Genomic DNA, 57,671 nt, shown 5'->3' on the forward strand with positions numbered 1-57,671 from the left:
TATTTCGCTGCTTAGAAAAACCGCTTGATATTGATGTAGAAGGAATCATTCTTTTCGGAATAATTTTTTCGGTTCCAAAAGGCATCAAAATCCTTGGGAAATTCAATTTCATATCAAGTCCATATTCTGAAACATTGAAGAAATTATTGTTAGGATTCGCCATGTCTTTTGATGAACCAATGTTCATACGTGCAGAAATTTCCAGTGTTTCAGCACGATTAAATACATTTCGAATCGTTTCAGAAATACTCGCTCCAATACCAAAATCCTGAATGTTAGAGTGTGTTACGTCAAGCGTTGCTCCAAAACTGTATTTCTTTCTTGGAGTTAAATAAACATTCGCAATTAAAGATTGTGCTGTAGAATCTCTTTTATCGACTTCATATTGTATTGAAGGATAATTGAAGATTTTTAAATTGTTCAAATATCGAGAAGAAAGCGTTGTTCTTGTATCAGAGAAAGTGCTTCCTTTTGTAATAAAAACGGCATCAGTAATAGCTCGCGGTTTGTATTTGATTTTTTTGTAACCGTATAAATTAAAGTTGTTGTACGAAATACTGTCGTTGATTTTGGTTTTAGCATTAGCGGGTGAATAATCTGTATAAATGTTCACATCGCTGATTTTGTACAATTTAAAAGGTTCTGTTCTGCTTGAATCTTTTTCCTGAATGCTATTGTTGTTGATGATTAAATTTACGTCCGCTTTATTTTTTTTGCCGATTGTGTCAATGTCGAAAGTTACATAAGTTGGTTGGAAATAATAAGCTCCATTGTTTCTGAAGTAAGTTGTAATACGATTTTTTTCGTCTTCAAAATCAGTGGTTTTGTATTGGTTTCCAGATTTCAAGATTGAAGGTTCTCTGCTGTTGTTGTACAAAGAATCAAGTGCAGGAGTCATAATCGTAGTTCTTATAGAATCTAATGTATAGGCCGGTCCTGTTGTGATATTGTAGTTTATTTTGGCTCTTTTGATTCCAACAGTGTCAATAGTATAATCTGTTTGCACTTTGAAAAAACCATTATTCAAATAGTAATATTTTAAACGAACCAAAGATTTTCTTGTTTTTGCAGTATCAATAATTACAGGAGCCTCTCCCGTATTTTTTAAGAAATCATTTAAGCCTTTATTTATAAAAGATTGGCCAAGACGATCGACCTGTTTAGCTGATAATAATTTTGACCAACGCTCATATCTGCCCGGGTGATTGTCGAATTTTGCTTTATAAGTAGAGTCAGGATTTAAATTGGCTAAATTGTATAAGTTCAAACGTAATTTAAAACCCAACAGTTTTCCGTTTGGTTTTTGGTACATTTGGTTCGTGGCAATTTCATCATTTGATGATTTTCCGTTTACAAGAATATTATTTTTTACAAGAAGGTTTTTTCCATCTGGAACTCTTTTTACGGCATTACAAGCACAAATAAGTGTTGCTATTAGAATAAATGCTGTTATTTTTGTGGAATTATTTTTCAAGTGTTTATAAATATTTAATTCAAAAGTACATTATTTTATGGTTAGTAAAAACCAAATAAAACTTATCTCAGGCTTGCATCAAAAAAAACAACGTTTTGCAAATCAATTATTTTTTGCCGAAGGAGTAAAAGTAATTCAAGAATTGTTGCAATCCAACTTTGAATTAGAGCATTTATACACCACACAAAATGATTTTGAAGTGGTTCATTCTTCAAAACGTACTCTTATTAATGAACAGGAGTTAAAGAAAATAAGTGCTTTGTCAACTCCAAATACTTGTTTGGCTGTATTCAAAATCCCTGCCGAAAATAAAATAATCGAATCAGGATTGATTTTGGCTTTAGACGACATTCGTGATCCTGGAAATTTAGGAACAATTATGCGTCTTTGCGACTGGTTTGGCATCAAACAAATCATTTGCTCAAAAGAAACTGTAGATATTTATAACCCAAAAGTGGTTCAGGCTACAATGGGATCTATAACCAGAGTAAATGCAAATTATGTTGATTTGAAAAGCTTTATCGCTCAAACAAAACTTCCGATTTTTGGAACTTTTATGGACGGCGATAACATTTATAAATCAAATTTGCCTCAAAACGGAATCATCATTATGGGTAATGAAGCCAATGGTATTTCGGCAGAAATTGAAAAAATGGTCACAAGCCGACTCACAATTCCAAGATTTGGAGAGCTACAAAAAACCGAAAGTTTAAATGTCGCTACCGCAACAGCAATTATTCTCAGTGAATTTAAACGAAATAGTTAGCTATTTGTTTTAGTGAAAAGTAAAATTTATTAAAATGGCTCTAGATTTCATAGAGTCTATATTTCCTGTCCAAGGACTGTATGGGTCATTATCTCTGATTAATTCATCAGTTATGCCAAACATTCCTCTGATTGACGGAGAAAAAATGAAGTATTCTGTAAAGAAATCAATTCCAACACCCATTTCATAAGCTGCTGTCCAAGGTTTTACTCTGAATTTTTGCTGAGAATTATCATCTTGAGATTTTGAATTGCTCGATAAATTCAAGGTTGTCGACATTCCGCCAACTAAATAAGGACGGATATTTCCTGTACGCAAAGAAGAGAATTTCAACAATAGCGGAAAATGAATGTAAGTGCTGTTTACTTCTCTTAAGTAATCAGTTTGAGAAGAGAAAAAAGGATAATATAAATCACGTTTAGTGTAGTATAAACCTGGTTCAAAACGCAGGTTTATATATTCCTGTAATCTTAAATCGGCTACAACTCCCACATTAAATCCAGTTGTTTTTTTTACCTGAATGTCTTGAGACGTAACGTTTTTATAGTCAAATTTAAAGTCAAAACTATTGAATCCTAAATAGTAACCAAAATAAAGGCGTTGTTTTTGCCAATTTTCAAGGTTTATAATGGGATCTTTGCTAAACATGCTTTTAGCAAATTGCGAATATCCTTTTGTCGATAAGACTAATAAAATTAAGATTACTGTTTTTTTCATACTATTTTTTAGAAGCAGAATAAATGGTTGCAACTCCGAAGGTTTGAGGCATAGCCACAACATCTATAAACCCAATTTTTCTCAAAATATTGTTTAATGCCTCTCCATATGGAAAAGCAGCAGCAGATTCTGATAAATAACCATAAGCAGAATTGTCTTTTGAGAATAATTTTCCGATTATTGGGAGGATGTTTTTACTATAAAATTTGTATCCTTGTTTGTATGGAGTTTTATCTGGAACAGAAGTTTCAAGAATTACAAATATGCCGTTTGGTTTTAAAACTCTTAAAATTTCGGCAAATCCTTTTTCTAAATTTTCAAAGTTTCGAACACCAAAACCAACAGTTATAGCATCAAAATAGTTGTCTTCAAAAGGAATATTTTCAGAATCTCCCAAAACCAAATCAATAGTATTTGAAAGATTTTTTTCGGCTACTTTCTTTTTTCCAACTTCAAGCATTCCCGCCGAAATATCCAAACCAATTATTTTTTCGGCATTGGTTTGTGCCATTAAAATAGCTAGATCGCCAGTTCCAGTAGCAATATCCAGAATGACTTTTGGCTTTGTGTCAGATACTATTTTTAATACTTTTTTTCGCCATTTCACATCAATCCCAAATGAGATGACACGGTTCAAATTATCATAGTTCCCAGAAATGTTGTCAAACATTTGGGCAACCTGCTCTTTCTTCCCTAAAGAAGAGTCTTTATATGGAGTTATTTTTTCAGACATTTTTTTTATTTAGGCAAATATAATACAATCTGACTTAACTGTAATTGGCTTTTTCAATTTGTAAACCAAATGTTTTAAAAGCGAGATTTTTGATGTTGCAAGCTCGTTGTTTTTGTCTGTTGAAACATATCACCAAAAGTGGGTATTTTAAAAAAATCACCAAAAGTGGGTATTGTGTAGCGCTGGATTTATGCACAAATTTGTCAAAGATAAAATGATGAAAATTTTAATGATTGATTGAAAAATATGACTTAAATCAAATGGTTGCTTCTTTTGCACTGGTAATTCAGTTGTTCTTGTAAGTAGTTTTGAAATGCTGTTCTTAAAAGCAGCATCATTTTAAAAGTTAAAAGTGCAAAGTACGTTCTTAGGATTAAATTTGTTTTTGGAAATTTTAATTTTCTTGCCTTTAATATCTTAGTGGTATTTGTTATTAAAGGCGTTTTGAGACTTGTTCTCAAATTAACATTAATGTTATTCAGTTATTTCAAGTGTTTACACATTTGTGATTTTTTTTACCAAAACTATTTCTCGAAAGAGTCAAAATCTTAAAATCAATTGTTTAAAAAACATCCTTCACAAGAGGATGTTTTTTTATTTACGGATATACGTTTGGTAAGTATAATCATAAAGATGTTTGTCATCTTTAAAGTTTTCTTCTGATTCTACCAGCATCCATTCATTTTCGTTGATTTTTGGGAAAAAAGTATCTGCATCAAAAATATGATGAACTTTGGTTATTTCAATTATATCAGCATAAGGCATCGCAAGATTGTAGATTTCACCTCCGCCAATGATGTATGAATCTTCATTTTCAGGACAAACTGCAATTGCTTTTTCGATACTGTCAACTACAATGCAGCCTTCAGGCTGATAATCGGTTTGACGTGTTATGATAACATGAGTTCTGTTAGGCAAAGGTTTTGGGAAACTTTCAAAAGTCTTTCTTCCCATAATGATGTAATGATTCGTTGTAAGCGATTTGAATCTTTTGAAATCATTTGGCAAATGCCATACTAAATCATTATTTTTTCCGAGAGCATTGTTTTCGGCTACAGCCGCTATCATTATAATCATGGCATTCTAAACTAAAATTTTATTTTTCAGTATCCGCATTTATTTTGGATTCTAATTGACTGATTCTTTTCTGCTGCAGTGCAACAAGTCTGTCAATTTGTTCTCTTTCCCATTTTTTATTCATGAATCGGTCAGTAATATAGACTTTTATAAAGTGTAAAATGAACAAAAAGAGCCATATCGTAATTCCCCATATACACCAATTTTGATTTGTTCCAGCTCCAAAACCGAAAAATCTATTGGCAACAAATAAAAATAAGCTTCCGATTAGAAAAAGTACAAAATGAAAATATAGAATTTTCTTTTGTCTGAGTCTTCTTCTGGCATATTCATACTGTTCGTGTACTTCTTTTTCCATAAGATATTAAATGAAATGAGGTTATAAAGTTAAAATTTATTTTGAAAACAAGGAATTTTGATTCTATAATATTTGCTTTTGAAGTAGTTAAGAATTTGAAATCAAAAAATTATCGCGGATTAATTTATGGATATGATTAAAATAAATATGCATTTTTGCTATTGTCGTAAATCGGATAATGGAGTATTGAAAGTTCAGTCGAATTTGTGTAACTTAGACATATCAATCTAAAAACTAAATAGTTATGTCTTTAAAGAAGCAATTTATCAAAACAAAACCAGTGGTAAAAGTTACTTTTTCTGTAGAAGCTAAAGATGCAAGTACGGCAGCTGTAGTTGGAGATTTTAATAATTGGAATCCAGAAGAAGGGACTTTGAGTAAGTTAAAAAACGGAACTTTTAAAGCAACTTATGATTTGGTGAAAGATGCCATTTATGAGTTTAAGTATTTAATTGACGGAGTTTATGTTAACGAGCCTGAGGCAGATTCTTATAAATGGAATGATTTTGCAGGAAGCGAAAATAGTGTCCTGGCAGTATAAAAAAATCCGCTTAAAAATTTAAGCGGATTTTTTTATGTTTTTATACAGCTACACTTCCTTTTATTCCTGGATGTGGTTCATAGTCTACAAGTGTAAAATCGTCATAATCAAAATCAAAAATGTTTTTAATTGCAGGATTCAAAATCATTTTTGGAAGAGGTTTTGGTTCTCTTGAAAGTTGCAGTTCCAATTGCTCAAAGTGATTGTTGTAAATGTGCGCGTCTCCAAAAGTGTGAATAAATTCACCAGCTTCAAGATCGCAAACTTGAGCAATCATCATGGTTAATAATGCATAAGAAGCAATGTTGAAAGGAACTCCTAAAAAGATATCAGCACTTCGCTGATAAAGCTGGCAAGATAGCTTGCCTTTTGTTTCGCCTTTTTCAATATCGGGACTCGACACATAAAATTGAAAAAAGGCGTGGCAAGGTGGCAAAGCAGCTTTATTGTTTGCAACGTTTTCCTCAAAAGATTTTTTAGTGTCTGGCAAAACTGAAGGATTCCAAGCCGAAACGAGCATTCTGCGGCTGTTTGGATTTGTTTTCAATTCTGTGATTAATTCAGAGATCTGATCGATTTCTTCACTGTTCCAATTGCGCCATTGGTGCCCGTAAACAGGCCCTAAATCACCGTTGGAATCAGCCCATTCATCCCAGATTTTAACGCCATTTTCTTGAAGGTATTTTATGTTTGTATCGCCTTTTAAAAACCAAAGTAATTCATAAATGATGGATTTTAAATGGAGTTTTTTGGTCGTGACCATTGGGAAGCCTTCACTTAAATCAAAACGCATTTGGTAGCCAAAAACGCTTTTAGTTCCGGTTCCGGTTCTGTCTCCTTTTTGATTGCCGTTTTCTAAAACGTGTTTTACTAAATCTAAGTATTGTTTCATTATTGCTTTAGGCTTTAGGCTTTAAGCTTTAGGCTTTTTTCCTAATGCTTAAAGTTTGTTTTTTTTTATGATTATGCTTTAAGCTTATAGCTTAAAGCTTACGGCTTACAGCCTCAAAATTATCTTCTAGAGATTTCGTCTCTGATTTTTGCGGCTTTTTCGTAATCTTCTTGAGAAACTGCCTGGTCCAAAAGCTCATTTAATTCTTGCAATGAATGTTTAGCATAAACATCGCCAGATTGGTTGCTTTCTTCTTCATGTCCAAAAGTCTCTGGATTAGAAAGTACATCGTCGATTTCTTGAGTGCCTTGGTCACCATCTCCAGAATTGGATTTTAAATAAATTCCGGCTTTGTCTAAAATGTTTTTATAGGTGAAAATTGGTGCGTTGAAACGTAATGCCAATGCAATTGCATCTGATGTTCTTGCGTCAATAATTTCTTCGATTTTATCTCTTTCGCAGATCAGACTAGAATAAAAAACACCGTCAACAAGTTTGTGTATGATTACTTGTTTTACAACAATGTCAAATCGCTCTGCAAAGTTTTTGAATAAATCATGCGTTAATGGGCGAGGAGGTTTGATCTCTTTTTCTAAGGCAATAGCAATCGATTGGGCTTCAAAAGCGCCAATTACGATAGGTAATTTTCTTTCGCCATCAACTTCATTCAAAATTAAGGCGTAAGCGCCATTTTGAGTTTGGCTGTATGAAATTCCTTTTATGGATAATTTTACTAGACTCATATATGATTGAAAAAAGGGCACTTAGCGCCACATTTTAATACTTTTTTTGATTAGAAAATAAAGGTGCAATTTTAATCAAAAAAAATTGAACAAAAAAGCTGCCTTAAAACAAAGATACGATTATCTTGTTTTCAGGCAGCTATATTATTTAAGAATTCTTGGATTAAGAATGCTGAGCTTTGAAAGCTTTAAGTTTCTCTGTTAATTGAGGAACAATTTCAAAAGCATCTCCAACAATACCGTAATCAGCAACTTTAAAGAAAGGAGCTTCTGGGTCATTGTTGATTACAACTTTTACTTTAGATGAGTTGATTCCGGCAATATGCTGGATTGCTCCAGAAATTCCGATTGCAATGTATAAGTTTGTTGCAACTGGTTTTCCTGTTTGCCCCACGTGCTCGCTGTGAGGTCTCCATCCTAAATCTGAAACGGGCTTAGAACATGCTGTTGCAGCGCCTAAAACTGCAGCTAAATTTTCAACTAATCCCCAGTTTTCTGGACCTTTCAATCCACGTCCGCCAGAAACTACGATATCAGCATCAGCAATAGAAACTTTCCCAGTTACTTTTTCAACAGATTCTACTTTTACACCAAAGTCATTATCTCCAATTGTTGGGTTGAAGTCTTCAGCTGTTGCGGCTCCTGCGCTTTCAAAAATTCCGTAAGAGTTTTTAGCAAGACCAAGAACTTTTACGTCTGTATCGATTTGAGTAATATTGAAAGCTTTGTTAGAGAAAGCATTTCTTTTTACTTGAAAAGGAGAAGTGCTTACTGGCAATCCTACAACATTTGAAGCAAAACCAGCATTTAAAGCTACTGCAACTAATGATGAAAGATAAATGCTGTCTGTTGTAGAAGAAAGTAAAACTACTTTTGTCCCTTCTTTTTCAGCAGCTTGTTTGATTACATCAGCGTAAGCTTTAGCTGTAAAACCAGCTAATTTATCGTTGTTTACTTTTAATACTTTATCAACTCCGTATTTGCCCAATTCGCTTACGTCGCTGATGTTTACAGTCAAAGCTGTAACGGTTGTTCCTAATGATTCGGCTACTTTCTTAGCGTAAGAAGCTAATTCGAAAGCTACTTTTTTAAATTTTCCTTCTGCAGATTCTGCATATATTAATATAGACATAACAATTTTAGATTTTAGATTTTAGATTTCAGATTTTAGAAAATTGAAATCTAAAAAGATTATTGATTTTAGATTTTGAAGTGAATCAAAATGTAGATTTAGTATTGCAATCTGCAATCTAAAATCTACAATCTTAAATAACCTTCGCTTCGTTGTGTAATAAATTGATTAACTCATCTAAATTATCAGGAGAAACTAATTTCACTGCTGATTTTGGAGCTGGTTTTTCAAATTTTACCGCTTTTGTATTAATCGGAGCGTCAACTGGCTCAAGAATAGTCAAGGCTTTAGTTCTTGCTGTCATAATTCCTCTCATGTTCGGAATGCGTAGGTCTTTTTCCTCAACAAGACCTTTTTGTCCTCCAATAATTAAAGGTAGTGTAGTGCTTACAGTTTCTTTTCCACCATCGATTTCACGAACTGCTTTTACGTTATTTCCATCAACAGTTATTGCTGTACAAGAGTTTAAGAAGTTAGAACCTAAAATTCCGGCGATCATTCCAGGAACCATTCCTCCGTTATAATCTAAAGATTCTTTTCCTGCAATTACAAGATCGTAACCTCCATTTTTAATTACTTCTGCTAATTGTTTTGCAACAAAAAATCCGTCAGTTGGATTAGCATTTACACGAATAGCTTCATTTGCTCCAATTGCTAATGCTTTACGTAAAGTTGGTTCAGTATCTGGTCCTCCAACATTAACAACAGTTACCGTTGCTCCTTGTTGTTCTTGAAACCAAATAGCACGTGTTAAACCAAACTCATCATTCGGGTTAATTACATATTGTACACCATTGGTATCAAATTCTGAGTCACCGTTGGTAAAGTTAATTTTTGAAGTAGTATCAGGCACGTGGCTGATGCAAACCAGTATTTTCATAAGTATATATTTTGAATTTAATAATATGCTTTGACAAATTTAGAAATTAAAATCGGAATAATATACTATGCGCGCATAATATTTTTTAAAAACTATTACGTTTTCGAAGATTTTGAAATTTGGAAGCGCTTTTGTCTGGTTGTGAAATCGAAAATTCAGTTATTTTGCCTGATTCTTAGTAAATTCGTAATGGGCCGAAGGGTGTCAACTGTTAAAATTAGATGAGATTTATACTAAATTTTGATCAATTCCGTTTAAATGGTCGAATTTGAATAAATCAGAATTACACAAATAGGGTTGGATTTGTATGAAAAGTGTTTTTCGGAAGAGAATAATAACAATTATATCGATTTCGTAAATATCACAATAAGTTTTAAAAAGTTAAAAGCATGAGAAGAGAAGAAAGTTCGTGCGATTTTAAATTCAATTTATGCTTTTAAGTGATTTAAAATATTTATTTTTGCTCTTCAGAAAATTCAACATACAATATAAATATGAGAACAATACAATTTAGAGAGGCCATTTGCGAAGCGATGAGCGAAGAAATGCGTCGCGATGAATCCATATATTTAATGGGAGAAGAGGTTGCAGAATACAACGGAGCTTACAAAGCTTCAAAAGGAATGCTTGCTGAGTTTGGTGAAAAAAGAGTAATCGATACTCCAATTGCTGAGCTTGGTTTTTCAGGAATTGCAGTAGGTTCTGCAATGAACGGAAACCGCCCAATTGTAGAATATATGACATTCAACTTCTGTTTAGTTGGTATTGATCAAATTATAAATAATGCTGCTAAAATGCGTCAAATGACTGGTGGACAATTTAATGTGCCAATCGTTTTCCGTGGACCAACTGCTTCTGCTGGTCAATTAGGAGCTACTCACTCTCAAGCTTTAGAAAACTGGTTTGCTAACACTCCAGGCCTTAAAGTTGTTGTGCCTTCAACTCCTTATGATGCAAAAGGACTTTTGAAATCGGCTATCCGTGATAACGATCCAGTTATTTTTATGGAATCTGAGCAAATGTATGGCGACAAAGGTGAAGTGCCAGACGGAGAATATACAATTCCTCTAGGAGTTGCTGATGTTAAACGTGAAGGAACAGATGTAACTATCGTTTCATTCGGAAAAATCATCAAAGAAGCTTTCATCGCTGCTGATGAATTAGCTAAAGAAGGAATCTCTTGTGAGATTATCGATTTAAGAACAGTTCGTCCAATGGACAAAGACGCGATCTTAAAATCGGTTAAGAAAACAAACCGTTTAGTAATTCTTGAAGAAGCTTGGCCAGTTGCCAGCCTTTCTTCTGAAATCACATATATTGTTCAGGAACAAGCATTCGATTTCCTTGATGCGCCAATTCAGCGTATCACAACTGCTGATACTCCTGCGCCTTACTCTCCTGTATTGCTTAAAGACTGGTTGCCAAATGCGGGTGATGTAGTAAAAGCAGTAAAGAAAGTAATGTACAAATAAGAAATTCAACAATACTTATAAAACTTCATCAGTCATATTAATTGATGAAGTTTTTTTTTGCCAAATGATAAAAAGAATAATTTTACTCAGCCTATTTTTTGTATTCGCCTTTGTGAATCTTGGAACTGCACAAACAAAAGTGAGTGGAATTGTTTTGGATAAATCAAATCAGCCAGTACCTTTTGCAAATGTTGTTTTCAAAGGTTCTAATACTGGAATCGTTTCTAATGAAGACGGTCGTTTTTATTTGGAATCACCAAATACTTATACTGCTTTGTTAGTAAGTTCTGCAGGATTTTCAGATAAGGAAGTTCCTCTAGAAAAAGCAGTCAATTACAATTTCAAAATTGTTTTATTTGAAGAACAAGTGCTAAATGAAGTTGTAATTTATACCGGAAAAACGTCTAAAAAGAATAACCCAGCTTTAGATATTTTGAGGAAAATTTGGGAAAGAAAGCGTAAAAATGGGCTTTACCAATTCAATCAATATCAGATGCAGAAGTACGAAAAGGTCGAGTTTGATATGAACACAATCGACAGTGCTTTGATGAAAAACAAACTCTTTAAAGGAATGGAGTTTATTTTTGATCATGTAGATACTTCTGATGTTACGGGTAAAACGTATCTTCCAATTTTTATCAATGAATCAGTTTATGATGTTTATGGTGATAATAAAATAAAGAAAGTAAAAGAGAATCTGACAGGAAATAAAATGTCTGGTTTCAACGGAAATCAGCAGATTTTATCTTTCGTAAAAGACCTTTATTCTGATTATAATATTTACGACAATCACCTTAAATTTTTTGATAAGAGTTTTACGAGTCCACTTTCAAAAACAGGAATTGATGTTTACAATTATGTGCTAAAAGACAGTGCTTTTGTAGATAAAAAATGGTGTTATAATATTGTTTTTTATCCGAGGCGAAAAAACGAATTGACTTTTAAAGGAGATTTTTGGGTAAACGATACCACTTTTGCCATCAAGAAAATTAATATGGGCGTGACGAAAAGTGCCAATATTAACTGGGTAAAAGATATTTATATCGAACAGGAATTTGAAGTAGAAAACGATTCTGTTTTCCTTCTGACGCGTGATTATATGATGTCTGATTTTGCTTTGAATAAAAAAGAAAAATCAAAAGGAGTTTATGGAAAGCGAACGACTTTATATCGAAATCATAAATTCAATATTCAGAAACCAGAGAAGTTTTATAAAGAAGAAGTCAATTTTATAGACAATGCTGTTTACGACCGACCGCCTGAATTTTGGGAGGAAAATCGTTTTGAAAAATTAAATAAAGACGAAGCAGGAATCTATAAAATGCTCGACACACTACAAACGGTCAAGCGATTTAAGCAATTGTATAGCCTTGTCTCCATTTTAGGAAGTGGTTATGTCGAGTTTAAAAACTTCGATTATGGTCCAATTTTCTCGACTTTTGGTTATAATGAAGTTGAAGGTTTAAGAGTTAGAGTTGGAGGAAGAACTTATTTTGGACCAAACGATCCTTGGCGCGTTCAAGCTTACACAGCGTATGGTTTTAACGATAACAAATTCAAGTACGGAGTTTCTGGAAAATGGATGGTGGATAAGAAAAACCGAATCATTATTTCTGGAGGAAACAGGCGCGATATTGAGCAAATTGGAGCGAGTTTGACTACGACAAATGATATTTTAGGGCGAAGTTTTGCTTCTTCAGCTTTATTTACGACAAGCAGTAATGGAAAATTGACGAATATTAATTTGAGCAATGTTTCTTTTGAGATTGAAGCCAAAAAGAATTTTATAATTCAAACGGGTTTTTCATATCGAACTTTAGAATCGGCTTCGCCAACATTTAGTTTAGATTATTATTCTACTTTGCCAAGTGCAGAAAATCCTGCCGGAGTTATTCAAAGTAAAGTAAGACAGTCTGAAGCCAATATTCAGTTTGAGTATATGCCGAATCGTAAAACGATTGGTTACGGAGTTGAAAGAGATTTAGTCGATAGCCCGTTTAGCCATTTCTTTGTGAATTTTAGTTACGGTTTAAAAGGAGTTTTTAATAGTGATTTTGCTTACGAAAAAATTCAGGTCTATTACAAACAGCCCATTATTATTGGGCCTTTAGGAAGAACGGATATTATTGTTGAAACAGGAAAAACGTTTGGCACAATTCCGTTAGGCTTGATGAGCGTTGTTCCGGGGAACCAGACGTATTGGACAATTGAAAATACATTCAGCAACTTGAATTTCTACGAATTCATTACAGATCAATATACAACCTTGCAATGGCAACATAATTTTCAAGGAAGATTATTTGCAAGAGTTCCGTTTATGAGAAAATTAAACTGGAGGGAATTTGTCGGAATTAAAGCGGTTCACGGAACTATTTCGGATGCCAATAGAGCTATTAATGCTTCTGGTCAGCCATATAATGCGCCAGAAAATGTTTATTGGGAATATAATGCCGGAATCGGAAATATTTTTAAAGTGTTCCGAATTGATTTCTCTTGGAGAGGAAACTATTTGAATATGCCTGATGCTAATAAATTTGCTGTAAAAGGATCTTTCGGATTCTATTTTTAAAGTTGCAAAGATTCAAAGTTACAAAGTCGCAAAGGTTTAAATTCTTTGCGACTTTTTTTGTAGAGTAAAATTTGTTTCTCGCAGATTCCGCAGATTTAAGCTGATGAGCGCAGATTTATAATTTTCAAAAAAAAATCTGCTCAAATCTGCAAAATCTGCGTGAAATAAAACTTTGCGTCTCTGCGCTTTTGCGAGATTCTTTTTTAATTAATTTTGGAATTGACTTAAACAATTAAAGTAATGCAGGAAGCCATCGATTTTCTAACGAATAAAAATCCAATATTTCAGGAAATAATCGAGAAATACGGAATGCCTCAAATTCCAAGACGCCCTCAAGGTTTTGAAACTTTGGTATTGCTTATATTGGAACAGCAGGTTTCTATTGATTCGGCGAAAGCCACATTCTTAAAAATTAAAGCCTATAAAGACTGTAACCCAGAAAATATGGCTATTTTGTCTGATGAAGAATTTAGGAGTCTTGGGGTAAGTCGTCAAAAAACAAAATATATTAAAATTTTGGCAGAAGCGGTTTTAAGCAAAGAATTGGATATTGAAAGTCTAGCTTCAAAATCAGCAAAAGAGGTTCGGGAGGAACTTATAAAACTCAAAGGAATTGGAAATTGGACCATCGATATTTATTTGATGTTTTGTTTGGAAGAACCAGATTTAATTCCACTTGGAGATATTGCAGTTGTGAATACAATGAAAGAATTGTTCAACATTCATGATAAACAAGAAATGGAAAATCATGCAGAACAATGGATTCCGTATAGGTCATATGCGACCTATTTGCTTTGGCATCATTACTTAAAAAAGCGAAATCGCACAATAACGTATTAAATGCTTGTTTTTTAATACCTAATACAGATAATTTAACCTGTTTTTTTATTGTAAAAATAGAATGTTTGGTTACTTTTGCAACCGAAATTATAAGATATAATAAAAAACGAAAATGACCGCAGACAAACTAACGACTTTCGATGTATTAATCGAAATACCAAGAGGAAGCAGAAATAAATACGAGTACGATTTTGAAATCAAAAGAATGCGTTTCGACAGAATGTTGTTCTCTTCAATGATGTACCCAGCTGATTATGGATTTATTCCAGAAACTTTAGCTCTTGATGGTGACCCTCTTGATGTATTGGTTTTAGTAAACGAACCAACTTTCCCTGGATGTGTAATGGAAGTTAAGCCAATTGGTGTTTTCCACATGGCAGATGATAAAGGACCAGACGAGAAAATTATTTGTGTACCAGTTTCAGATCCAATCTGGAATTCATTAACAGATTTATCAGATATCAACCCTCACTTAGTAAAAGAAATCGAGCACTTTTTCCAAGTTTACAAAGATCTTGAAAACAAAAAAGTTGATGTTGAAGGATGGGGAGATGTAAAAGAAGCATACGAAATTATTGCAGAATGCACGAAGCGTTTTGACGATATTGAAAATAAACCAGCAGGATTATTTAGCATTAAATAATTTTAGCATTCATATTTTATAAAAAAAGCAATACTCCGTTAGGAGTATTGCTTTTTTGTTTAAATTCGTTTTAGTTAGATTGTTGACTATTAACCAAAACCATTAAATAATTATGAATGCATTTATGATTTACCTGCCAATTGTCATGGCAGTTTTAGGATTACTTTTCATGGGAATAAAAAGGACTTGGGTTTTAAAACAAGATGCCGGAGACGGTAAGATGAAAGAGATTTCAGATTACATCTACGAAGGAGCCTTAGCCTTCCTAAAAGCCGAATATAAACTATTAACCATCTTCGTAATTATTGCCAGTTTAGCTTTGGCTGGAATCACTTTTATTCCGGGAGTAAAAACCCATTTATTAATCGTAGTAGCATTTATTTTTGGTGCATTCTTTTCTGCTTTAGCAGGAAATATGGGAATGAAAATCGCAACTAAAACAAACGTTAGGACGACTCAGGCTGCGCGCACAAGTTTGCCTCAAGCTTTAAAAGTTTCTTTTGGTGGAGGAACTGTAATGGGACTTGGTGTTGCAGGTTTAGCTGTTTTAGGATTAACTGCTTTTTTTATAATTTTCTTTAATTTATTTTCAGGCGGTGTTTGGAAAGACACCGAAACAATGACCGTTGTTTTGGAAACTCTGGCAGGATTTTCACTTGGAGCAGAATCAATTGCATTGTTTGCTAGAGTTGGAGGTGGAATCTACACAAAAGCTGCCGATGTTGGCGCCGACTTAGTTGGTAAAGTTGAAGCAGGAATTCCAGAAGATGATCCGCGTAATCCTGCTACAATTGCTGATAACGTGGGTGATAACGTAGGAGACGTTGCAGGTATGGGAGCTGATTTATTTGGATCTTACGTTGCGACAGTTTTAGCTGCAATGGTTCTAGGAAATTATGTTATCAAAGATATGGGTGGAAGCATCAATGACGCTTTTGGAGGAATTGGTCCGATTTTGCTTCCCATGGCAATTGCTGGTTTCGGAATTTTATTTTCGATTATCGGGACAATGTTGGTGAAAATTTCAGATGATAGTGCTAGAGAAGCACAAGTACAAAAGGCTTTAAATATCGGAAACTGGGTTTCTATCGGTTTAACAGCTATTGCTTGTTTCTTTTTGGTGCAACATATGTTGCCTGAAGTAATGACAATGGAATTTTTTGGAGAAGGTTCACAACAAATTTCTTCAATGCGTGTTTTTTATGCTACATTAGTCGGATTAGTTGTTGGTGGAGCTATTTCATCGGTAACAGAATATTATACAGGATTAGGGACAAAACCAGTTATGGCAATTGTTCAAAAATCTTCAACAGGAGCAGGAACAAACGTTATTGCTGGTTTAGCAACCGGAATGATTTCGACTTTTCCAACGGTATTATTATTCGCTGTAGCAATCTGGATTTCTTATGCTTTGGCAGGATTTTATGGAGTGGCGTTGGCGGCTTCTGCAATGATGGCGACAACGGCAATGCAATTAGCAATTGATGCTTTCGGACCAATTTCTGATAATGCTGGAGGAATTGCTGAAATGAGCGAATTGCCAAAAGAAGTTCGTACTAGAACTGATATTTTAGACTCTGTTGGAAATACAACTGCAGCAACCGGAAAAGGTTTTGCAATTGCATCTGCAGCTTTGACTTCATTAGCATTATTTGCTGCTTATGTGACTTTTACAGGAATTGACGGAATCAATATTTTTAAAGCACCAGTTTTAGCAATGTTGTTTGTCGGAGGAATGATTCCAGTAGTTTTCTCGGCTTTGGCTATGAATTCTGTTGGAAAAGCGGCAATGGATATGGTTTACGAAGTGCGCCGCCAATTCAAGGAAATTCCAGGAATTATGGAAGGAACTGGAAAGCCAGAATACGGAAAATGTGTTGAAATTTCGACAAAAGCCGCTTTACGCGAAATGATGCTTCCAGGAATTTTGACAATTGGTTTTCCTATCGCAATTGTATTAATAGGGAAATTAGTTTATGCAGATAACAATCAGTTGATCGCTGAAATGTTAGGAGGTTATATGGCTGGAGTTACGGTTTCTGGAGTGCTTTGGGCAGTTTTCCAAAACAATGCCGGAGGTGCTTGGGATAATGCTAAAAAGTCTTTTGAAGCTGGAGTTATGATCAACGGCGAAATGACTTATAAAGGTTCTGATGCGCACAAAGCTGCAGTTACTGGAGATACAGTTGGAGATCCGTTTAAAGATACTTCTGGGCCATCAATGAATATTTTGATTAAATTAACTTGCTTGATAGGATTAGTTGTTGCACCAATTTTAGGTGAAGGACATTCATCTTCTGGAATGGCTGAAAAAGGTTCTTGTTGCGTTAAAATGGAAATGCATGCAGGTGGAGTTTCTAAATGTGGCGATTTATCTTCAATGACAAAAGAAGAATGCATTAAGATGTGCAAAGAGAAAGGATGTACAGCAGAAGAAACTGCAAAATGCCTAGCGCATTATGATGCAAACGGAAAATATATTCACCAAAAGACAGATTGTTTTGATACAAGCAAATATGAGAAAAAAGAGCTTCGTGTTGAATTGAGAAATGAAAATGGCAAAACCATTGGAACAGTAACAAAAACAGAAAACGGCAAAACAACAACTGAAGTTTATGAAGGAACAGAAGCTGAAGTAAAAGCTAAGATTGAAGCTGTAAAATAAGAATACAAGTTGTGATCCTAACAGGCTTTTAAAACCTGTTAGGATATAAAAATGAAAATGCCTCTAAATAATTTTAGAGGCATTTTTTATGGATTTAAACTATATTCTTTGATTAAAGTTGAAGCTGGAATATGAAGCGCTTCGGTTAAAACTCTAATTTGTTTTATTGTTAAGGCTCTTTTTCTATTGAATAATTCTGATACTCTCGAACGACTGTTTAGTATAATTCCTAAATCAGCATCAGTTAATCCATTTTGTTCCATCATAAATTTTATGGCTTCTATAGGATCTGGTTCAGGGATTGGAAAATGTATTTGTTCGTATTTTTCTATAAGTGTTACTAGAATATCTAACTCATCACCTTCAATAGTGTTTGGCTTAGCGTCAAAAATAGAATCGACTCTTTCTAAAGCTGCATTATAGTCTTGTTCTGTTTTTATTGGGTTTATGTTCATCTTATAAATTTTTAATATCTTTTAGATTGTCATATTCACTATGGGTTCCAACAAAAAGAATGTACACAATTTGTGTTTCATAATTTATTTTTACTATTAGGCGATAATGATTTCCACAAATATTAAAAACTACTTTGTTGTTGCCTACAAAATCTGCAGTACCAAAAGAAGATTTTATAACGTTAGAATTTGCAAAATCATTTTTATCAAAAACTTGATACCAAGCTAAAAGCTGTTGTTTGGAATTTGGAAATCTTTCCCAAAAATTTTGCAGTGTTCTTTTTGCTATTATTCTCATAATTAGTTTGACAAATATATTGGTTTTTTCCCAAATAGGGAAATTTATTTAATTGTCACAAAAGTAGGAAAATTTTTAAATAAAAAATGCCTCTAAATAATTTTAGAGGCATTTTTTATTTCGTGAAAATTAGTGCAATTGGTGTTCTAAAACAACCCATTCAACTCGGCATCAATTCTATTAATGATGTTTCCTAGATCTTCTGGATTGTCAACAAAATTGATATTGTCAACATCAATAATCAACAATCGGCCTTTAGTATAAGTCTGAATCCAAGCTTCATATCTTTCGTTTAGTCGGCTTAAATAATCAATTGAAATTGAATTTTCGTATTCGCGTCCACGTTTGTGGATTTGTCCAACAAGATTCGGAATAGAACTTCTTAAATAAATCAATAAATCGGGAGCTTTTACCAATGATTCCATTAATTCAAACAACGACGTATAATTCTCAAAATCACGGCTTGTCATCAAACCCATAGAGTACAAGTTGGGAGCAAAGATGTAAGCATCTTCATAAATCGTTCTGTCTTGAATGATTTTTTTACCGCTTTCGCGAATTTGTTGCACTTGACGAAAACGGCTGTTCAAGAAATAAATCTGCAAATTGAACGACCAGCGCTCCATTTGGTGATAAAAATCGTCTAGATATGGATTGTCAACCACATCTTCGTAATGAGGCTCCCATTTAAAATGTTTGGCTAATAATTTAGTCAAGGTTGTTTTTCCTGCGCCTATATTTCCTGCTATTGCTATGTGCATTACGGTGTTACGATTTTATAATTTACAATTTCTTTAGCTGTAAAAATAGATAAAATTTGGTCTTTGTAATAGAAATTGTCAAACGATTTTTGTAAAATTTCAATTTCAGAAATTACTTCGGTTTTCTCTTTGCTAATGTCTCTTAAATACAAGTGATTACCTTTGCTGAAAATGTATTTTTGCGCGTCAATTATTTCGATTTTATCAAAATCTTGCACATTTCCGAGGCTGGTGATTTTTCCGAAAATATCACATGAGAACCAGTTGTTTTTTTTGTCGATCCAATAAAAAGCATTAAAATCCGTCTGGTAATATTTTATAGGTTCTGTTAACGGAATCGAAACTGTTTTATATTCGTTTTTTAAATAATCAAATAATCCAATTTGTTGATTCAATGCATTGTAAATCCATAATTGATTTTGAGTTGACATTCCAATTGCGCTTACGACAATTGGCGTAGTATTCAACGTAAAATTGATTTCGGTGATTTTGTTTAGCTGATTGTCCAGCAAAACAACAGTATTGAAATCTTCATAATACAAAACCATTTTTAGAGGATTTTGCAAATCGGTTCTCGTAATGCTTCCTAATGAGACATTTTTGTATTCAAAAACCTCTTTTCCTTTTATTTTGCTGAAAACATTGTTGTTTATCTGATAAATAAAACCAAAAGAATCGTAGCCTAAAAATGTATCAGCATTGAGGGCTGTATGAGAAATTGAAACAGGATTTATTTTTGAATTTTGTGCCAAAAGTACAGACGGAAAGCCGGCAATTAAAATTAAAAATAGAAATGTAAGTGCCTTTTTGGTCATGATTTTTTGGGTTTCTGTAGAGCCAAATTACAAAAAACTGTATTATTGAGGGCTAAAAAAGTGCGTTTTTGCCGATTTTGCATTTTAAACCTTTTTAAAACGTAATAGTCTAAAAAATAGTACATTTTGTCTATGCCTTAACAGAACTGATATATTATTTTTTTAGTATTTTAAAATAAATAATACATTTGAGTGTAAGTTTATCGGATTTGCCAATTTAAATAAAATGAAAATGAAAAAAGTGTTTTTTTATATGTCTTTACTGCTTGTTTTTTCTCAAGTACAAGCACAAAAAGATTTTCAGGGAATGGCCGTTTACGAGTCAAAAACCCAAGCTCCAAAAATGGACGGAATGCGTGCCAATAGAGATATTACGCCTGAAATGCAAAAAAACATGGAGGAGCGAATGAAAAAAATGCTTGAAAAAACCTTTATTTTAAATTTTGACAAATCGGCTTCTATTTATAAAGAAGAAGAAAAACTAGAAACTCCAGGACAACAAGGAGGCGGCATGCGCATCATGATGAATTCGTTCATGGGTGGTGGAGGCACTTTCTATAAAAATGTAAAAAGCAAATCGTACACAGTTGACAAAGAATTTATGGGAAAAGAATTTCTAGTAGTAGATTCTTTGCCAAAATTAAATTGGAAAATGGAATCTGAAACTAAACAAATTGGAGGTTATACATGTTACAAAGCAACAGCGGTAAAGGAAGCCAGCAAAACCGATTTTAGAAATTTCAGACCAAAAAATAATGATGATAAAAAGCCGGAAGAGAAAAAAGATGACACAAAGAAAACTTCTGGCGAAACGAAAACAAACTTTCAGGACAACTTCGAAATTCCTAAAGAAATCATTATAACAGCTTGGTATTCTCCAGAAATTCCGGTGAATCAAGGACCAGAAAATTATTGGGGACTTCCGGGTTTGATTTTGGAAGTAAACGACGGAAGAACCACTATTTTATGTTCGAAAATTGTTTTGAATGCCAAAGATAAAGTCGAAATAAAAGCACCTACGAAAGGGAAAACAATTTCTCAAAAAGATTACGATGAAACAGTAATCAAAAAAATGGAAGAGTTTAGAGAAATGAACCGTGGTCGTGAAGGCGGTCCAGGTGGTGGTCCTGTAATGATCAGACGATAATTGTAAGCATATCATCTTTTAGATTTTCTCCATGAAAAATATATTTCTTTTCGTCATTTTTTTAATGACCTCGATAACTTTTGCTCAAACGGTTCGTTTTGATGGTATTATTCAAGACGAGCAAAAAAATCCTTTGGAAATGGCCAACATTATGGCGGTTAATAACGGAACCAAAGCAATGGATTCTTATGGTATTACAAATGATAAAGGAAAATTTCAGCTGACTTTAAAGCCAAATACTTCGTATACAATTAAGATAAGTTATCTTGGAATGAAATCTAAAGAGGTGGCCATTTCGACCAATACGGAAAACATTGTTCAGAATATTGTAATGGATGGCGCGGGAATTGAACTTGAAGGTGTTGAAATCGTGCGTGAAATGCCGGTTTCTATAAAAGGCGATACAATTGTCTATAACGCCGATTCGTTTAAATCGGGAACAGAAAAAAAACTGGAAGATGTTTTGAAAAAACTACCTGGAGTTGAGGTAAATGCTGATGGTGAAATTGAAGTTGAAGGAAAAAAAGTCAGCAAATTAATGGTCGAAGGGAAAGACTTTTTTGACGGAGATACCAAACTCGGCGTTAAAAATATTCCAGCAGATGCCATTGATAAAGTTCAGGTTTTAAGAAATTACAACGAAGTTAGTCAGTTAAAAGGTCTTGAAAATGATCAGGATAATGTGGCTATGAACATTAAACTGAAATCGGGCAAAAAGAACTTTTGGTTTGGTGATGTGACTGCAGGAGTTGGCGTTGCAGAACTTGACAGCCGTTATATTATCAATCCGAAATTATTTTACTACAGTCCAAAATACAGCATTAATTTAATTACCAATTTTAATAATATTGGCGAATTGCCTCTCACGGCGCAGGATTATTTCAAGTTTACTGGTGGTTTCAAAAATATGATGAAAAAGGGCGGAAGCAATTTTAATGTTTCGTCAAATGATTTGGGAATTTCAGTTTTAAGAAACAATCGTGCTAAAGAAATTGAAACCAAATTTGGCGCAACGAATTTTTCCTATAACCCTACAAAAGCTTGGAATATTAGTGGTTTCGGAATTCTTTCGGTTTCAAAAACAGATTTAGAAACCAAATCACAAACTACAATTTTAGATTCTGGTGATCAGCAGAAACGTGATGAAATGACGCATCAAAAAAACAATCTAGGACTTTTTAAATTGAGTTCGAGTTATAAACCAAGCGATAAATTTCAGTTTGATTATGATATTTTGACCAAGTTGTCAAAACAAAATGAAGACACAGATTTGCTTCGTGAATCGGTTGTGAATAATGTTTCGGCAGTTGAAACCATTTTGACACAGAAAAAGCAAGATCCAACATCGGTAAATCAAAACTTAAGTTTGTATTACACGCAAAGCGACAAAAACATTTTTGCTTTTGAGGCACAGCATTTATATCAAGACGAAAATCCGTTTTATAATGCAAATTTGCGTTCACAACCTTTTGATTTGGCCGGATACATTTCGGGACAAAACCGAAATGATTTGAATCAGGATCGTTTTGTGAAAACAAACAAACTAGATGCAAAATTGGATTACTATTATATGGTAACGCCAAAAAGTAATTTCAATGTTACTGTAGGAAATACGTATTCGTACCAAAACTTCAATTCGCATATTTTCCAGATGTTAGATAACGGAAACAAAAACGATTTGAATGCAGCAGAAAACAACAATGATGTTGATTACAGATTTAATGATGCTTTTTTAGGATTTCATTTTAAGATATTGACTGGAAAATTTACTTTGACACCGGGAGTAAGTTTGCATACGTATCAAATGACAAACGGACAGCTTGGAACGGATTATTCTCAAAGTTTTACAAAAGTGTTGCCTGATTTCTTTGCTTTATATCAAATCAAAAAGTCGGAAACATTGACGTATAATTTTTCTTTGTCAAACGATTTTACAGATATAAATCAGCTTGCGGCGGGTTATGTTTTGTCTGATTACAGCAGTTTGTTCCGAGGAAATCGTCTTTTAGAAAATGCAACTTCACAAGTGCATTCGCTACGTTATTTTAAATATAATATGTTTAATTTCGAAAATATTTTTGCCAACGCAACATACACTAAAAAAGTTGATGCGATCAAAACAAAGGCGAATTTTGATGGAATTAACCAATCTTCAGTTCCATACAATTCCAATTTGGCAGATGAAACCGCAAGCGGAATGGGAAGTTACGGGCGCTCTTTCTTGAAAAATTACAAAGCATCGGCAACGGCAAGTTTGAATTGGTCAAAATTCAACAATATTCAGAATAACGTTTTGGCTACAACAGAAAGTTTCACTCAAAGTTATACGGTAAAAGCGGCAACAAATTATAAAAACTTGCCTAATTTAGAGCTAGGTTATAATGCCTTGATCAATCAATACAGCGGTTCTACTTATTATACAGACAAACCTTTTGCGAGATTAGATTATTATTTCTGGAACAGTTTTTCATTTGTTTCAGAGTATGAATTCTATCATTATTATAATGGAAGCAAAACGGTTGATAACGAATATGACTTTTTAAGTGCCAGTTTAGTTTACCAAAAAAAGGACAGCAAATGGGAATATAAAATTTCGGCGACAAACATATTAAATACAACTTATCTTAATGATGACAGCTTCTCGCAGTTTTCCACACGAGTTTCGCAATATACTGTTCAGCCACGCTACATCATCTTTTCAATGAAATATAATTTGTAGTATTTTGATTGCAAAATTTTAATGTTTAGGTATTTTTTTTCATTTTAATCAAATATCTTTACGCTTCATTATTAGCACATAAAATAATAGTCATGCGTAATTTTATTTGGAGCTTATTGCTCTTGTTTTCTGGAATGCTTGTTTCTTTTTCTCAAACCAAAGGAATTGAAAAAGGAACTTATTTATCAACAAATAAAGGCGGAAAAATCAAACTGAATTTGTTGGATGATAATAAATTTGAGTTGGTTTTTTATACAGGCGATTATGAAATTAAAGGGGATTCCTTAATTTTTATTCAAAAGGAAAAATCAGAAAGTAATTTTGATCTTGCTTTTGTAACAGACAAAAAAGCAAAAAAAATAAAAATTAAATTTTTAGATTCATCTTATTACTCCTTATATATAGGAACTCAAAACCGAACAGAAGATGTTGCTTATCAAAGATTATCAGATATTAAATCCAAAATAGATCCAAATTGGGAGAAGACAGGATTAGAATTTGAAATCGAAAAAGCAGATTACTTATACTTGGTTTATGAGGATTATGACGGCAAAAGCAATGTCTGTAAATATGCATTACCAAAAGATGTTTCTGAAGTAACTGTAAAATATGAATTTGCACTTTTAGGGGATTTAAAAATTGGTGGTTTTTTTGATCAGAAAACAAACGAATTGAAAATCTCTGAGCCTTCAGGCAAAGATCCTTTGGTGTTTTTAAATGAAAAAAATCCTCAGCCCGAAAAGAAGAAAAAAGTAATTCCTCTTGAAAATCAAATGATTTCAAATTGGAATTATCCAGGAAAAGAGGTTGTTTTAACAACCGAAGATTTTGGTTCTGAGCCAATAGCTGTTGATAGTAGCGCTGTCGCAACGGATTATACAGTTGCGCCTCCTGCACTTCCTTTGCAATACGATTTTAAATTAAAAATTGAGAACAACTTAAAAAGTGCTCTAGCGGCAACAAAAGAAGCAAAACTCAAATTTTTAATGTTTTATGTAAACAACAAAGATAATGCTGCAAAAGAAAACTTTAATGCCTTTGTAAAAGATCAAGAAACACAGACAAGTTACAATATGTATGATGCATACAATCCTATATATGATGTTTATAATTATTACTTGGCTGGTGCCGATGATAAAAAATGGCTGAAAAATAATAAGATTACAGATGATCCTAGCATATTGGTTATAAACAGTGAAGGAGATATTTTGGCAAAAGCAAAATCTGATTTATCAGACAAGAGTTATCAGTTTGGCTATTATGGTGATTTATATAAAAAATTGAAGCGTGCAAATGCTTTTGTATATATTAATAAGGTATTCAAAAATAAAAAAGCAACTGATGGCGATTTGATCAGAGCTTTTAATAGAGCTGCGGTTTTAGAAATTTCATACGATTATGATTCAGATGAAACAATTGTGGATCCTAATTCGACTGATTTTGTAATAACAAAAATGACATCTGATAAAAAAGAAGTTGCTCAAAGTTGGAGAAATTTGATTGAATCGCACCAAAAGGATTCTAAACCAGATATGTATTTGGTGGAAACCATTGTAAGAGAAATAAAAAATCAAGGTTTTACAAAACAGCTTTTTAATGAAGACAGAGTTTTGAATGATACTGATTTTCTTTCTATCGATTATCTTTTAAAGCATGCTGATAAAATTGAAGAGAATCGTTTAGCATTTAATAATAAGGAAGGCGAAGTTCATAATTTAGGAAATGTAATTTCTGAAATTTCTTCAGCATTGCAGGCTAATAAATATATTGCTGAAGAGAAATCTTCTTCGGATATAAATAAGGAGAAGAATATTTCTATTTATAAAAAGATAATCGCTTTAGGAAAAGGAAATTTCGAATCATACAGCAATTATTTCCAATATTTAAATAATGCTGAAGATGCAACCGCTTCAAACATCGATTTCTTAAAAGAATTCAGTGCGTATTTTGATTCTAATTTAGCATCATCAAGTCCAATTGAAAAATTAGATGCAATGTATTCAGCTTTAGATTCAAATTCTGAATATGCTTATAATGGATGGAATTCTTTTAAAGATTATCATTCAAATCTTTGCAATAATGCAGCTTGGTCAGTAGTCTTGCAATCACAAAATGCTAATTTTTTAAAAGAAGCTATTAAATGGTCAGAATATAGTTTAGTGGTAACCAAGAACAATCCGTACTATTTAGATACTTTGGCACAATTGTATTACAAAGATGGCCAAAAGCAAAAAGCTATTGAAACACAAGCTCTGGCAGTTAAATTTTTGAATGCAGTTACAGAACCAGAAATGGCAGCAGATATTAAGGAGACTTTGGATAAGATGAAAAACGGAAAATATTAAAAACATAATCGTTGTGAAAAATGCAATGGCTGTCTAAGTAGGCAGCCATTTTTGTTTATTAATCGTTGCTATTCCCTGTTTTTGATGTTAAAAAAACAAAGATTTTGCCTTGAAATGATTAAGTTTGGATTATAAAATTAAAATGTATGAAAAACAAATTAATCCTTGTTTTACTTGCCTCAAGTGCAGTTGCTTTTGCGCAGGCAGTTAAAAAACCATTAGTTTCGGCAATAACTGATAAAGATCTTAGAACCGACATGTATCAAATGGCAGGCGACCACTTTAATGGCCGTGAAGCCGGAACACTCGACGAATTAAAAGTATCGATGTGGCTTGCCAATAAAGCTAAAGAAGCTGGAATGGCGCCAGCAGGAGATGACGGGACTTATTTTCAGTTTTTTGATTTGTACAGACATCAGGTAACGCCAAATACAAAGTTTAAAATTGGCCAAAAAGAATATAAATTATGGAAGGAAGTTCTGGTTGCAGAAACAACTAACATAAAAGTTGAAGGTTCGTTAGTTTATCTAGGAGCAGCAACTAAAGAAGAAATTGAAAAAGCTGATATTAAAGGAAAAGCAGTTGTTTTATTAGCTTCAAAAGAAGGAATTGCAGATGATATTTCGCTTTTTGACAGACGTTATCCAGGTTTGGTCCGAAATAAATACTACGATCTTGTGGTGAAAAAAGGTGCAATAGCATTGATTATGGTTGCTGATGAATTAGCAGAACAAAGCTGGTCGCAAGTTGAACCGCAAATGACAAGAGGAATTTATGGAATTGAAGGTTTCCGCGATAAAATTGGAGCCACAATGCCGGTTTTTTGGGTGCACGGAGATCAATTAGAATATTTAAAAACCACCAAAGATATTTTATCGACAGAAGTAGTTTCTGAAACCTACAAATATCCATCAGTAAATGTTGTGGGAACAATTGCAGGAACAGATCCAAAACTGAAAAACGAATATGTACTTTTCAGTGGTCACCAAGATCATGATGGAGTACGTCAAAAATATGGGCAGGATTCTATTTACAATGGCGCTGATGATAATGCAAGTACGTGTGTAGCGATGCTGGCAATTGCAAGAGCTTACAAAAAACAACCAGGAAAAAGAACATCTTTATTTGTATTTCACGGCTCAGAAGAACGGGGTTTGTTAGGATCAAGATGGTATGCAGCGCATCCAACAGTTCCGGAAAAAGATATTATTGCCGTTTTAAACGGAGATATGATTGGAAGAAATAATGTAAATCAAGCAGCTTTATTAGGTTCTAGTTCGCCACATGAAAATTCATCTGATTTGGTTGCGATTGCTAAACAAGCAAATGACGAAGGACCAAAATTTGATTTAGATAAACTTTGGGACCGACCAGAACATCCAGAATATTTTTATTTTCGTTCTGATCATTTGCCTTATGCAAGAAAAGGAATCCCAGCAGTTTTCTTTACAAGCGTATTGCACAGTCAATACCATACGCCAATGGATGAATCGGAAAATATTGATTACGTAAAATTGCGTAAAATGACAGAATGGATGTACCGCACAGGCTGGATTTTGTCAAACGATGCCAATCGTCCTAAAACTTTGCCTAATGTAAAATTAGAAAGATAAAAGACATTTTGATAAAAATAAAAGACCCGATTTCGAAAATATGAAATCGGGTCTTTTTATGTTTAAGAATAAAATAGTTGTCAAAAAATCTAACAATCTAAGTTAGTCTAAGTAGTATCAAATTACAATCCAAATGCAGCTTTAACTTGGTCAACAAAATCAAGTTTTTCCCATGTAAATAATTCAACAGTAACTGTTTTTTCATTTCCACCTGGAGCAGAGAAAGTTTTAGTTACAGTTTCTGGTTTACGTCCCATGTGTCCGTAAGCAGCAGTTTCGCTGTAAATAGGGTTTCTTAATTTCAAACGTTGCTCAATAAAATAAGGACGCATATCAAAGATAGCTTCTACTTTTTTAGCGATTTCACCGTTAGTTAAGTTTACTTTAGAAGTTCCGTAAGTCTCAATGAAAATTCCCATTGGTTCAGCAACTCCAATTGCGTAAGAAACCTGAACTAAGATTTCGTCAGCAACACCAGCAGCAACTAAGTTTTTAGCGATATGACGCGTTGCATAAGCAGCACTTCTATCTACTTTACTTGGATCTTTTCCAGAGAATGCACCACCACCGTGAGCACCTTTTCCACCGTACGTATCAACGATAATTTTTCTTCCTGTCAAACCAGTATCTCCGTGAGGTCCTCCAATAACGAATTTTCCTGTTGGGTTAATATGGTAGTTGATTTTATCGTTAAATAAATGAGCATGCTCTGGGTTTTTAGCGATAATTCTTGGAATCAAGATTTCGATAATATCTTTTTTGATTTTAGCAAGCATTGCAGCTTCTTCATCAAAATCATCGTGTTGAGTTGAGATAACAATCGCATCGATACGAGTTGGTTTGTTGTCGTCGCTGTATTCTAAAGTTACTTGAGATTTAGCATCTGGACGTAAATACGTGATTTCTTTGTTTTCACGTCTTAAAATAGCTAATTCTTGTAATAATTTATGAGATAAATCTAATGCCAATGGCATGTAATTTTCAGTTTCGTTTGTAGCGTAACCAAACATCATTCCTTGATCACCCGCACCTTGTTCTTCTGGCTTAGCTCTGTCAACACCTTGGTTAATGTCTGCAGATTGCTCGTGAATTGCTGATAAAATTCCACAAGAATTTGCTTCAAACATATATTCACTTTTAGTATATCCAATTTTACGGATTACCTCACGTGCAATTTGTTGTACATCAAGATAAGTATTCGATTTAACTTCACCTGCTAAAATAACCTGACCTGTTGTAACTAATGTTTCACAAGCTACTTTTGAATCAGCGTCAAATGCCAAAAAGTTGTCAATTAATGCATCCGAAATTTGATCTGCAACTTTGTCTGGATGCCCTTCACTAACAGATTCTGACGTAAATAAATAAGCCATAATAATGATTAAATTTAAAATTAAGCGAGAAAAATAATTGCTAAAAAGGGCTAAAGAAGAGTTGCTGCTTTAGCATTTTTTACTGCCGAAAGTAATCTTTCAGCACTCATAACGAACCGTTTCATTATGAAGAGGTTGCAATCAGTTCAAATTTTTCCTCTGTATTCGGGTGCAAAGGTATAAAACCATTTTGATTTGCAAATTAAAGTTCAACTTTTTTTATTTTTTTAAAGAGAAATTTAACAATAGCATACTAATTAGATAGGGTAATGGAAAATATTTTTAATTTTGTTTGGCTGATTCAAAAATAGTTCGCAACTTTGCCTCGTTGAAATAAAAGAAAACAAAAATGAAATTTACAATTTGCAATATGATGTCTTGTATGATGCCGGAATATTCCGCAGAGACACTATTGTGATTTTTTTTCAGAAAAAATATATATAGAACCTCTGCTGATTGCAGAGGTTTTTTTTTGGTCAAAAATGAAAATTTACACAAGAAAAAAATAAAACTGATTTTTAATTTGGTGGATAAAAAAATACTTATTACATTTACTCTATCGAATTAGTCGAATTTAAAAAAGAAAAATAAATTTTAATTAAAATGAAAACAATAGCAAGAAAAAATATGATGTGTTGTAGCATGATGCAAATGTGCATCCCAACTTGCTGTTGCCAAAAGTGAAAGATAAAATCTTTGTTATAGTTTCAACTATAAGCCCTTTTGGTTGCCATCCGAAAGGGCTTTTTTATTTACCATTTAAAATTAAAATCATGAAAACATTAAATTCCATAGCAGTAGAATATTTATTGAGAAACGATTCTCAAAACAATAATAAATCAGAAAATATCGCAAGAGAAGTGAGCAGAATAAATTCAGAGCAGTATCTGAGAGATCAAAAATCATTGTTGCTTCAAATGTATGAATTGGAAGAAGGCGACTTTTTTGCTTAAGCCAATTCAAACCAATTATAATTTAAAAAATCAATTACACTATAATATAGTATTAACAATATCTAAAAAATTAAGAAATCATGAGTACACAAAAATTTGCAACAAACGCATTACACGCAGGACACGATGTTACTAAAAACGCAGGAACTAGAGCTGTGCCTATTTATCAAACTTCATCATATGTATTTAATAATGCTGATCATGCAGCCAATTTATTTGGTCTTGCCGAAGCCGGATTTATTTACACACGTTTAAATAACCCAACAAACGATGTTTTAGAGCAACGGCTGGCGGCGCTTGAAGGCGGCATTGGAGCTGTCGTAACGGCATCAGGAGCATCGGCAATTTCGACAACATTATTGACACTATTAAGAGCCGGGGATCATATCGTTGCTTCAAATAGTTTATACGGTGGAACTTACAATTTGTTAAGTGTAACATTGCCACGATTAGGAATCACAACTACGTTCGTTGATCCTTCAAAACCAGAAAACTTCACTAAGGCTGCAAAAGAAAATACGAGAGCTTTTTTTGTAGAATCTTTAGGAAATCCAAAGCTTGATATTTTGGACTTAAAAGGAATTTCGGCGGAAGCCAAAGCATTCAAAGTGCCGTTTATAGTAGATAATACAGTTGCGACACCTTATTTATTAAACCCAATTAAATACGGTGCCGATATTGTAATTCATTCCTTGACTAAATATATTGCCGGAAACGGAACTTCATTAGGCGGCGTTATCATCGATGCCGGAAATTTTGATTGGGCAAACGGAAAATTCCCTGAATTTACAGAGCCTTCAGCAGGATATCACGGATTAGTATATCACGAAGCTTTAGGAAATGCTGCTTTTATTGCAAAAGCAAGAATTGAAGGTTTGCGCGATTTTGGTGCGGCTTTGAGTCCGTTTAATGCATTCCAGATTATTCAGGGATTAGAAACCTTGCCAATCCGAATTAAAAAACACAGCGAAAATGCTTTGGCCTTGGCTGAATGGCTTGAGAAACAAGATGAGGTTGTTTGGGTAAATTATCCAGGTTTGAAATCAAGCAAATACTACGATTTAGCAAAACAATATTTGCCAGAAGGACAAAGCGGGATTATCACTTTTGGATTAAAAGGCGGTTTTGACGCTGCAAAAAAAGTGGTTGATGAAACTAAATTGTTCTCATTGTTGGCCAACATTGGCGATACAAAATCATTAATCATACATCCAGCAAGTACAACGCACCAGCAATTGTCTGAAGAAGATCAATTATCAACTGGAGTTTCTAAAGATTTGATTCGACTTTCTGTCGGGATCGAAGATATCGAGGATTTAATTGCTGATTTGCAAACTGTTTTTGAAAGCATTACGCAAGCGCAATACAGCATCAATAAAAATTAGGTTTTTTTGTTTTTTGTTTGAAAAATTGCCTTTAGCAGCGTAAGTACTGCTAGAGGTGATTTTTTATGATGAAAAAAAATCAAAATAAAAAGTTTTCACCATATAAGTGATATAAGTTCATTTTAGTAGAGGCGTATAATAACACGTTTCATTGATGAATCGTAGAGACGCACTGCTGTGCGTCTAACTTCAGAACGTAATAAGTCCAAAATTGCAACAATTACATTAAATGAACTTATATCACTTATATGGTGAAAAACATTTAAAATGTTAGAAATTATGTCAAAGCTTAAAATAAATATTATTCTTTTTGGGATTGGGAATATTGGAAGCACTTTAATCAATCAGATTATAGAAAGTCAGGAATTTTTTCTGCAAAGCAAAAATGTCGATTTTCATTTTCCTATTATAACTAACTCAACCGTTGCTTTTTTCGAGAAGGAAGGCGTGGGGTATTCATGGGAAACCAATTTTAGAGAATTGGCGGTGCCTTTTAGAGTAGAGGATATTGTAGAATTCGCAAAAGAAAATGAATTTGAAAATTTGATTGCCGTTGATGCCACAGCCAGCGATGAGTTGATTGGTCATTACAATACACTGATTGAAAACGGATTCAATATTGTGGCGGTAAACAAAAAAGCCAATACACTCCCAATCGATCTTTATAAAAAGCTGAGAGAAAATTTAAAAAAATACGACAAAGAGTTTTTGTATGAAACATCGGTTGATACTGGATTTCCAGTTTTGCAAACTTTAAGAGATTTGTATTATTCGGGCGAAAAAATCACAAAAATCAGAGGTGTTTTTTCAGATCATTTAAGTTATGTTTTTAATCGATTTTCTGCAGAAGAAAATTCTTTTTCAGCTATTTTGAAAGATGCCAGTCTTCTCGGATTAATGCGTTCTACTTTCAAAGAAGACTTGTCAGGAAATGATACAGCTCGGAAATTGTTGATTTTGACTCGCGAAATTGGAAAAGAGTTCGAATTAGCAGATATAAAAATCAGTCCTATTATTAGAGAAGAACATTTAGAGAAAAACGGAATACTGAATAAAGAGGCAATTGACAAATCATACAAAATAGCAAAAATCACACAGCCCGAAAATCATGTGTTGCGTTATGTTGGTGAATTTGATATTGAGAAAAATACGCTTGAGGTAAAGCTAGTTTCAGAACCTATTACATCGGCAATAGGTCAATTAAAAGGATCAGATGCCATTTTTGAAATTTACACGAAATCTTATGCCAATGTTCCAATTGTAATACAAGGTGCATCGCCATCAAAAGAGGCAATTTCAAGGGGAATTATAACCGATATTTTAAAAGTCGCCGAAAAAATTAAAAATAAAGAAGCAGTTTGGCTTTAAGTGGTTTTTGATATTAGAAAAAAAGTTCTTTGAAAGATTGAAACAGAAAAAGTTAGTTAATTTTTTGTAAGATAAAACTGTTTTTTCTCTAAATTGTGATTTTGTAAGATGTTTTTTGACGACAAAAACGTGTTTTTTAACGTTTTTTTAGAAAAAATAAGCTTTTGTAACTTGCAATATTCAAAAAAAAGTCGCAAATTTGTAAGACAAGTAAGATCTGTTAAAAACAGATGCCGAAATGTTAAAAACAAATGATTATTTCCTTTTAGATTTTAATCAAATCTAAAAGTTTTTAAATAAAATTAAATGCAAGAGTTTTTTAAAATAAAAGTCAAATCACAGATGAATAAATCCCTACAGATGAACAAGATGTTTAACGTCGCACGTATTTGTGTATGCGTCTGTTGATACTAAAAGTATATATAAGTTTCTATAAAAACTTAAACCCTTTTGGTATTAAAAATCCAAAAGGGTTTTTTTATTCATTTTGATTACCATAACACAGATTTAAAGAAAAAGTAAAGATTATAAAACGCAAACTAACTTAAACTTAAATATCATGAGCACATTAAACTACTTAAGAAAAAAGATTTCAACTTTCAAAAACATCAAAAACGAAAGAAACAATCCGCCGCCAACAAATGAGTTGATCCACCCAAGTTTCGGAATCACGGAGACAGATAAAAAAGAGGCAAAAAAAGAACCAAATTCTTTGTTATTCTTGATGTATTCAAAAGAGAATGAAACGCTTTTTATCTAAATCAAAAAGCATCATAAAATAGGGTAAAACCCGCTTAATTTTACTGGGCAGTTTGTTCGGTAATTTTTTGCGTATAATAGTTTTAGTAATAGACAAAGAGATTATGGTATTAGTGATGCCAATTCTTTCGACTTTATGGCTTTAATCCCGAGGCTTCGTGATCGGCTTATTTTAAAGTATGTTTAAGAAATTGCACAATCAGTTTCGATAAAATTTGTTAGTTTAAGAAATTAGTAGTTAATTTGCACCGTTAAGTTCAAAAACGTATTGAAATGTTATAAAGAAAGGAGGAGGGATTAGACCCGATGAATCCTTAGCAACCCTTCGTTAATTCGAAGAAGGTGCTGCATTCTACCACGCCCAAACGTGGAAAGATAACAACAAGAATTTTTCTAGTTTCAAACTCTAGACTTTCTTTCTAATATTTCCACATACAAATCAATAATAAAAAGATTTGAAATTGGAAAATATACCAAATCCCATCATAATTCAAGATTTCATCACAGAGAGTGGTGCAATATTTTCATCATTACCGTTAAGTTTTACGCTTTCTGGCTTGCCTTTGCATTCGGCTCCAATCGTTTTGGTTAATCATGCCTTGACTGGAAATGCCCAAGTTACAGGTGACAATGGTTGGTGGAATGATTTGATTGGTGACGGAAAAACAATTGACACCAACAAATACACAATTTTAGCCTTTAATGTTCCGGGAAATGGAAATGATTCATTCCTAATCGAAAATTATCAAGATTTTACAACCAGAGATGTTGCGCGAATTTTTATCAAAGGTTTGAAATCGCTAAACATAGAACAGGTTTTTGCTATAATCGGCGGTTCTGTAGGTGGCGGAATTGCGTGGGAGATTTTGGCATTGGAACCAAATATTACAGAACATTTAATTCCAATTGCAACCGATTGGAAATCGACCGACTGGATGATTGCAAATTGTTTTCTGCAGGAACAAATTTTGAATAATTCATCCAAACCAATTGAAGATGCCAGAATTCATGCTATGCTCTGTTATCGATCTCCTGAATCATTCAAAGAAAAATTTCAACGAACCATCAATCAGGATCTTTTGATTTTTAATATCGAAAGCTGGCTGGCACACCACGGAAAAAAATTGCAGCAACGTTTTCAATTGGCATCGTATAAATTGATGAACCAATTGCTCAAAACCATAGATATTACTCGAAATAGTGAGGATTTCGAAACATTAATATCAAAATCAAACGCGACGATTCATATTGTTGCAATCAATTCAGATTTGTTTTTTACACCAAAAGAAAACCTGGAGACCTATCAGGAAATAAAAAGGTTTAAAGACAATGTTTTTTACAGCGAAATTGATTCGGTTCACGGACATGACGCTTTTTTAATCGAGTACAAACAATTAGATCATTTACTTGCCGATATTTTTAAGGCAGAAACAATAGCAAAATAAAAATGAAAGTATTAAAATTTGGAGGCAAATCGTTATCAAACGGAGAAGGACTTAACAAAGTAGTTTCAATCATTTCAGATAAAGTAAATCAAGGTGAACAAATTGCCGTAGTTGTTTCTGCGCGAGGTAATGCAACAGATGAATTAGAAGATATTCTAAGAATTGCTGCTAAAAACGGAAATTATAAGCCATTGTTAGAGAGTTTCAAAGCGTATCAAACTTCAGATTATCCGCAAGTTGATTTGTCTGAAGAGTTCAGTATTTTGGATAAACTTTTTGAAGGAGTAAGTCTTATAGGTGATTACAGCAGCAAAATTAAAGATCAGATTTTATCTAAAGGCGAATTGCTTTCGGCTAAATTATTGACTGCTATTTTGATTGAAAAAGGTATTCCGGCTAACTTTGTTGATACAAGAGAATTACTTAAAACCGATTCGAAATTTGGTGATGCTCAACCATTGGAACAACTTTCAAAGAAAAACGTTGTCAATTATTTCAAGCTTCATAACGGAGAAACAGTGAATATCGTAACAGGTTTCATTGGTTCAAACAACAATAACGACACCACGACTTTAGGAAGAAACGGAAGTAATTATACTGCTTCGTTAATTGCGAATTATCTAAATGCAGAAGAACTTCAAAACTTCACGCACGTTGACGGAATTTACACAGCAAATCCAGATTTAGTTGCTGATGCTAAAAAAATCGAATATTTGTCATTTAATGAAGCAAATGAGTTGGCTAATTTTGGTGCAACTATTCTTCATGCAAAAACGATTATTCCATTATTAGAAAAAAATATTCCGCTTCGTATTTTAAATACATTCAATCATGAAAATCGTGGTACTTTAATCACTTCAGATTCTGCTAAAGAAGGAATCAAGACGCTTTCTGTTTTAGAAAATGTTTCTCTTGTAAATCTTGAAGGAAGAGGATTATTAGGAAAAGCTGGAGTTGATGCCCGAATTTTTAAAGTAATGGGTGATCACAACATCAGTGTAAGCATCATTTCGCAAGGTTCTTCTGAAAGAGGAATTGGTTTGGTTGTGGCCAAAGATAAAGCGACACTTGCAATGGTTGAGTTGGAAAAAGAGTTCGAAAATGACTTTTATTCTAAAGATGTAAACCAAATTACGGTTACAGATAATGTATCTGTAATTTCAATCATAGGTCAGGATTTAAGTACTTTCCATAAGCCATATACTGCTTTAATCAAAAACAAAATAGTTCCGATTTTATTCAACAACACCGTTACAGGCAAAAACGTGAGTTTGGTTGTGAAGAAAGAAGAGCTAAATAAAGCTTTAAACGTAATTCATGGAGAAATTTTTGGAGTTTCTAAAAAAATCAACATTGCAATTTTCGGCCATGGATTAGTTGGAGGAACTTTGATCAATCAAATTTTAGAATCGGCTTCTGCAATTGAAAAACGTAAAGACATTAAACTGAATGTTTTTGCCATTGCCAATTCTAAAAAACTGCTTTTAAATAAAAATGGCGTAACTTCAAATTGGAAAAATGATATTCAAACAAAAGGAGAAGCTTATACGTTGAATGATATTATTGCTTATGCAAATGAATATCATTTAGAGAATTTAATTGCAATTGATAACACGGCAAGTGCATCATTCGTCGAAAATTATATTCCGCTTGTAGAAAGCAGTTTCGATTTGATTTCATCTAATAAAGTGGCTAATACATTGACGTATGGTTTCTATAAAGAATTGAGAAAAGCTTTGGCAGAAAACCAAAAGAATTATTTGTACGAAACCAATGTTGGAGCAGGTTTGCCATTGATCGATACAATCAAATTACTGCATCTTTCGGGAGAAAATATCACAAAAATTAAAGGAGTTTTCTCAGGAACATTGAGTTATTTATTCAATAATTTCTCTGCAAAAGATGCGCCTTTCAGCGAAATTTTGCAAGAAGCGATTGATAACGGATATACAGAGCCAGATCCGCGCGAGGATTTATGCGGAAATGACGTGGGAAGAAAATTATTGATTTTGGCAAGAGAATTAGATTTGCAGAATGAATTTGAGGAAATCTCAATTCAGAATTTAATTCCGGAACATTTGCGCGATGGAAATGTTTCTGATTTCTTGACGAAATTAAAAGAATTCGATCCAATTTATGCTAAAATAAAAGCAGAACAACAGCCAAATCACGTGTTGAGATACATTGGTGAATTGTCTGGAGATTTGCAGAATGATAAAGGAAATTTAGAAGTAAAATTAGTTTCAGTGCCAAAAGATACTGCATTAGGCGGATTAAAAGGTTCTGATTCTTTCTTCGAAATTTACACAGAATCGTACGGAGATCGTCCAATTGTTATTCAAGGAGCTGGTGCAGGTTCAGCAGTAACAGCAAGAGGGGTTTTCGGAGATATTTTGAGATTATCTGATAAAGGATAATTGATTTTAGATTTTAGATTGCAGATTTTAGATTTAAGATTTGCAAGCCTAGTTTGTCATTTCGAGGAACGAGACTCGAGCAATAGCGAATAGGCGAAGCAAATCACACGCGGAACTCGACAAAGATTGACGATATTCTTTGCGGAATTTCTAGTGCGATTTCTCCTTTCAGTCGAAATGACAAAATTGAATAGAATAAAAAACAAAAAAATAACAACACAATGAAAGTAACCTTAAACAGAGTAAACGACGCATTTCATTTTAAAGTAAAAAATGAGCGCGGACACGTAGTTGACGTTGACAGCAGAGCCGAATTTGGCGGAAGCGATTTAGGAGCAAGTCCAATGGAATTAGTTTTAATGGGTGTTGCAGGTTGCAGTGCTATCGATATGATTTCAATTTTGAAAAAGCAACGCCAAGAAATCACTTCTTTTAATGCTGAGGTTGAAGGAACACGAGTTCAAATTGAAGAAGCAAAACCTTTCAAAGAAATTGATGTGGTTTTCTATTTAGAAGGAGAAATCAACCCTGATAAAGCAAAAAAAGCAGCACAACTTTCTTTCGAGAAATATTGTTCGGTTGCCAAAACGGTTGAACCAACAGCGACAATTAAATACAAAGTTGTCTTGAACAACGAAGCTTTGTAAATTAGATAATTAGTCAATTTGAGAATTAGAAAATTAGATAATTCCTTGACTTAATAAAAAGTAAAATTCACTCCGATTCTTAGTGAAACTCTGTGAAATTTTAAAAAAATCGAATTTATGCCAATTAGTGCAATTCGTGTTAAAACAAAAAACAAAACAACACAATGAATATAGAAGATTTGGGTTTTGAAACACAAGCCATACGAACACATTTAGAAAGAACACAATTCCAGGAGCATTCAACTCCTTTGTATTTGTCATCAAGCTTTATATTTGAAGATGCAGAGGATATGAGGGCTTCTTTCACAGAAGAAAAAGTCCGCAATATTTATTCTCGTTTCAGCAATCCAAATACAACAGAATTTGTTGACAAAGTTTGTGCAATGGAAGGTGCCGAAGCCGGTTATGCTTTTGCAACTGGAATGGCGGCGATCTATTCTACATTTGCTGCATTGTTAGAATCAGGAGATCATATTGTTTCAGCAGGAAGTGTTTTCGGGTCAACTCATGCTTTGTTTATGACGTATTTTCCAAAATGGAAAATCGAAACTTCTTATTTTGATATCAATCAACCCGAAACAATTGAAAGCTTTATTAAGCCAAATACTAAAATTCTATATGCTGAAACGCCAACTAATCCGGGTGTAGATGTGATTGATTTAGAATTGTTGGGGCAAATTGCAAAAAAACACAATTTAATTTTAATAATTGACAACTGTTTTGCTACGCCATATATTCAGCAACCTATTAAATATGGAGCGCATGTCGTAGTGCATTCGGCTACAAAATTAATGGATGGTCAAGGTCGTGTTTTGGGAGGAATCGCAGTTGGAGAAGCAGAGTTAATACGTAAAATTTATTTGTTTTCAAGAAATACAGGACCGGCAATGTCACCGTTTAATGCATGGGTTTTGTCAAAAAGTTTAGAAACTTTGGCAGTTCGTGTCGATAGACATTGTGAAAATGCTTTAAAAGTGGCTGAATTTTTAGAAAGCCACCCCAATGTAAACAAGGTGAAATATCCATTCTTGAAATCACATCCAAAATATGAAATTGCAAAAAAACAAATGCTTTTAGGGGGTAATATAATTGCGATTGAAATTAAAGGAGGTCTTGAAGCAGGGCGAAACTTTTTGAATAAAATTAAATTATGCTCTCTTTCTGCAAATATTGGTGATGTAAAAACAATTGTTACGCATCCAGCATCAACAACACACAGCAAATTGTCTGAAGAAGACCAATTGGCGGTTGGAATCACACAAGGTTTGGTTCGTATTTCTGTTGGTCTAGAAAAGGTAGAAGATGTAATTGCCGATTTAGATCAAGCATTATCTTAAAATATAATCATGAAAATGGAAAGGGCTATTTGTTTTAAATAGCCCTTTTTTGTTATCTTGAAATTGCTAAATTAGAAGTTTGCCTAAATATGATAAAGCCAAGATTAATTTTGCTGTCTGATTTGTTTGGAGGCAATCCCGAATGGATTCAATATTACGTCGAAATATTAGAGCCTAAATTTGATGTTCAATATTATGATGTTTTAAAATTAGCTCAGATTGATTCTTCAAATGATGAAAAAGAAATCCATAATCAATTCTTAAGCGGAGGAATTGAAAAAGCCGTAGCAAATTTATTGAATTATGAAAAGGGAGATATAGCGATTTTAGGTTTTAGCATTGGAGGAACAATTGCTTGGAAAGCTTCTTTACGAGGGTTAAAAACAACGCAATTAGTGGCAGTTTCTTCAACGAGATTGCGTTTTGAGACTGAAATGCCAAATTGTGAAATACAACTTTATTTTGGCAGTAATGATTTTAATAAACCGAATCAGCAATGGTTTTCAGATTTAAAGATGACAGATCAAATTTTTGAAAATGAGGATCATTGGCTCTATTCGAAGAAGAACAATATTTTGTTGATTTGTAGTAATTTTTTGTAATTCATTCGTCAAAAAGTATATTTTTGTTAATACCAAAATTAAAATAAATTATTAACCAAATTAACTTAACCAACCATGAGTAACTCTACCTATGTCCTTGACGATAAATTATTAGCTTCAACTGGACAAAGATTTCTTAATTACATTTTAGACACTGCAGTAGTTTTTGTACTAGTGTTTTGCTTGGGGATTTTTTTAGCTTTACTTGCAACTTTGCTCGGGCTTCCGGGATTGCTAAGTTGGCTTGAAAATATAAGCACATTAGAAGATAGATTGCTTTTTATTCTTATTAACATTATTTACTATGTTTTTACAGAAGGCCTTTTTGGGAGATCTGTTGGTAAATTGATTACAGGAACAGTTGTTGTAGATGAGAACGGTTTAAAGCCTGCTTTTGATGTTATTTTGAAAAGAAGCTTATGCCGTATAATTCCTTTTGATGGTCTTTCATTTTTTGGATCAAGAGGATGGCACGATTCTATTTCGGATACTTATGTTGTCAATAAAAAGGATCTAGAGGAAGAATTGAAAAGCTTTTACGAATTCAATTTAATCGGAAACAACGAAGTAATTTGATGGATTTAGTAGAATTTAACTATTATGCAGTTATTTTCTCATTTAAAAAACCTATTTTTGTTGAAGAAAAATATGAAGTCTGTTTTTTAGAAAAAAACTAAAAATCAAAAGGCTGCAATCTAAAATATAAAATAGTGCTTTCAAAGAAAACAAAATACGGAATTAAGGCTTTAACTTATTTGGCTAGACGCGAAAATAATGAACCGGTTCAAATTGCTGAAATCGCAAAAAACGAACATATTTCGATTAAGTTTTTGGAAAGTATTTTGCTGTTGCTAAGAAATTCAGGATTTCTTGGTGCCAAAAAAGGAAAAGGTGGCGGTTATTATTTGATAAAAGACCCGAAAGATATCAGTATGGCGAAAGTCTATCGTATTCTAGAAGGGCCAATTGCATTACTGCCCTGTGCAAGTCACAATTTCTACGAAAGATGCGATGACTGCGATGATGAATCTACTTGCGCAGCACGACGTCTTATGACAGAAGTTCGTGATAATACACTTAAGATATTAGAAAGTAATTCTTTGGCAGATATAGCGTTTTAAGAATTAGGAATAGAATTATTTAAAAAGACCATTTTTAATTAGAAATGGTCTTTTTTATTTCAGTTTATTATTAAAAAATCAATTTATATCCAGCCATAAAAAGCATTACGGCGATTGCATTTCTAAGGAATTGATCGGGTACTTTTCCGCTTAACATGCTTCCGCAATATATTCCAGGAAGTGATCCCATTAATAATTGCCCGAGTAAGCCTATATCTAAATTCCCCATTGATGCATGTCCAAGACCTGCTACTAAGGTTAGTGGAACGGCATGCGCAATTTCAGTCCCAACCAAGCGAGGCGTTGGTAAAAGTGGGTATAAGAAAAATAAAGTTACAGTTCCTAATGCTCCAGCTCCAATAGAAGTTAGCGTTACCGTTGCGCCTAACAAAACTCCAATTCCAATTGTAAGCATGTTTTGAGTTGTGCTTTCATTATGAAATTTATCTCCAGCATGTTTTTGTGAAAAAATCAAAATCTTCTGTTTGAATATAATTGCAATTGAAGTAAATAATAGAGCCCAGCCTAAACTATACTTAATAACGCTGTTGATTTTTTCAATGTCAGTTTTAATACTGTTTAGTATCCATAACGTCAATAAAGCGGCAGGAACGCTTCCTAAGGTTAGCCAACCGGTAATTTTCCAGTTGATATTTCCTTTTTTGTTGTGGACAAATACGCCGCCTGCTTTGGTAAAAGCGGCATAAAGTAAATCGGTTCCAACTGCTTTTGTTGGGGGAATCCCGAAATATAATAAAATAGGAGTCATTAAAGAGCCTCCGCCGACACCAGTTAACCCAACAATAAAACCAACAACTAAACCTGCAATTACAAGACCGATCTGAAAATCCATAATAAAAATTTGGCGCTAAAATAATAACAATTTTATAATTATCCTATAGATTTGGTAGAGATTAAATGCGTATTTTTGTGGATCACAAAATTGGAGCATGTTGTTAAAATAATCACTAATTCTTTTTAAATCTCTTTTAACTTGGTTTATAGGACGATAGCTTATGTAAAAAAGTAGATATATTGTTTTGATATTTCAAAATATATAGTACTTTTGCAAAGTAATCTACTAAGCCGATAGGGTAATGGATTTTTAAGAACAAAAAACAATTCTTAAAATATGGAAAATGAACTTAAGTTGAGCAACGCTATAGTAAAGTCTGATTCTTTATTAAAGGAAAAATTGTGGGTTGTAATACCTGTTGTTTTGTTGTTAGGTTTGGCAGTTACATTAATTTATAATCATCACGCTGAATTTTCGTGGGATGGTTTTGTTCAGGGATTTGATGAAAATCTTTTAGCGTTTTTCTTAATTGGTGTTTTTGCACAATTAGTAGATGGCGCTTTAGGAATGGGATATGGAGCAACTTCTACATCATTTTTATTGGCTTATGGAGTTTCGCCAGTTTTGAGTAGTACGGCAGTTCACGTTTCAGAGATGTTTACAACCGGAGCATCGGCGCTTTCGCACCACCGCTTTGGAAACATCAATAAAAAACTGGTAAAACATTTATTGATTCCTGGAGTTTTAGGATCAATTACAGGAGCTTATTTATTATCAGATGTGATTGACGGAGATATTATTAAGCCATTTATTGCGGTTTACATGATTATTCTGGCAGTTGTAATTATCAGAAAAGCTTTGAGAAAAAGTCTTGTAAAAAAGAAAACTAAAAAGCTAGGAGTTTTGGCAGTGTTTGGAGGTTTTATGGATTCTGTTGGAGGCGGAGGCTGGGGGCCAATTGTGACTTCAACATTATTAGGAAGAGGAAGAAATCCGAAATATACGATAGGATCTGTGAATGCGGCTGAGTTTGCCATTTCGTTTGCGAGCGGAATTACTTTCATGCTTTTTGGCGGAATTCATGGCTGGCAGATAATTTTCGGATTGATTTTAGGAGGAGTTATTTCAGCGCCAATAGCGGCTTATTTGGTAAATAGAATTAAAAGAAAACCAATGATGATTGCAGTTGGAGTTCTAATTATAGTATTGAGTTTAAAAACATTATCTAAATTATTGTAAAAGATAATTTTAGAAAGGAGAGATTTATGAGTGCGAGTATTGTACAAGAATTATTAGAGAAAACTGCAGCTCTTTCGCTTGACGAAACCTTAGTTTTTTTAGCAAAAGAATTTCCGGGAAAAGTAATTTTCTCAACTTCTTTTGGTCAGGAAGATCAGGTAATTACTGATTTCATTTCAAAAAGCAACACAGATATTAAAGTGTTTACTTTAGATACAGGAAGATTGTTTCAGGAGACGTATGATGTTTTTCATAAAACATTAAAAAAATACAAAAGACCAATTGAGGTTTATTTTCCAGAAGCGGCATCAGTTGAAAAACTATTGCAGGAAAAAGGACCAAACAGTTTTTACGATTCAGTTGAAAACAGAAAAGAATGCTGTTTTATTCGAAAAGTGGTTCCGTTGAGAAAAGCTTTAGCAGGAAACTCAGTTTGGATTACGGGATTAAGAGCCGAACAATCAGAAAACAGACACGATTTAAGTTTGTTTGAATACGATGGAAACTTCGAAATCATCAAATTCAATCCGTTGCTAAAATGGACTTTAGAAGAAGTTGAAACGTATTTGTCTGAAAACAATGTTCCTCAAAATGCGCTACACAAACAAGGTTTCGTAAGTATTGGATGTGCGCCTTGTACCAGAGCAATTTTCCCTGGGGAAGATATTAGAGCCGGAAGATGGTGGTGGGAATCGAGCCATAAAGAGTGTGGGCTTCATAGTGCGAAAAAAGAATAAAGAAGCAAGAGCAAAGAAAATAGAATATAGATTTAAAGTTCCGAAGGAACGATCCATATTGTAGCGCCGGATTTTAATCCGGGGGAAGAATAAAGAGAATAGAATAAAGAGTGGAGCTTTTAGATCAGGCGAAAAACTTGAAACTTTAAACCTGAAACAAAATTTTCCACAACAAAATATCAAACAAAAAAACAATGAGTTCAGTATTAAAAACAAACGCTTTAGAGAGTGAAGCGATATACATTTTCAGAGAAGTAATTTCACAGTTTGACAAACCGGTTTTACTTTTCTCAGGAGGAAAAGATTCTATTACATTGGTGCGTTTAGCGCAAAAAGCATTTTTCCCTGCTAAGATTCCGTTTCCTCTATTACACGTTGATACGGGACACAATTTCCCTGAAACAATTGCTTTCAGAGATAAATTGGTAGAAGAATTAGGTTTAGAGTTGATCGTTCGTAATGTTCAGGATGCTATTGATGAAGGAAAAGTAGTTGAAGAAACTGGAAAATATTCAAGCCGTAACAGCTTGCAGACTACAACACTTTTGGATGCAATTGAAGAATTTAAGTTTGATGCTTGTATTGGTGGTGCGCGTCGTGATGAAGAGAAAGCAAGAGCAAAAGAACGTATTTTCTCTGTTCGTGATGATTTCGGACAATGGGACGAAAAAAATCAAAGACCTGAGTTGTTTGATATCTTAAATGGAAAAATTGAAAACGGTCAAAACGTTCGTGTTTTCCCAATTTCAAACTGGACAGAATTAGATGTTTGGAGTTATATCGAGAAAGAAAAAATCGAGATTCCGTCAATCTATTTCTCACATAAAAGAAAAGTTTTTTTGAGAGACGGTTTAATCTGGTCGCATTCTCCTTTTGTGTACCAAGAAGAAGACGAACAAATCGAAGAAAGAATTGTTCGCTTCAGAACCGTTGGAGATATGAGCTGTACAGCAGCAGTTGAATCTTACGCAGCAACAATCGAAGAAGTAGTTGGAGAAATCAGATCGTCAACCATTTCTGAAAGAGGAGCCAGAATCGATGACAAACGTTCTGAAGCTGCAATGGAGAAAAGAAAACAACAAGGATACTTTTAAGTTGTTGGTTGATAGTTTTTAGTTGATAGCTGAAAACTTCAATAATTGCAACAATAACATAAAAAAGCAGATTAAATATTTTGATGGTTTTAGTTGATGTTTTAGAAAAACCAACAACCATAAACCAACAACCAACAACATAAAAAAGAATGGACGTTTTAAAAATAGCAACAGCAGGAAGTGTAGATGACGGAAAAAGTACTTTGATTGGGAGATTATTGTACGATACAAAATCGTTGACGACTGATAAAATAGAAGCAATCGAAAAAAGCAGTAAACAAAAAGGATACGATTACCTTGATTTTTCTTTGGCAACAGATGGTTTAGTGGCAGAAAGAGAGCAAGGAATTACGATTGACGTTGCGCATATTTATTTTTCGACTGCAAAGAAAAGTTACATTATTGCCGATACTCCGGGTCACGTAGAATATACAAGAAACATGGTTACAGGAGCTTCAACTTCTCAGGTTTCTATCATTTTGATCGATGCCAGAAAAGGAGTTATTGAGCAAACATACCGTCACTTTTTCATCAATAATTTATTGAGAGTAAAAGAAGTAATCGTTGCCATCAACAAAATGGATTTGGTGGATTATTCTGAAGAAGTTTTCAATAAAATCAAAGCTGATTTTGAGGCTTTAAATGCAAAAAGTACTTTCAAAGAACAAAACGTAAGTTACATTCCGTTAAGTGCAATCAACGGCGGAAACGTTGTGGATAAATCGGAAAATATGCCTTGGTACGATGGGCAAACGGTTTTAGAACATTTAGAAGGATTACATGCTTCTGATGTTTACGAAGCAGGAAAAGCACGTTTCCCAGTTCAGACGGTTATTCGTCCTAAAACAGAAGAATACCACGATTTTAGAGGTTACGCAGGAAAATTATACGGAAACTCAATTAAAGTTGGAGATGCCGTAACAGTTCTTCCTTCTTTAACAGAATCAACAGTTACTAAAATTCACTTTTTCGATAAAACATTTGACGAAGCGACAGCAGGTTCTTCAATCACAATCGAATTAGAAAATGATATCAATGTAACGAGAGGTGATATGATTGTAAAATCAAGCGAACTTCCAAAAATTGAAAAGGACATTACCACAACAGTTTGCTGGATGGACAGTAAAAAACTGGTAGCAGGAACTAAATATTTGGTACAACACAATACAAACAGAGTTTTAGCAAAAGTAGAAAGCATTAAAAATACAATTGCAACAGATTACTCTGGAACGACAGAAGCTTCACAATTGGCAATCAACGAAATTGGAGAAGTAACGATCAAATTAAGCAAACCGTTATACTTTGATTCATACAACGAAAACAAATCAAACGGAGCTTTCATCTTAATTGATACAGCAACAAACACAACAGCAGGAGTAGGCTTTATAAGATAGTTGGTGGTTTTTAGTTGATGGTTGATGGTTTTTACGGCCAACAACCAACAACCAGCAACCAACAACCAAAAACTAAAGAGAAATGGAAAGTTTTAGAACAGAAATAGAAAATCCGGTAGTTCAGAAGGAGATTATCGAATTAGAAAAAAAGATTCACTTATTCCGTGGAGGAAAAATTGATGATGAGCGTTTTCGTAGTCTTCGTTTAGCGCGTGGAATCTACGGTCAGCGTCAGGAAGGCGTTCAGATGATTCGTATCAAATTGCCTTATGGAAAAGTGACCAGCGAGCAATTGGTGCGTATCACACAAGTTTCAGACAAATATTCTACAGGACGTTTGCACATTACAACGCGTCAGGATATCCAGATTCACTATGTGAGTTTAGACAGAACGCCAGAACTTTGGGCAGATTTGGCTAAAGACGATATTACGCTTCGTGAAGCTTGTGGAAACACCGTAAGAAATATTACAGGAAGTGAATTGGCTGGAGTTGATGTAAACGAACCATTTGATGTTTCGCCTTATGCACACGGACTTTTTCAATATTTGTTAAGAAACCCGATTTGTCAGGAAATGGGACGTAAATTCAAAATTTCGTTCTCATCTTCAGATGAAGATACGGCTTTGAGTTATTTACACGATCTAGGATTTATTCCGAAAATTAAAGACGGACAAAAAGGTTTCAAAATCATGTTTGGAGGAGGTCTAGGATCTCAGCCAGCACATGCGGAATTGCTTTCGGAATTCGTTCCAGTTAACGAAATCATTCCAACAGCAGAAGGAATCATCCGTATTTTCGATAGATACGGAGAACGTGCAAAAAGAATGAAAGCACGTATGAAATTCTTAATCAAAGAAATGGGGAAAGACGCTTTCCTTGATTTGGTTGAAAAAGAGAAAAAAGCAATCGCTTTTGAAACATACGAAATAGATACAACCGCTTTTGATGGTCCAATTACAGAACCATTATTAGAAGTTCCGCAAGTTACAATTGAAGATACAGAAGCGTATGAAGCGTGGAAAAATTCGAATGTAATTAAACAGAAACAAGACGGCTATTATGCTATTGGGATCAAAGTTTTATTAGGAGATTTTTATACTGATAAAGCACGATTATTAGCTGCTTTAATTAAAAATTACGGAGCAAATGAATTACGTTTTTCATTGCGTCAAAATATTGTAATACGTCACATAAAAGAAGAGAATCTTCCTTTCTTTTATCAAGAATTAGCCAAACTTGACTTTGTTCAATTAGGATATAATTCAGTTGGAGATATTACGGCATGTCCGGGTACAGATACTTGCAACTTGGGGATTGCAAGTAGTACCGGTATTGCAGAAGAATTAGAAAGAGTTTTAAGTGCAGAATATCCTCAGTATTTAAACAACCGCGAAATCGAAATTAAAATTTCAGGCTGTATGAATGCGTGCGGACAACACAATATGTCTGCAATTGGATTCCAGGGAATGTCTATCAACTCAGGAAAACTAGTAGCTCCGGCTTTACAAGTTTTATTAGGAGGAGGAAGATTAGGAAACGGAGCAGGACGTTTTGCTGATAAAGTAATCAAAGTACCGAGTCGTAGAGGTCCTGATGCATTACGTACCATCTTAAATGATTTTGATACGAATGGAAGCGGACAAAAATTCCTTGATTATTATGATACAAAAGGAGAAAAATATTTCTACGAAATTTTAAAACCTTACGCAGATGTAACCAATTTAACAGAAGCAGATTTTGTGGATTGGGGTAACGCAGACAATTACGTAAAAGCAGTTGGAGTTGGAGAATGTGCCGGAGTTGTGATCGATTTAGTGGCGACATTATTGTTTGAAGCTAAAGAGAAATTGATTTTGGCTCAGGAATCTTTCGATGAGAAAAAATGGTCAGATGCAATTTACCATGCATATGCAGGATTTGTAAACGGTGCAAAAGCATTGTTATTGGCTGAAAACCAAAAAACAAATCATCACGCAGGAATTGTGGATTTGTTTGATACTGTTTTCATTGATACAAATAAAATCGAATTAAACTCAACTTTTAAAGACTTGGTTTACCAAATCAATAAAAATGAACCATCAGAAGCTTTCGCTAAAGATTATATTGCTCAGGCAGTCGTTTTCTTTGATAAAATCGAAACTTTCAGAGCACAGGAATTAGCAAATGCATAATATAAAACCCAAAATAACTTTAGTCGGTGCAGGTCCGGGTGATCCCGATTTACTTACGCTGAAAGCTGTAAAAGCATTGGCTGAAGCTAATGTGGTTTTATACGATGCTTTGGCCAACGAAGAAATTCTGGATTACGCACCAAAAAATGCGATTAAGATTTTTGTTGGAAAAAGAATCGGAAATCATGCTTACACGCAAGATCAAATCAATCAGTTGATTGTGGATAATGCTTTAACATACGGAAACGTAGTAAGATTAAAAGGTGGAGATCCGTTTATTTTTGGAAGAGGCGGAGAAGAAATTGATTTTGCAGAAAGTTTCGGAATTGAAACTATCGTAGTTCCTGGAATTTCATCTGTAGTTGCCGTTCCCGCAAGTCAGGGAATTTCAATCACAAAAAGAGGAGTTTCAGAAAGCTTTTGGGTAATTACGGGAACAACTTCTGATAGAAAATTATCTTCAGATGTAGCTTTAGCAGCACAATCTTCTGCAACCGTTGTGATTTTGATGGGAATGCACAAATTGCCTCAAATTATCGATTTGTTTCAAAAAGAAGATAAAGGAAGTTTACCTGTTGCAATCATCCAAAACGGAACAACAGCAGAAGAAAAAGTAGGCGTTGGAACAGTAGATTCGATTTTAGAAGTTGTAAAACAAAAAGAATTAGGTTCGCCAGCAATTATTGTTCTTGGAGAAGTTGTCCGCGAAAGCAATAAATTAAAAGGCTTTTACGAAGAATTTCTATCACAAGAAGTTTCAAGATAAAGTTCCGAAGGAACGATTCATATTGTAGCGTCGGGTTTTAACCCGATGGACGCATGGTAATAACGTTGGATTTTAAACCAATTTTACCAAAGGCAATAGAAAAATCATCTAATTTTGTTTAGATGAAATTAAATTAAAATGGAACAAAACGAATTATATCCAATATTTCTAAAGCTTCACAATTTAAATGTATTAATTGTAGGCGGAGGAAATGTAGGTCTGGAAAAGCTTTCTTTCTTGCTTAAGTCAAGTCCGAATGCAAATGTTGAGGTAGTTGCGCCGGATTTTCATTTAGAAATTAAGGTTTTAGCAGAAAAACATCCTTCAATTAAATTGACGGAAAAAAAGTTCAAAAAGAAAATGCTTAAAAAACGTCACATGGTAATTGCCTGTACAGACGATTTGAAAGTAAATAAAAAGGTTTACGATTTAGCGAGAAAACGTTATCTGATTTGCAATATCGCTGACACGCCAGATTTATGTGATTATTATTTAGGTGGAATCGTAACAAAAGGAAATGTAAAAATCGCCATTTCAACAAACGGAAAATCACCAACAACGGCAAAGAGATTGCGTGAGTTTTTCGAAGAAGTAATTCCGGAAGATATCAATCAAATGGTTGAAAATCTGAATGAATATCGAAAAACGTTAAAAGGCAATTTTGAAGAAAAGGTTAAAAGAATGAACGAGATAACCGATTCATTGAAAAATAAGGGATTGTAAGAGTTCCGGAGGAACGTTTCATATTGTAGCGTCGGGTTTTAACCCGATGAACGGATGAGATTACCTCTTCATTAAAAAATAAAGAGTAAAAAGTTTCGGAAAGAAATTAATGATAAAAATCATTGAAAGTACAAGGATTTATTCGTTTCTTTGCGTTATTAAGAATGATTATAAACAACAACATAATGATTAAAACAGATATACTTATAATTGGAGCAGGCCCAACAGGTTTATTTGCCGTATTTGAGGCAGGATTGTTAAAATTAAAATGCCACATTTTAGATGCTCTTCCACAACCAGGAGGACAGCTATCAGAGTTATATCCAAAAAAACCAATTTATGATATTCCTGGATTCCCAGAAGTATTAGCCGGAGATTTAGTTGACGGATTAATGGAGCAAATCAAACAATTTGAGCCAGGATTTACTTTAGGAGAACGTGCAGAAACTGTTGAAAAGCAAGAAGACGGAACTTTTATTGTAACATCAAACAAAGGAACTAAATTCCACGCGCCAGTTATTGCAATTGCTGGAGGATTAGGAAGTTTTGAGCCTCGCAAACCACTTATCGAGGATATCGAGTTTTATGAAGATAAAGGAGTAAAATACTTTATTAAAAATCCTGAGAAATTCAGAGATAAAAGAGTTGTTATTGCAGGAGGAGGAGATTCAGCTTTGGACTGGTCAATTTTCTTAGCAAATGTAGCTTCAGAAGTAACTTTAATCCACAGAAGAAACGAATTTAGAGGAGCTTTAGATTCTGTTGAAAAAGTACAGGAATTAAAATCAGCTGGAAAAATCAAATTAATCACTCCAGCAGAAGTTATCGGAATCAACGGTGCTGAGCATGTTGAATCATTAGATATCGAAGAAAACGGAGCACACCGTAAAATCGAATGCGATTATTTCATTCCACTTTTCGGATTAACACCAAAATTAGGTCCAATCGGTGACTGGGGATTAGAAATCGAGAAAAATGCTATTAAAGTAAACAATGCATTAGATTACCAAACTAACATTCCGGGAATCTTTGCCATTGGAGACGTAAACACATACCCAGGAAAATTAAAGTTAATCCTTTGCGGTTTCCACGAAGCAACTTTAATGTGCCAAGCTGCTTATTCAATCATCAACCCAGGTAAAAAATATGTATTGAAATATACAACAGTTTCTGGAGTAGACGGTTTCGACGGAACTCGTAAAGAAGCGCCAAAAGCGGTTGTTAAAGCAATCGTCTAAGGTTCTAAGTTGCTAAGACACTAAGATTCTAAGATTTTTATATACAAAGCTCAAACTTTTAGTTTGGGCTTTTTTAATTCCCATGAAATCCCAGAGGGATGACATATTTATAGAAAAGAAATGATTAGGTCTCTATAAAGCTCCAGCGGAGCGACACACAGAGATGTGTCGTTCCGCTGGAGCTCTTGTGTTGTGCTGATTGTTTTTCTATAAATATTATGCTCCTCCGGAGCTAATTCATGAAAAGGTAAAAACTTAGTATCTTAGAAACTTAGAGTCTCAGCATCTTAAAAAAAAACATTTGCAAATCGAAACCCTATTTCATACCTTTGCACTGTTCTTAAAATTATTGTTCGTTATCACGAAAGGCGGAGGGATAGACCCGATGAAACCTTAGCAACCCTTTATCATAAAGAAGGTGCTAAATTCTACTTTATACGACATTTTCCAGTATTAAAGATAGATAACACAAATACATACTCGTATTTCTCAAAACTTTTCTCGATAACATATAATATTTACTGAAACAGATTCTGTATCAGGAGCGAATCATTGGCGCATTTTTGCAGTCAATAGTTCCCGCTTTTCGTTGCAATCATTTTGCTTTTTAAAGAAAAAAGCAAAATAATTTCCACTTCAATCGGGGCTAATGAGCCGGCAATAGTGCACTTTTGGAATTAATGTGAAAAAATATCCGAAGTAAACCGATAGGTTTAAACTTCACAATCATAATAAAAAACTTAGCATCTTAGAACCTTAGCGTCTTAGCAGCTAAAACAAAAAAATATGGCAATTACGATAAAAGAAGCAATAAAAAAAAATATCCTAATCCTTGACGGAGCAATGGGAACAATGTTGCAACGCTATAATTTCTCAGAAGAAGACTTCAGAGGAGAGCGTTTCAAAGATTTTCCGCATCCATTAAAAGGAAACAACGATTTACTATCCCTAACACAACCACAAGCAATCCGCGATGTACATGCCGCTTATTTTGAAGCAGGTGCTGACATTGTAGAAACCAATACCTTCTCTGGAACGACAATCGGTATGGCCGATTATCACATGGAAGATTTGGTTTACGAGTTAAACTACGAATCGGCAAAACTCGCACGCGAGGTTGCCGATGAGTTTACCGCAAAAAATCCAGAAAAACCACGTTTCGTAGCCGGTTCAATCGGACCAACAAACCGTACGGCAAGTATGTCGCCAGACGTAAATGATCCAGGTTACAGAGCCGTAACGTTTGACGATTTACGAATTGCCTACAAACAACAAGCAGAAGCTTTAATGGACGGTGGCTGTGATTTACTTTTAGTAGAAACAATCTTTGATACATTAAATGCAAAAGCAGCACTTTTTGCGATTGAAGAAGTAAAAGAAGAACGCAATCTTGATATTCCAATTATGGTTTCAGGAACGATTACAGATGCGTCTGGAAGAACACTTTCAGGACAAACAGTTGAAGCATTTTTGATTTCAGTTTCTCATATTCCGTTATTAAGTGTAGGATTCAATTGCGCCCTTGGAGCCGATTTGCTAAAACCATATTTAAAAACATTAGCACATAATACAAGTTTTAATGTTTCGGCACATCCAAACGCAGGATTACCAAATGCTTTCGGACAATACGATGAAACACCAGAACAGACTCAGGTATTCATTAAAGAGTATTTAGAAGATAATTTAATCAATATCATCGGAGGTTGTTGCGGAACAACGCCAGATCATATCCGATTAATGGCTGAGGTGGCGAAGGATTATAAGCCAAGAGTTGCGCCAGTTTTTGAATAAATATAATCAATATTAAAAATGGACGGAAAGCATATTGTTTATTCAGAAGATGGAGAAATTTTTAAAGCTTTTCTGAATTCAAATTGGTATGATACGGCGAGTCCATATTTATATTGTGTTTCTGAATTAATAATTATTAGAAACAAGATTAATAATAACGAAAAATTCAAAATAGAAAGTAATGGTGAATTATATCCTATTACGACAAATTTAGAGTTTAAGACATGGATTGAAAAGGTATTTTATGGAGGATTTGAGAAGCATGTTTTTATTGATTAAAAGTAAATAGTATACCTACAAGGTTCTAAAAAACCTCACAGGAAAGAAAATAGAATAAAAAACTTAGAACCTTAGAATCTCAGGATCTTAGTAACTTAAAAAGAAATGACAGAAAAAAGAAGAGACCTTGTATTATCAGGATTAGAGCCGTTGATTATTACGCCGGAAAGTGTTTTCGTGAATGTTGGTGAGCGTACGAACGTAACAGGTTCAAGAAAATTCTTGAGATTAATCAAGGAAGAGAAATATGACGAGGCGCTTGATATTGCAAGACAACAAGTAGAAGGTGGAGCCCAAATCATCGATATTAATATGGATGAAGGAATGCTTGACGGAGTTACTGCAATGACTAAATTTTTGAATTTAATCGCTGCAGAACCAGACATTTCGAGAGTGCCGATTATGATCGACAGTTCGAAATGGGAAATCATTGAAGCAGGTCTAAAAGTAGTACAAGGAAAAAGCGTTGTAAACTCGATTTCGTTAAAAGAAGGAGAAGAAGCCTTTATTCACCACGCCAAATTAATCAAACGTTACGGAGCGGCTGCGATTGTTATGGCTTTTGACGAAGTTGGTCAGGCGGATAATTACGATCGTAGAGTCGAGATTTGTGCGCGTTCGTATGATATTTTGGTGAACAAAGTTGGGTTTCCTCCGCAGGATATTATTTTCGATTTGAATATTTTCCCAGTTGCAACGGGAATGGAAGAGCATAGATTGAACGCATTGGATTTCTTTAGAGGAACAAAATGGGTTCGCGAGAATCTTCCGCACGCACATATTAGTGGTGGAGTAAGTAACGTTTCGTTCTCATTTAGAGGAAACGATACGGTTCGTGAAGCCATGCACTCGGTGTTTTTATACCACGCAATCAAAAACGGAATGACGATGGGAATCGTAAACCCCGAAATGCTTACGATTTACGATGATATTCCGAAAGACTTATTAGAATACGTTGAAGACGTTATTTTAGATAGACGTGATGATGCGACAGAACGACTTTTGGATTTTGCTGAAAGTGTAAAAGGTGAAGCAAAAAGTGACGAAAAAGCCGTTCAAGAATGGCGTTTAGGAACTGTTCAAGAGCGTATTACCCATTCGTTGGTAAAAGGTGTTGACACATTTATTGAGGAAGATGTAGAAGAAGCACGTTTAGCCGCAACAAAACCAATCGAAGTTATCGAGATCAACTTAATGGCGGGAATGAATGTGGTTGGAGATTTATTCGGAAGCGGAAAAATGTTCCTGCCACAGGTGGTAAAATCGGCTCGTGTAATGAAAAAAGCCGTGGCTTATTTATTGCCTTTCATTGAAGCAAGCAAACAAGCCGGAGATAAACAAGGAAACGGAAAAATCTTGATGGCAACCGTAAAAGGTGACGTTCACGATATCGGTAAAAACATCGTTTCGGTAGTTTTGGCTTGTAATAATTATGAGATTGTAGATCTTGGTGTTATGGTTGCTCCGGAAAAAATTATTGCAGCAGCGATTGAACATGAAGTAGATATTATTGGATTAAGCGGACTGATCACGCCTTCGCTTGACGAAATGGTATATCTGGCCAAAGAATTAGACAAACAAGACATTAAAATCCCAATTATGATTGGAGGGGCAACTACTTCGCGTGCGCATACGGCCGTGAAAATTGCACCTCAATACAGAGAAACTGTAATTCACGTTAACGATGCTTCGAGAGCCGTTACGGTTGCCGGGAATCTGTTAGATCATAATAGAAAAATATATGCTGCAGATATTCGTGCAGAATACGATTCGTTTAGAGAAACATTTTTAAATCGTTCAAGAGATAAAAACTTCCTGACGATTGAAGATGCTCGTAAGAACAAGTTACCATTAGATTGGAGTGAATATACTCCGGTTAAACCAAAAGTAATCGGCGCACAAACGATTGAAGTAGAATTGGATGTTTTGGTTCCGTATATCGACTGGACGCCATTTTTCCAGACTTGGGAATTGTACGGAAAATATCCAGCAATTTTAACGGATGAGGTTGTGGGCGAACAAGCGACTTCGGTTTTTAACGATGCTCAGGCAATGTTGAAAGTAATTTTGGCAGAGAAAAAACTGAAAGCAAAAGGTATTTACGGAATTTTCCCTGCGAATCAGGTAAATGATGACGATATCGAATTGCGCGATGAAAACGGAAAAGTATTAGAGAAATTCTTAACACTTCGTCAGCAGTCGCAAAAAACAAAAGGAGCGCCAAATATCGCTTTAGCTGATTTTATTCTGCCAAAAGAAAGTGGAATCGAAGATTACATAGGAGCTTTCTGCGTAACAACAGGTTTTGGTGTTGACGAATGGGCGGCTGAATATGAAAAGAATCTAGACGATTATAATTCGATTATGGTAAAAGCTCTTGCGGATCGTTTTGCTGAGGCTTTCGCCGAATATCTTCACGAGAGAGTTCGTAAAGATTTCTGGGGTTATGATAGCGAAGAATCTTTAACCAACGAAGAATTGATTAAAGAAAATTATAAAGGAATTCGTCCAGCGCCAGGTTATCCAGCTTGTCCAGATCACTTAGAGAAACCAACGATTTGGAAGCTTTTAGATGTTGAAAAACAAATTGGAGTGAAACTAACAGAAAGCATGGCAATGTGGCCAGCTTCGTCGGTTTCAGGATATTATTTCGGAAACCCGAAAAGCCGCTATTTCGGACTCGGAAAAATAAAAGAAGATCAGGTTACAGATTACGCCAAACGCCGAAATGTACCGCTTGATTACGCAATGAAATGGTTGAATCCTAATATAGCAGACTAGAATGGTTGATGGTTTTTGGTTGATAGTTGATGGATTGACTATTAGAACCAACAAACTTTCACGGATTAGAATGATTGTTGGTTTTGATTAATAATTGATTTAGGTAACTATTATGACCAACAACCATCAACCGACAACTAACAACTAATAAAAAATGGAATACAGTAAACTGGATGTGTGGCTGGAGGCTCGGAAGTTGGTGAATTTATTGTATGATTTTTCGAAATTGTTTCCAAAAGAAGAATTGTTTGGATTGACAAATCAAATGAGGAGAGCAGCGATTTCAATACCATCAAATATTGCTGAAGGTTGTGGAAGGCAAACATCAAAAGAAACAATACATTTTCTTCATATTTCAAGAGGATCACTATATGAATTGGAAACTCAATTTTATTTGGCTTTTGATCAAAAATATATCGAAGAAAATAATTTTAACATCGCACTTGCACAGATTGAAATCTGCAAGAAGTTATTAAACGGATTTATTAATTATTATAAAAAAATAATGTAGTTGAAGTTGTAATTGTAAAGTTCCACAAGAACCATCAACCATCAACCATCAACCATCAACCAAAAATAAATGAAAGTAACAGAACATATAGAAAACGCCAAAGGAAAAACATTATTCTCATTTGAAATTATTCCGCCTCAAAAGGGGAAAAGCATTCAGGAGTTATACGATAATATTGATCCGTTAATGGAGTTTAATCCGCCGTTTATTGATGTAACGACTTCTCGTGAAGAATATATTTATATTGACAAAGGTAACGGACTTTTGGATAAAAAACTGACTCGTATGCGTCCGGGAACGCTTGGAATTTGCGCTTCTATAAAACATAAATACAATGTAGATACGGTTCCGCATTTGTTGTGCGGTGGTTTCACCAAAGAAGAAACCGAGTACATGCTGGTTGACTGTCATTATTTAGGAATCAACAACGTAATGGCGCTTCGCGGAGACGCTATGAAAGACGAACAATCTTTTACGCCAAAAGCAGGAGGAAATCATTATGCAATTGATTTGGTTAAACAAATTAACAATTTGAATAACGGAAAGTATCTTCACGAATTAATGGATGTCGATAACAAAGCTGATTTTTGCGTTGGAGTTGCGGGTTATCCTGAAAAACATTTAGAATCTCCTTCTTTACAATCAGATTTAAAAAGATTAAAAGAAAAAGTAGATGCAGGTGCTGATTACGTAGTAACGCAAATGTTTTTTGACAATGCTAAATATTTTGCTTTCGTAGAAAAAGCGAGAGAAATGGGCATCACAATTCCGATTATTCCTGGAATTAAGCCAATCGCTGTTCAAAGACATTTACAAGTTTTACCCCAGATTTTCAGAATCGATTTGCCAGAAGATTTAATTGATGCTGTAGATAAATGCAAAAATAACGCTGAAATCAAACAAGTCGGAATTGAATGGGCGGTTCAGCAGTCATTAGAATTAAAAGCCGCTGGAGTTCCGTTTTTACACTATTATTCAATGGGTAAATCTGAGAATATCCGCCAGATTGCAAGTCAGGTTTTTTAAGGTCTTTGCTAGGAACTTTGTCAAAGTTTTAAACTTTGACAAAGTTGATTGAGTACAGTTT

At 34.1% G+C, this 57,671-nt stretch carries 50 protein-coding genes and 2 riboswitches (1 of these 52 only partly in view); of the genes, 35 read left to right on the top strand and 15 right to left on the bottom strand.

Going from position 1 to position 57,671, the window contains the following annotated elements; all coding sequences use genetic code 11:
- Positions 1 to 1,474, bottom strand: the 5' portion of a protein-coding gene (gene tamL, locus EYY60_RS18105) for a translocation and assembly module lipoprotein TamL (protein ID WP_132990698.1). 1,100 nt of this gene lie to the left of the window's left edge; only the first 1,474 of its 2,574 coding nucleotides appear in the window; the start codon lies at positions 1,472 to 1,474; the stop codon falls past the left edge of the window.
- Positions 1,475 to 1,511: 37 nt separating this feature from the next.
- On the opposite strand from tamL, the gene EYY60_RS18110 reads away from it, so the two are divergent.
- Positions 1,512 to 2,240, top strand: a complete 729-nt coding sequence (locus EYY60_RS18110) for a TrmH family RNA methyltransferase (RefSeq protein WP_132990699.1) — start codon at positions 1,512 to 1,514, stop codon at positions 2,238 to 2,240.
- A 9-nt stretch (positions 2,241 to 2,249) separates the two neighbouring features.
- On the opposite strand, the gene porT is transcribed toward EYY60_RS18110, so the two are convergent.
- The 4 genes from porT to EYY60_RS18130 form a co-directional block, all read right to left on the bottom strand.
- On the bottom strand, positions 2,250 to 2,957 hold the full coding sequence (gene porT, locus EYY60_RS18115; RefSeq protein ID WP_132990700.1) for a type IX secretion/gliding motility protein PorT/SprT: 708 nt from the start codon (positions 2,955 to 2,957) through the stop codon (positions 2,250 to 2,252).
- A 1-nt stretch (position 2,958) separates the two neighbouring features.
- Complete coding sequence (gene ubiE / locus EYY60_RS18120; protein WP_132990701.1) at positions 2,959 to 3,690, bottom strand: bifunctional demethylmenaquinone methyltransferase/2-methoxy-6-polyprenyl-1,4-benzoquinol methylase UbiE; 732 nt, start codon at positions 3,688 to 3,690, stop codon at positions 2,959 to 2,961.
- Positions 3,691 to 4,284: 594 nt separating this feature from the next.
- Complete coding sequence (locus tag EYY60_RS18125; RefSeq protein ID WP_132990702.1) at positions 4,285 to 4,767, bottom strand: dihydrofolate reductase; 483 nt, start codon at positions 4,765 to 4,767, stop codon at positions 4,285 to 4,287.
- 19 nt (positions 4,768 to 4,786) lie between these two features.
- Positions 4,787 to 5,125 (bottom strand): 2TM domain-containing protein, encoded by a 339-nt coding sequence (locus EYY60_RS18130; protein WP_132990703.1) that lies wholly within the window; start codon positions 5,123 to 5,125, stop codon positions 4,787 to 4,789.
- 244 nt (positions 5,126 to 5,369) lie between these two features.
- On the opposite strand from EYY60_RS18130, the gene EYY60_RS18135 reads away from it, so the two are divergent.
- A complete protein-coding gene (locus tag EYY60_RS18135; RefSeq protein WP_132990704.1) occupies positions 5,370 to 5,666 on the top strand; it encodes an isoamylase early set domain-containing protein in 297 nt (98 codons plus the stop codon).
- A gap of 40 nt (positions 5,667 to 5,706) precedes the next feature.
- Here the strand turns inward: EYY60_RS18135 and EYY60_RS18140 are convergent, their stop codons facing one another.
- The 4 genes from EYY60_RS18140 to EYY60_RS18155 form a co-directional block, all read right to left on the bottom strand.
- On the bottom strand, positions 5,707 to 6,558 hold the full coding sequence (locus EYY60_RS18140; RefSeq protein ID WP_132990705.1) for a thymidylate synthase: 852 nt from the start codon (positions 6,556 to 6,558) through the stop codon (positions 5,707 to 5,709).
- Between the two features lie 119 nt (positions 6,559 to 6,677).
- Positions 6,678 to 7,301, bottom strand: coding sequence for a bifunctional nuclease family protein (locus EYY60_RS18145; RefSeq protein ID WP_132990706.1), 624 nt, complete (start codon positions 7,299 to 7,301; stop codon positions 6,678 to 6,680).
- A gap of 163 nt (positions 7,302 to 7,464) precedes the next feature.
- Positions 7,465 to 8,433 (bottom strand): electron transfer flavoprotein subunit alpha/FixB family protein, encoded by a 969-nt coding sequence (locus EYY60_RS18150; protein WP_132990707.1) that lies wholly within the window; start codon positions 8,431 to 8,433, stop codon positions 7,465 to 7,467.
- A gap of 133 nt (positions 8,434 to 8,566) precedes the next feature.
- Positions 8,567 to 9,313 carry an electron transfer flavoprotein subunit beta/FixA family protein gene (locus tag EYY60_RS18155; protein ID WP_132990708.1) on the bottom strand — a complete coding sequence of 249 codons (747 nt, stop codon included), beginning with the start codon at positions 9,311 to 9,313 and terminating at the stop codon, positions 8,567 to 8,569.
- Positions 9,314 to 9,807: 494 nt separating this feature from the next.
- Here EYY60_RS18155 and EYY60_RS18160 point away from each other — a divergent pair, with 494 nt between their 5' ends.
- The 5 genes from EYY60_RS18160 to EYY60_RS18180 all read left to right on the top strand — a co-directional run bounded on the left by EYY60_RS18160 (position 9,808) and on the right by EYY60_RS18180 (position 17,502).
- Positions 9,808 to 10,785, top strand: coding sequence for a pyruvate dehydrogenase complex E1 component subunit beta (locus tag EYY60_RS18160; protein WP_132990709.1), 978 nt, complete (start codon positions 9,808 to 9,810; stop codon positions 10,783 to 10,785).
- A 64-nt stretch (positions 10,786 to 10,849) separates the two neighbouring features.
- The gene (locus tag EYY60_RS18165) at positions 10,850 to 13,354 is read left to right on the top strand and encodes a DUF5686 and carboxypeptidase-like regulatory domain-containing protein (protein WP_394346646.1); all 2,505 of its coding nucleotides are present in this window, start codon (positions 10,850 to 10,852) and stop codon (positions 13,352 to 13,354) included.
- 240 nt (positions 13,355 to 13,594) lie between these two features.
- Positions 13,595 to 14,194 (top strand): DNA-3-methyladenine glycosylase family protein, encoded by a 600-nt coding sequence (locus tag EYY60_RS18170; RefSeq protein ID WP_132990710.1) that lies wholly within the window; start codon positions 13,595 to 13,597, stop codon positions 14,192 to 14,194.
- Between the two features lie 112 nt (positions 14,195 to 14,306).
- Positions 14,307 to 14,837, top strand: coding sequence for an inorganic diphosphatase (locus tag EYY60_RS18175; RefSeq protein WP_095928087.1), 531 nt, complete (start codon positions 14,307 to 14,309; stop codon positions 14,835 to 14,837).
- A gap of 112 nt (positions 14,838 to 14,949) precedes the next feature.
- Positions 14,950 to 17,502, top strand: a complete 2,553-nt coding sequence (locus EYY60_RS18180) for a sodium-translocating pyrophosphatase (protein WP_132990711.1) — start codon at positions 14,950 to 14,952, stop codon at positions 17,500 to 17,502.
- 86 nt (positions 17,503 to 17,588) lie between these two features.
- Here EYY60_RS18180 and EYY60_RS18185 read toward each other — a convergent pair whose 3' ends face one another.
- The 4 genes from EYY60_RS18185 to EYY60_RS18200 form a co-directional block, all read right to left on the bottom strand.
- Positions 17,589 to 17,957 (bottom strand): helix-turn-helix domain-containing protein, encoded by a 369-nt coding sequence (locus EYY60_RS18185; RefSeq protein ID WP_132990712.1) that lies wholly within the window; start codon positions 17,955 to 17,957, stop codon positions 17,589 to 17,591.
- 1 nt (position 17,958) lies between these two features.
- Positions 17,959 to 18,255, bottom strand: a complete 297-nt coding sequence (locus tag EYY60_RS18190; protein WP_132990713.1) for a type II toxin-antitoxin system HigB family toxin — start codon at positions 18,253 to 18,255, stop codon at positions 17,959 to 17,961.
- A gap of 146 nt (positions 18,256 to 18,401) precedes the next feature.
- Positions 18,402 to 19,016 carry a deoxynucleoside kinase gene (locus EYY60_RS18195; RefSeq protein WP_132990714.1) on the bottom strand — a complete coding sequence of 205 codons (615 nt, stop codon included), beginning with the start codon at positions 19,014 to 19,016 and terminating at the stop codon, positions 18,402 to 18,404.
- Positions 19,016 to 19,831: a hypothetical protein gene (locus EYY60_RS18200; protein ID WP_132990715.1), complete on the bottom strand. Its 816-nt coding sequence runs from the start codon at positions 19,829 to 19,831 to the stop codon at positions 19,016 to 19,018. Before EYY60_RS18200 ends, EYY60_RS18195 begins: the two co-directional genes overlap by 1 nt.
- A gap of 232 nt (positions 19,832 to 20,063) precedes the next feature.
- Between EYY60_RS18200 and EYY60_RS18205 the strand changes: the two genes are divergently transcribed.
- From EYY60_RS18205 to EYY60_RS18220, 4 genes are all read left to right on the top strand, one after another.
- Complete coding sequence (locus EYY60_RS18205) at positions 20,064 to 20,978, top strand: GLPGLI family protein (protein WP_132990716.1); 915 nt, start codon at positions 20,064 to 20,066, stop codon at positions 20,976 to 20,978.
- A gap of 31 nt (positions 20,979 to 21,009) precedes the next feature.
- Positions 21,010 to 23,697 carry a carboxypeptidase-like regulatory domain-containing protein gene (locus EYY60_RS18210; RefSeq protein ID WP_132990717.1) on the top strand — a complete coding sequence of 896 codons (2,688 nt, stop codon included), beginning with the start codon at positions 21,010 to 21,012 and terminating at the stop codon, positions 23,695 to 23,697.
- 92 nt (positions 23,698 to 23,789) lie between these two features.
- Entirely contained in the window at positions 23,790 to 26,042 is a 2,253-nt protein-coding gene (locus EYY60_RS18215; RefSeq protein WP_132990718.1) for a hypothetical protein, read from the top strand.
- Between the two features lie 146 nt (positions 26,043 to 26,188).
- The gene (locus EYY60_RS18220) at positions 26,189 to 27,655 is read left to right on the top strand and encodes a M28 family metallopeptidase (protein WP_132990719.1); all 1,467 of its coding nucleotides are present in this window, start codon (positions 26,189 to 26,191) and stop codon (positions 27,653 to 27,655) included.
- A gap of 122 nt (positions 27,656 to 27,777) precedes the next feature.
- Here the strand turns inward: EYY60_RS18220 and metK are convergent, their stop codons facing one another.
- Positions 27,778 to 29,028 (bottom strand): methionine adenosyltransferase, encoded by a 1,251-nt coding sequence (gene metK / locus EYY60_RS18225; protein WP_111367782.1) that lies wholly within the window; start codon positions 29,026 to 29,028, stop codon positions 27,778 to 27,780.
- A gap of 773 nt (positions 29,029 to 29,801) precedes the next feature.
- Here metK and EYY60_RS18230 point away from each other — a divergent pair.
- The 11 genes from EYY60_RS18230 (at position 29,802) to EYY60_RS18280 (ending at position 41,062) form a co-directional block, all read left to right on the top strand.
- On the top strand, positions 29,802 to 29,981 hold the full coding sequence (locus EYY60_RS18230; RefSeq protein ID WP_132990720.1) for a hypothetical protein: 180 nt from the start codon (positions 29,802 to 29,804) through the stop codon (positions 29,979 to 29,981).
- A gap of 80 nt (positions 29,982 to 30,061) precedes the next feature.
- Positions 30,062 to 31,366 (top strand): O-acetylhomoserine aminocarboxypropyltransferase/cysteine synthase family protein, encoded by a 1,305-nt coding sequence (locus EYY60_RS18235; RefSeq protein ID WP_132990721.1) that lies wholly within the window; start codon positions 30,062 to 30,064, stop codon positions 31,364 to 31,366.
- Between the two features lie 279 nt (positions 31,367 to 31,645).
- Entirely contained in the window at positions 31,646 to 32,734 is a 1,089-nt protein-coding gene (locus tag EYY60_RS18240; RefSeq protein ID WP_132990722.1) for a homoserine dehydrogenase family protein, read from the top strand.
- Between the two features lie 559 nt (positions 32,735 to 33,293).
- Positions 33,294 to 33,494: a hypothetical protein gene (locus EYY60_RS18245; protein ID WP_132990723.1), complete on the top strand. Its 201-nt coding sequence runs from the start codon at positions 33,294 to 33,296 to the stop codon at positions 33,492 to 33,494.
- Between the two features lie 272 nt (positions 33,495 to 33,766).
- A riboswitch (SAM riboswitch) is annotated at positions 33,767 to 33,875 on the top strand.
- Between the two features lie 79 nt (positions 33,876 to 33,954).
- Positions 33,955 to 34,938 (top strand): alpha/beta fold hydrolase, encoded by a 984-nt coding sequence (locus EYY60_RS18250; protein WP_235832358.1) that lies wholly within the window; start codon positions 33,955 to 33,957, stop codon positions 34,936 to 34,938.
- A 2-nt stretch (positions 34,939 to 34,940) separates the two neighbouring features.
- Entirely contained in the window at positions 34,941 to 37,355 is a 2,415-nt protein-coding gene (thrA, locus tag EYY60_RS18255; RefSeq protein WP_132990725.1) for a bifunctional aspartate kinase/homoserine dehydrogenase I, read from the top strand.
- Between the two features lie 221 nt (positions 37,356 to 37,576).
- A complete protein-coding gene (locus EYY60_RS18260) occupies positions 37,577 to 38,002 on the top strand; it encodes an OsmC family protein (RefSeq protein ID WP_035645609.1) in 426 nt (141 codons plus the stop codon).
- A gap of 164 nt (positions 38,003 to 38,166) precedes the next feature.
- Positions 38,167 to 39,339: a trans-sulfuration enzyme family protein gene (locus tag EYY60_RS18265; RefSeq protein ID WP_132990726.1), complete on the top strand. Its 1,173-nt coding sequence runs from the start codon at positions 38,167 to 38,169 to the stop codon at positions 39,337 to 39,339.
- A gap of 89 nt (positions 39,340 to 39,428) precedes the next feature.
- A complete protein-coding gene (locus EYY60_RS18270; protein ID WP_132990727.1) occupies positions 39,429 to 39,941 on the top strand; it encodes an alpha/beta hydrolase in 513 nt (170 codons plus the stop codon).
- Between the two features lie 75 nt (positions 39,942 to 40,016).
- Positions 40,017 to 40,517, top strand: a complete 501-nt coding sequence (locus tag EYY60_RS18275; RefSeq protein WP_132990728.1) for an RDD family protein — start codon at positions 40,017 to 40,019, stop codon at positions 40,515 to 40,517.
- Positions 40,518 to 40,651: 134 nt separating this feature from the next.
- Positions 40,652 to 41,062, top strand: coding sequence for an RrF2 family transcriptional regulator (locus tag EYY60_RS18280; protein ID WP_026728538.1), 411 nt, complete (start codon positions 40,652 to 40,654; stop codon positions 41,060 to 41,062).
- A gap of 70 nt (positions 41,063 to 41,132) precedes the next feature.
- Here the strand turns inward: EYY60_RS18280 and EYY60_RS18285 are convergent, their stop codons facing one another.
- Positions 41,133 to 41,915, bottom strand: coding sequence for a sulfite exporter TauE/SafE family protein (locus tag EYY60_RS18285; protein ID WP_132990729.1), 783 nt, complete (start codon positions 41,913 to 41,915; stop codon positions 41,133 to 41,135).
- 279 nt (positions 41,916 to 42,194) lie between these two features.
- On the opposite strand from EYY60_RS18285, the gene EYY60_RS18290 reads away from it, so the two are divergent.
- The 13 genes from EYY60_RS18290 (at position 42,195) to metF (ending at position 57,610) form a co-directional block, all read left to right on the top strand.
- Positions 42,195 to 43,097, top strand: a complete 903-nt coding sequence (locus EYY60_RS18290; protein ID WP_132990730.1) for a sulfite exporter TauE/SafE family protein — start codon at positions 42,195 to 42,197, stop codon at positions 43,095 to 43,097.
- A 26-nt stretch (positions 43,098 to 43,123) separates the two neighbouring features.
- The gene (locus EYY60_RS18295) at positions 43,124 to 43,834 is read left to right on the top strand and encodes a phosphoadenylyl-sulfate reductase (RefSeq protein ID WP_132990731.1); all 711 of its coding nucleotides are present in this window, start codon (positions 43,124 to 43,126) and stop codon (positions 43,832 to 43,834) included.
- A 194-nt stretch (positions 43,835 to 44,028) separates the two neighbouring features.
- Entirely contained in the window at positions 44,029 to 44,928 is a 900-nt protein-coding gene (cysD, locus tag EYY60_RS18300) for a sulfate adenylyltransferase subunit CysD (protein ID WP_008466601.1), read from the top strand.
- Between the two features lie 149 nt (positions 44,929 to 45,077).
- Positions 45,078 to 46,322: a sulfate adenylyltransferase subunit 1 gene (locus EYY60_RS18305; protein ID WP_132990732.1), complete on the top strand. Its 1,245-nt coding sequence runs from the start codon at positions 45,078 to 45,080 to the stop codon at positions 46,320 to 46,322.
- An 82-nt stretch (positions 46,323 to 46,404) separates the two neighbouring features.
- Positions 46,405 to 48,495: a HEPN domain-containing protein gene (locus EYY60_RS18310; protein ID WP_132990733.1), complete on the top strand. Its 2,091-nt coding sequence runs from the start codon at positions 46,405 to 46,407 to the stop codon at positions 48,493 to 48,495.
- The gene (cobA, locus tag EYY60_RS18315; RefSeq protein WP_132990734.1) at positions 48,488 to 49,261 is read left to right on the top strand and encodes a uroporphyrinogen-III C-methyltransferase; all 774 of its coding nucleotides are present in this window, start codon (positions 48,488 to 48,490) and stop codon (positions 49,259 to 49,261) included. Before EYY60_RS18310 ends, cobA begins: the two co-directional genes overlap by 8 nt.
- 138 nt (positions 49,262 to 49,399) lie before the next feature.
- Complete coding sequence (locus EYY60_RS18320; protein ID WP_132990735.1) at positions 49,400 to 49,984, top strand: precorrin-2 dehydrogenase/sirohydrochlorin ferrochelatase family protein; 585 nt, start codon at positions 49,400 to 49,402, stop codon at positions 49,982 to 49,984.
- Between the two features lie 185 nt (positions 49,985 to 50,169).
- Entirely contained in the window at positions 50,170 to 51,222 is a 1,053-nt protein-coding gene (locus tag EYY60_RS18325; protein WP_073412897.1) for an NAD(P)/FAD-dependent oxidoreductase, read from the top strand.
- A gap of 353 nt (positions 51,223 to 51,575) precedes the next feature.
- Positions 51,576 to 51,692: riboswitch (SAM riboswitch) on the top strand.
- A gap of 316 nt (positions 51,693 to 52,008) precedes the next feature.
- Entirely contained in the window at positions 52,009 to 53,013 is a 1,005-nt protein-coding gene (locus EYY60_RS18330) for a homocysteine S-methyltransferase family protein (RefSeq protein WP_132990736.1), read from the top strand.
- Between the two features lie 18 nt (positions 53,014 to 53,031).
- Positions 53,032 to 53,292: a hypothetical protein gene (locus EYY60_RS18335; protein ID WP_132990737.1), complete on the top strand. Its 261-nt coding sequence runs from the start codon at positions 53,032 to 53,034 to the stop codon at positions 53,290 to 53,292.
- Positions 53,293 to 53,397: 105 nt separating this feature from the next.
- Positions 53,398 to 56,073, top strand: coding sequence for a methionine synthase (metH, locus tag EYY60_RS18340; RefSeq protein ID WP_132990738.1), 2,676 nt, complete (start codon positions 53,398 to 53,400; stop codon positions 56,071 to 56,073).
- A 154-nt stretch (positions 56,074 to 56,227) separates the two neighbouring features.
- The gene (locus tag EYY60_RS18345) at positions 56,228 to 56,584 is read left to right on the top strand and encodes a four helix bundle protein (RefSeq protein WP_132990739.1); all 357 of its coding nucleotides are present in this window, start codon (positions 56,228 to 56,230) and stop codon (positions 56,582 to 56,584) included.
- Positions 56,585 to 56,653: 69 nt separating this feature from the next.
- Positions 56,654 to 57,610, top strand: a complete 957-nt coding sequence (gene metF, locus EYY60_RS18350; protein ID WP_132990740.1) for a methylenetetrahydrofolate reductase [NAD(P)H] — start codon at positions 56,654 to 56,656, stop codon at positions 57,608 to 57,610.
- Positions 57,611 to 57,671 lie beyond the last annotated feature (61 nt).

The organism is Flavobacterium zhairuonense, assembly GCF_004352915.1.
Lineage (GTDB): Bacteria > Bacteroidota > Bacteroidia > Flavobacteriales > Flavobacteriaceae > Flavobacterium > Flavobacterium zhairuonense.

Bases quoted from the DNA above. Each gene is read 5' to 3' on its own strand.
- EYY60_RS18110 (WP_132990699.1), top strand. From the start codon at position 1,512: ATGGTTAGTAAAAACCAAATAAAACTTATCTCAGGCTTGCATCAAAAA.
- porT (WP_132990700.1), bottom strand. From the start codon at position 2,957: ATGAAAAAAACAGTAATCTTAATTTTATTAGTCTTATCGACAAAAGGA.
- ubiE (WP_132990701.1), bottom strand. From the start codon at position 3,690: ATGTCTGAAAAAATAACTCCATATAAAGACTCTTCTTTAGGGAAGAAA.
- EYY60_RS18125 (WP_132990702.1), bottom strand. From the start codon at position 4,767: ATGATTATAATGATAGCGGCTGTAGCCGAAAACAATGCTCTCGGAAAA.
- EYY60_RS18130 (WP_132990703.1), bottom strand. From the start codon at position 5,125: ATGGAAAAAGAAGTACACGAACAGTATGAATATGCCAGAAGAAGACTC.
- EYY60_RS18135 (WP_132990704.1), top strand. From the start codon at position 5,370: ATGTCTTTAAAGAAGCAATTTATCAAAACAAAACCAGTGGTAAAAGTT.
- EYY60_RS18140 (WP_132990705.1), bottom strand. From the start codon at position 6,558: ATGAAACAATACTTAGATTTAGTAAAACACGTTTTAGAAAACGGCAAT.
- EYY60_RS18145 (WP_132990706.1), bottom strand. From the start codon at position 7,301: ATGAGTCTAGTAAAATTATCCATAAAAGGAATTTCATACAGCCAAACT.
- EYY60_RS18150 (WP_132990707.1), bottom strand. From the start codon at position 8,433: ATGTCTATATTAATATATGCAGAATCTGCAGAAGGAAAATTTAAAAAA.
- EYY60_RS18155 (WP_132990708.1), bottom strand. From the start codon at position 9,313: ATGAAAATACTGGTTTGCATCAGCCACGTGCCTGATACTACTTCAAAA.
- EYY60_RS18160 (WP_132990709.1), top strand. From the start codon at position 9,808: ATGAGAACAATACAATTTAGAGAGGCCATTTGCGAAGCGATGAGCGAA.
- EYY60_RS18165 (WP_394346646.1), top strand. From the start codon at position 10,850: ATGATAAAAAGAATAATTTTACTCAGCCTATTTTTTGTATTCGCCTTT.
- EYY60_RS18170 (WP_132990710.1), top strand. From the start codon at position 13,595: ATGCAGGAAGCCATCGATTTTCTAACGAATAAAAATCCAATATTTCAG.
- EYY60_RS18175 (WP_095928087.1), top strand. From the start codon at position 14,307: ATGACCGCAGACAAACTAACGACTTTCGATGTATTAATCGAAATACCA.
- EYY60_RS18180 (WP_132990711.1), top strand. From the start codon at position 14,950: ATGAATGCATTTATGATTTACCTGCCAATTGTCATGGCAGTTTTAGGA.
- EYY60_RS18185 (WP_132990712.1), bottom strand. From the start codon at position 17,957: ATGAACATAAACCCAATAAAAACAGAACAAGACTATAATGCAGCTTTA.
- EYY60_RS18190 (WP_132990713.1), bottom strand. From the start codon at position 18,255: ATGAGAATAATAGCAAAAAGAACACTGCAAAATTTTTGGGAAAGATTT.
- EYY60_RS18195 (WP_132990714.1), bottom strand. From the start codon at position 19,016: ATGCACATAGCAATAGCAGGAAATATAGGCGCAGGAAAAACAACCTTG.
- EYY60_RS18200 (WP_132990715.1), bottom strand. From the start codon at position 19,831: ATGACCAAAAAGGCACTTACATTTCTATTTTTAATTTTAATTGCCGGC.
- EYY60_RS18205 (WP_132990716.1), top strand. From the start codon at position 20,064: ATGAAAAAAGTGTTTTTTTATATGTCTTTACTGCTTGTTTTTTCTCAA.
- EYY60_RS18210 (WP_132990717.1), top strand. From the start codon at position 21,010: ATGAAAAATATATTTCTTTTCGTCATTTTTTTAATGACCTCGATAACT.
- EYY60_RS18215 (WP_132990718.1), top strand. From the start codon at position 23,790: ATGCGTAATTTTATTTGGAGCTTATTGCTCTTGTTTTCTGGAATGCTT.
- EYY60_RS18220 (WP_132990719.1), top strand. From the start codon at position 26,189: ATGAAAAACAAATTAATCCTTGTTTTACTTGCCTCAAGTGCAGTTGCT.
- metK (WP_111367782.1), bottom strand. From the start codon at position 29,028: ATGGCTTATTTATTTACGTCAGAATCTGTTAGTGAAGGGCATCCAGAC.
- EYY60_RS18230 (WP_132990720.1), top strand. From the start codon at position 29,802: ATGAAAACATTAAATTCCATAGCAGTAGAATATTTATTGAGAAACGAT.
- EYY60_RS18235 (WP_132990721.1), top strand. From the start codon at position 30,062: ATGAGTACACAAAAATTTGCAACAAACGCATTACACGCAGGACACGAT.
- EYY60_RS18240 (WP_132990722.1), top strand. From the start codon at position 31,646: ATGTCAAAGCTTAAAATAAATATTATTCTTTTTGGGATTGGGAATATT.
- EYY60_RS18245 (WP_132990723.1), top strand. From the start codon at position 33,294: ATGAGCACATTAAACTACTTAAGAAAAAAGATTTCAACTTTCAAAAAC.
- thrA (WP_132990725.1), top strand. From the start codon at position 34,941: ATGAAAGTATTAAAATTTGGAGGCAAATCGTTATCAAACGGAGAAGGA.
- EYY60_RS18260 (WP_035645609.1), top strand. From the start codon at position 37,577: ATGAAAGTAACCTTAAACAGAGTAAACGACGCATTTCATTTTAAAGTA.
- EYY60_RS18265 (WP_132990726.1), top strand. From the start codon at position 38,167: ATGAATATAGAAGATTTGGGTTTTGAAACACAAGCCATACGAACACAT.
- EYY60_RS18270 (WP_132990727.1), top strand. From the start codon at position 39,429: ATGATAAAGCCAAGATTAATTTTGCTGTCTGATTTGTTTGGAGGCAAT.
- EYY60_RS18275 (WP_132990728.1), top strand. From the start codon at position 40,017: ATGAGTAACTCTACCTATGTCCTTGACGATAAATTATTAGCTTCAACT.
- EYY60_RS18285 (WP_132990729.1), bottom strand. From the start codon at position 41,915: ATGGATTTTCAGATCGGTCTTGTAATTGCAGGTTTAGTTGTTGGTTTT.
- EYY60_RS18290 (WP_132990730.1), top strand. From the start codon at position 42,195: ATGGAAAATGAACTTAAGTTGAGCAACGCTATAGTAAAGTCTGATTCT.
- EYY60_RS18295 (WP_132990731.1), top strand. From the start codon at position 43,124: ATGAGTGCGAGTATTGTACAAGAATTATTAGAGAAAACTGCAGCTCTT.
- cysD (WP_008466601.1), top strand. From the start codon at position 44,029: ATGAGTTCAGTATTAAAAACAAACGCTTTAGAGAGTGAAGCGATATAC.
- EYY60_RS18305 (WP_132990732.1), top strand. From the start codon at position 45,078: ATGGACGTTTTAAAAATAGCAACAGCAGGAAGTGTAGATGACGGAAAA.
- EYY60_RS18310 (WP_132990733.1), top strand. From the start codon at position 46,405: ATGGAAAGTTTTAGAACAGAAATAGAAAATCCGGTAGTTCAGAAGGAG.
- cobA (WP_132990734.1), top strand. From the start codon at position 48,488: ATGCATAATATAAAACCCAAAATAACTTTAGTCGGTGCAGGTCCGGGT.
- EYY60_RS18320 (WP_132990735.1), top strand. From the start codon at position 49,400: ATGGAACAAAACGAATTATATCCAATATTTCTAAAGCTTCACAATTTA.
- EYY60_RS18325 (WP_073412897.1), top strand. From the start codon at position 50,170: ATGATTAAAACAGATATACTTATAATTGGAGCAGGCCCAACAGGTTTA.
- EYY60_RS18330 (WP_132990736.1), top strand. From the start codon at position 52,009: ATGGCAATTACGATAAAAGAAGCAATAAAAAAAAATATCCTAATCCTT.
- EYY60_RS18335 (WP_132990737.1), top strand. From the start codon at position 53,032: ATGGACGGAAAGCATATTGTTTATTCAGAAGATGGAGAAATTTTTAAA.
- metH (WP_132990738.1), top strand. From the start codon at position 53,398: ATGACAGAAAAAAGAAGAGACCTTGTATTATCAGGATTAGAGCCGTTG.
- EYY60_RS18345 (WP_132990739.1), top strand. From the start codon at position 56,228: ATGGAATACAGTAAACTGGATGTGTGGCTGGAGGCTCGGAAGTTGGTG.
- metF (WP_132990740.1), top strand. From the start codon at position 56,654: ATGAAAGTAACAGAACATATAGAAAACGCCAAAGGAAAAACATTATTC.